Here is a 56,426-nt window from a genome sequence, read left to right on the forward strand (position 1 = left end):
CGGGCGCACCAGCATGCCGCCGGTGCCCGGAAAAAGGGGGATGCAGCGACGGAATCGAAGCTCTCGCCCTCGACGGGGAAGGACTCGGGCGGTCCCGTGGCGGGCTGAGCACCAAGATCCACTTGGTTGTGGACGGGCGGGGCCTGCCGATGCGGTTCCTGCTCACCCCGGGCCAGGCTGGCGACAACCCGCAGCTGGTTCCGCTGCTGGACGGCATCACCGTCGCCCGGATCGGTCCCGGCCGGCCACGCTGCCGACCGGAGACGGTGATCGCGGACAAGGCGTATTCGCATCCGTCAACCCGCCGGGCGATGCGAGACCGGCGGATTAGGTTCGTCAGTCCGGAACGGGATGACCAGATCGCCCGCCGCACAGCCAAAGGCCGCAGCGGCGGGCGACCACCAGCGTTCGACGCCGAGGCCTATAAACAGCGCAACGTGGTCGAACGGTGCTTCAACCGGCTCAAACAGTTCCGCGACCTGGCCACCCGCTACGCCAAACGCGCCGCCTACTACCAGGCCGAACTCACCATCGCCGCGATCGTGCTCTGGCTCCAATGACTTACAGGACACGGCCTAGGTGTACTGCCCCGGGAGGTTGTGAACGGGGAGACACGTAGTCAGATGATCTTGGAATGAGGGAGGGCCTCCGGGTTCGGTGTGGATTGCGACATCTGCACCGGATACCTGGAGGCCCTCGTGACTCACGCTAACGCACCGTTGACCCCTGCTGGGAGGCTGCGTCTGGCCCGGTGTGTCGTGGACGATGAATGGCCGTTGCGGCGGGCGGCGGAACGGTTCCAGGTCGCGGTGTCCACGGCGAAACGCTGGGCCGACCGCTACCGCAAAGACGGCGAAGCAGGCATGGTCGATCGCTCGTCCCGTCCCCGCCGCAGTCCGTCGCGGACCCCGGCCCGGACCGAACGGCGGATCATCAAGGTCCGGGTCCTGCGCAGGTGGGGGCCGGCCCGGATCGCCTACCTGCTCGGACTGAATCCGTCCACGGTGCATGCTGTCCTGCGCCGTTATGGCATGGCCAGGCTCACGCACCTGGACCGGGTCACCGGCCGGTCGGTCCGCCGCTACGAACACGCCGCACCCGGCGACCTGATCCACGTCGACATCAAGAAGCTGGGCAACATCCCCGACGGCGGCGGGCACCGTGTCCTCGACCGCGCCACCGGCCTGCGACACAAGAAAGCCACCACCACCGCCCGCTACCGGCACGGCAAACCCAGGATCGGGTCCAGCTACGTCCACAACGCCGTCGACGACCACTCCCGCCTGGCCTACAGCGAGATCCTGCCCGACCAGAAGAAAGAAACCGCGGCCGCGTTCTGGCAGCGAGCCCAGAACTTCTTCACCAGCTATGGAATCACCGTCGCACGGGTCCTGACCGACAACGGCTCCTGCTACAAGTCCCGCCTCTGGCGCGACACACTGACCAACGCCGGGATCAGCCACAAACGCACCCGACCCTACCGGCCCCAGACCAACGGCAAAGTCGAGCGGTTCAACCGCACCCTGCTCGAGGAATGGGCCTACGCCCGCACCTACCGCTCCGAAACCGAGCGCCGCGACGCCTACCCAGGCTGGCTCCACACCTACAATCACCACCGCGGCCACACCGCACTCGCCGGCAAACCACCCGCCAGCCGCGTCCCCAACCTCCCAGGTCAATACACCTAGGTCCGTGAAGGCCTCCTTCACTGATTGATCTTTGTTTACCCACCAGTGAGTTTGGCGGACAAGTGCGCCCAATGTGGCATTGGGGACGCTGAGCGTCTCCAATGCCACATTGGGCGCACCGACTGAGCGAGCCTCTGGGAAGGCTGGCAGTAGCTAGGTCCGTGAAGGCCTCCTTCACTACCTTCAGGGTAGGGAAGGAGGCCTTCACGGACACGCGGCTCGCCACACTCGACCCAGGTACACCAGCAGTCACAGCGGCTGCCCGACCATGCCGTGGGACTGTGACCGAAATCCGCGAGACTCCCCCGCCACCGGCGTCTAGCGTGGGTGACCGTGACGTGGAGTTCGTACAGCAGCTATCTGGTCATCGTCGTCCTGATCGTCCTCGCGCCGGGGCCGGACACGATGGTGATGCTCAAGAACTCGCTGTCCGGCGGCACCCGCGGCGGTTTCCTCACCACGGCCGGGATCTTCGTGGCCAACGCCGTCCAGGGCACCGCCGCCGCCCTCGGCCTCGGTGTCGTGATCGCGCAGTCGCAGCCGGTGTTCGTGACGCTCAAATGGGTCGGCGCCGCATACCTGGTCTTCCTCGGTTTCCAGGCGTTGCGCGGCGCGTGGCGGGGCGACTACTCCGGTGTCACGGCGGTGAAGCAGCAACGGTCGACCGGGTTCCGCCGCTTCCGCGAGGGCTTCCTTTCCAACATCACCAACCCGAAGGTGCTCGTGCTGTACCTCTCGGTGCTGCCGCAGTTCCTCGACCCGGTGACGACGTCGGCATGGCACGCGCTGCTGCTCGCGTACACGGTCGCCGTGCTGGGCGCGATCTGGCTGCTGACGCTGCTGTTCTTCGTGCACCGCGTGCGGTCCTGGCTCGAACGCCGCAAGGTGCGCCGCGCGCTCGACGGCATCACCGGCACCGCGTTGGTCGGCTTCGGCGCGGCTTTGGTGTTCGAGTCATGACCTGGGGTGTGTACAGCGGTTTCGCGCTGATGATGCTGGCGCTCGCGCTCGTCCCCGGCCCGGACAACATGGTGGTGCTGAAGAACGCGCTGTCCGGTGGTGTCCGCGGCGGAGGCTGGGCCTGCTTCGGCGTCGGCGTCGCGAATCTCGCGCAGGCGACCGCGGCCGCGCTCGGTCTCGGCGCGGTCATCATGAACTCGCGGCCGGTGTTCGAAGCCGTGAAATGGGCGGGCGCGGCGTACCTCTGCTACCTCGGCGTCCGGGCTCTGATCGGCGCCTTCCGCGGCGATTACGACGGGCTCGCCGAGACCGCCGCCGCCCGGCGGAGCGGATTCCGCCGCTGGCGGGAGGGCTTCCTCTCCAACGTCACCAACCCGAAGGTCCTCGTGCTGTACCTGTCGGTGCTGCCGCAGTTCCTGACCCCTGGCGTCACAGACACCGGGGACGCGCTGCTGCTGGCGTACACGATCGCCGCGGCGGGCACCCTCGCCCAGCTACTACTGCTGTTCTTCGTGCACCGCGTGCGGACCTGGCTGGAACGCCGCAAGGTGCGCCGCGCGCTCGACGGCGTCACCGGGACGGCGCTGGTCGGCTTCGGCGCCGCGCTCGTACTGGAGTAACCCCTTCGGTCGTTCACGCGATACTCCGGATGTCGCAATGGCGCGACCTCAGGAGGCTTCGATGAACATGAAGACCTACGGCGTTCTCGCCGGAGCCGCCTTCTCCCTCATTCTCCTCGGCGCGGGTCCCGCCGATGCCGGCGAGCGCGGTAACTCCGGAGCCCCGCCCGGACACGCGCAGGACACCACCAAACCGCAGCCACCGTCCAAAGCGGACTTCTCCGGGCACGGCGCGAACAAGCACGGGCCGTACGACTCCACCCGGGACGGTTCGCCGTCGGCCAACGGCAACGGCGGTGGCGAAGCCGTCGGCAAGCCCTGCGCCGGTTGCGTCGGCAAGGCCGACAACAAGAACCCGCGCGGGCAGCTGCCGGGCGGTTCCGACGCGAACGCGGGCTACGAATGCGACCGCAACCACGGCGTCGGACGCGGTAATCCCGCGCACACCGCCTGCGTGCCGGACCGGACGCCGCCCGCCACGAAGCCGCCGGTCGAGACTCCCCCGCCCGGGGGACCACGCGCCGAAGCCGTCCCACCTTCGGTCGTGCCAGTGGCGGCTGTCGCCGCGGCCGCCGCACCCCGCGCCGACGTCGCGGTCGCGAGCTCGCCGTCACTGGCCAAGACCGGTTTCGCTCTCGAACCCGTACTGCTGACCGGGCTGGGTTCGCTGGCCGCGGGCGGTGCCGCGGTCTACGCGGGAACGCGGCGGCGCCGGGACGCATGACTACTTTCGGCGGGTGACTTTCCGGCGTCCACCACGTTGAATCCCGTCTCCAGAAGCACCTAGCCGAGGAGGCCGTTCGTGAGGTTCACCCCCGCCGCCACCGTCACGGCGATGGCCGCCGCCCTGCTGCTGGGCGGCGCCACCGCCGCGACCGCGATCAACTCCTACAACGCGACCCCCGCGCCCGAGCGCACCGAGGTCGGCGCCCTCGTCGCCACCTGGGACAACGACGGCGACCCCGCCACACCCGACCGGGTCGACTGGGTGTGCTCCGGCACCATGGTCGACGCCGACACGTTCCTCACCGCCGCGCACTGCACCACCGACTGGCCCGCCAACGTGCGGTTCTTCGTCTCGCTCGACCAGGACGTGCAAGCGGGTCTCGACGCGGCCGCGAAGAAGTACCCCGGCGACCCGGCGGCGGTCGCCAAGGCCGTCGCCGTCGAGGGCGTCGCGCACAGCGAGCCCGGCTACCCCGGCAACTCCGCCGACTCGCACGACATCGCCGTCGTCCAGCTGCCCGCGAAGCAGGTCGCCGCACGTTGGAGCTTCACCCCCGCGAAGCTGCCCAGTGCCGGTCAGCTCGACAAGCTCGGCCCGCAGGGGCTGAACTCGACGCCGTTCGTGGTCGCCGGCTACGGCACGCAGGAAGCCGTGAACGGGCCGGGCGGGCACACGCATCCCGGCGGCGGCGTCCGGATGAAGGCGCCCGTCACCTTCGACGCGCTCAACAAGACCTGGGTCCGGCTCGCGATGACGGCGCCGCAGGGCAACGGCGGCGCCTGCTACGGCGACTCCGGCGGGCCGAACTTCGCCACGATCGACGGCAAGCGTGTCCTCGTGTCGACGACCATCACCGGTGACGGCCCCTGCTACGCCACCAATGTCACCTACCGGCTGGACTCGCCGACGTCGCGTGACTTCCTCGCGCCGTTCGTCGCCCTGCCCTGATCAAGCCCGCTCGGGTTCGCCCGCGACGCGCTCGATGCGGGCACCGAGCCGGTTCAGGTTCTCCACGAAATGCGGGTAACCGCGGTCGATGTGGAAGACGTCCCAGACCTCGGTGACGCCGTCCGCGCACAGCCCGGCCAGCACCAGCCCGGCGCCGGCGCGGATGTCCGCGGCCCACACCGGGGCGCTCGAAAGCTTCTCCACGCCGCGGACGACGGCGTGGTGCCCGTCGGTGCGCGCGTCGCCGGAAAGCCGCATCATCTCTTCGATGAACCGGAACCGGGCTTCGTAGATGTTCTCCGTGATCATCGAGGTGCCCTCGGAGACCGCGGACAGCGCCACCGCGAACGGCTGCAGGTCGGTCGCGAAACCGGGGTACGGCAGCGTCACCCAGTCGACGGCCTTCGGGCGCTCGTTCTGGACGATGCGGAAGCCCTTGTCGTCGAACGTCTCGACTTCGGCACCCGCCAGGCGGAGCTTGTCGAGGACCAGGTCGAGGTAGTGCGGGTTGACGCCGCGGACGGTCAGGTCGCCCCGGGTCATCGCGGCGGCGAACGCCCAGGTCGCGCCGACGATCCGGTCGCCGATCACGCGGTGCTCGGTGGGGTGCAGCTTCTCGACGCCCTCGACGGTGAGGGTCGACGTGCCCGCGCCTTCGACCTTCGCGCCCATCTCGGTCAGCATCGTGCAGATGTCGACGATCTCGGGTTCGCGCGCGGCGTTGTCGATGACCGTGGTGCCCTCGGCGAGCACGGCGGCCATCAGGATGTTCTCGGTGGCGCCGACGCTCGGGAAGTCCAGCCAGATCTGCGCGCCACGCAGCCCGTCGGCCTTCGCCACGACGCAGCCGTGCTCGATCGTGCTGGTGGCGCCCAGCTTGCGCAGGCCGTTCTGGTGCATGTCCAGCGGCCGCGAGCCGATGGCGTCCCCGCCCGGCAGCGCCACGACGGCCTGCTTGAGCCGTCCGACCAGCGGCCCCAGCACGCATACCGACGCCCGCAGCTTGCCCATCGCGGCCGAATCGGCCCGGTGCGACAGCTCGGCCGGGGTGGTGATCGTGGCGGTGTCGCCGTCGATGACGACCTCGCAGCCGACACTGCGCAAGACGTCGCCCATCAGGGGAACGTCCAGGATCTGGGGGCAGTTCGTGATGGTCGTCGTACCCTCGGCCAGCAGGGCCGCGGCCATCAGTTTCAGGACGCTGTTCTTGGCCCCGACCACGTCGACCTCGCCGACCAGCCGTGCTCCGCCGTGCACGTCGAAGTGCTCGCTCATGGGCGCCAATCATGCCCTCTCGCCCGGATTTGCCTTACGCCGGGCCGGTAGAGTCGGCTTCATGGTCGTTCGCATCAACCGCGTGTACACGAAGGTCGGCGACAACGGCACCACGGCGCTCGGCGACGGCTCCCGCGTGCCGAAGACCTCGCCCCGCCTTGGCGCGTACGCCGACGTCGACGAAGCCAACTCCGTCATCGGGCTCGCGCTCGCGATGGGCGCGCTCCCCGAGGAGATCACGCAGGTGCTGCGTGCGGTGCAGAACGATCTCTTCGACGTCGGCGCGGATCTGTGCGCGCCGATCGTGGAGAACCCGCCGTACGAGCCGCTGCGCATCACCGAGCGGTACATCGAACGGCTGGAAGGCTGGTGCGACGAGTTCAACGAGCGCGTGCCGAAGCTGACGTCGTTCATCCTGCCGGGTGGCACCCCGGGGGCGGCTTTCCTGCATCAGGCCCGCACCGTCGCGCGGCGCGCCGAGCGGTCCGGCTGGGCGCTGTTCGAGGCCGAGCAGGCCACGACGAATCAGCTGGCGATCAAATACCTGAACCGGCTTTCGGACCTGCTGTTCATCCTGTCGCGGCTGGCGAATCCGGACGGCGACATCCTGTGGCAGCCGGGCGGGGCGAGCTGAAGGACGCTTTCATCGCGCCCTTCAGCTCACCTTCAGCCCTGTTCGCGTGCTGCCCAATAGCGCTCGAGGTCGACGTCGGGCGTGCCGTCCTTGCCCGGGTCGATCGCCTTCATCGTGATCGTGTCCTCCAGGGACACGGACTCGGGAAGGTGGCTCCAGCGGTTCGTGTCCTCGCTCTGAGTCATGGACCGAGAATAGACGTGGATCACGTCCGCAGCCCGGTAGAAATGCCGCATTCAGAGGACTAAATGCCCCAGGAGGTTCGGAGCGAAGCGAGAGCATCATGGAAACCGGGGAAGGTCTTCTTCACGCAACCGGGGTCGTCCAGCGTGATCCCCGGCGTCCGCAGCCCGGTGACACTGAACGCCATCGCGATCCGGTGGTCCCGGCGGCATTTCACCAAGGCCCCCGTCGGCACGCCGGGCCGGATCTCGATCCAGTCCCGCCCCGTCTCGACCGGAACACCCATCGCGCGCAGGTTCTCCTCGCACGCCGCCAGCCGGTCGCATTCCTTGATGCGCGTGTTGTAGACGTCCTCGATCCGCACCGGCCCGTCCGCGAACGGCGCGATGGCCGCGAGCGTCGGCACGGTGTCGGAGATGTCGCGCATGTTCACCGTGACCCCGCGCAGGCCACCCGTTCCGGTCACGGTCACGGCGTCCGGGCCGACTTCGACGTCCGCGCCCATCCGCCGCAGGACCTCGACGAAGGCCAGATCCCCTTGCAGAGCGCCCTCGCCGAGCCCCGGCACGGTCACCGAGCGATCGGCCAAGGCCGCCGCCGCGAAGAAGTAGCTGGACGTCGAAGCGTCGGGCTCGATCTCGTAGCGACAGCCCTGATACGGCGTGGGCGGCACGACGAACGTGTCGCCGTCACGGACGACCTCGACGCCGAAGCGCCGCATCATCGCGATGGTGATCTCGACGTAGGGCACCGAAACGAGGTCCGTGACGGTGATCCGCAGGCCCTCGGCGGTCAAGGGACCGACCAGCAGCAACGCGGTCAGGAACTGCGACGACAGCCCCGCGTCCAGCGTCAGCTCGCCGCCCTTGATCCCGGCGGCCCGCACCACCAGCGGATGGTGGCCCGGCGAGCCTTCGAAGGTCAGGTCGACGCCCAGTTCCAGCAACGCGTCGGTGAGCGGGCCCAGCGGCCGGGCGCGCATCTGCTCGGAGGCATCGAACCGGAAGGTGCCGTGACCGGCGGCGGCCAGTGCCGGCAGGAACCGCGCGGTGGTGGCGCCGTCACGGCAGAAGACGTCGGCGCTGTCGACGGCGGGCCCCTCGGGCCTGCCCTCGATCGTCCACTCGCCGGGAGCGCGTGAGACCTGATAGCCGAGCTTGAGGAGGCCCTCGGCGAAGCCCTCGGAGTCGTCCGAACGCAGCGGCCTGCTCAGCACGGTCGTCCCGTGGGCGGCGGCCGCGAGGAACAGGCCTCGGGCGGTGATCGACTTCGAACCGGGGATGTCGACGATGGTCACGGCGTGAGCATACGGCGTGCCCGAACGGCGAACTCGCGTGATCAGACGCGGGACACGCGTGATCAGACGGACGACACGCGTGATCAGGAAGCGCGCGGCAGGCGGCGGCCCGGCGGGGCCGACTCAAGCCAGGAAAGGAAGCCGGTGAGGGCACCGGGGCCCATCGCGATCTCGATCGCCTCCTGCGTGGCGGACTCACACCGCAGGACGATCGAACCTTCGGGGACGGCGTACGCCTCCGTGCCGGAGGGATCGCGACGGTCCGCGATCTCCATGCTCGCCCGCTGGAAGACCCGGTCCGGGCCGGTCCGCAGGCTCCACACCCGGAACCAGACGAACTCGTCGCCCTCGTAGCGGCCCAGCCCCAGATGCCAGCTGGACCGCGCCTCGTCCGGACGCCACCGCAGGGCGACGCTCACGCCGCCACCGCGGCGCATCCGGACCCACCGCAACGAATACCAGGCCGCGAGCACGGCCAGGACGGTCAGGGCCCCGAGAACACCCACGGCGATTTCCACGGCCCGGCCCCTGCCTCTCGCCCGGTCAGACTGACTGACCGGCCGCGCGAAGCTGGGCAGTCGCCCTAGCCCGCTCTTGCTCGTCTTCGCCGGTCAGCGCCTTCTTGGCCGCGTCGACGTCGATCTCGTCCGAGAGCTCCGCGCTCTCGGCGAGGATGCTCACGCCGGTCGCGGTGACCGACAGGAAACCGCCGTGCACCGCGGCGGTCACGGTCTCGCCGTCCGTGGTCGTCACCTTCACGACGCCACCCTCGACGAGCTGGCCCAGAACCGGCTCGTGACCGGCCATGATGCCGATCTCGCCCTCGGTGGTCTGCGCCACCACGAACGTGGCGGTACCGGACCAGAGACGGCGCTCGACGGCTACCAGCTCGACAGAAATCTCAGCCACGTAGCTTCCCTTCACCTCAGGTGCTGGCACCGAGTGTAGTAGTCGAAGTTCCCAGTAAGCGAACGGCGGGACCAGCGTCCACAGTAGACACTGATCCCGCCGCTCATCGGAACATCACTTCTTGGTGATTTCCTTGTACTTCTTCTCGAGGTCTTCGAGACCACCGATACCCAGGAACGCCTGCTCCGGGTAGTGGTCGAAGTCGCCCTTGGTGATGCGGTCGAACGACTCGATGGTCTCCGCCAGCGGCACGGTCGAGCCCGGGATCTGCGTGAACGCCTCGGCGACCAGCATGTTCTGCGACAGGAACCGCTCGATGCGGCGCGCGCGCTGAACGGTGAGCTTGTCCTCTTCCGACAGCTCGTCCATACCGAGGATCGCGATGATGTCCTGCAGCTCCTTGTACTTCTGCAGGATCCGGATGACCTCGGAGGCCACGCGGTAGTGGTCCTCACCGACGATGGCCGGGTCGAGAATGGTCGACGTCGACGCCAGCGGGTCCACCGCCGGGAAGATGCCCTTCTGGAACACGCCACGCGAAAGCTCCGTGGTGGCGTCCAGGTGGGCGAACGTCGTCGCCGGGGCCGGGTCGGTGTAGTCGTCCGCGGGGACGTAGATCGCCTGCATCGAGGTGATCGAACGACCACGGGTCGAGGTGATCCGCTCCTGGAGCTGACCCATCTCGTCGGCCAGCGTCGGCTGGTAACCCACGGCCGAAGGCATGCGGCCCAGCAGGGTCGACACCTCGGAACCGGCCTGAGTGAACCGGAAGATGTTGTCGATGAAGAGCAGCACGTCCTGGTTCTGCACATCGCGGAAGTACTCCGCCATGGTCAGCGCGGACAGCGCGACCCGCATACGGGTGCCCGGCGGCTCGTCCATCTGGCCGAAGACGAGGGCGGTGTCGTTGATGACGCCGTCCTCGGACATCTCCAGGAAGAGGTCGTTGCCCTCACGGGTGCGCTCGCCGACACCGGCGAACACCGAGGTACCACCGAAGTTCCGGGCGACACGGGTGATCATCTCCTTGATGAGCACCGTCTTGCCGACGCCGGCACCGCCGAACAGGCCGATCTTGCCACCCTCGACGTACGGGGTCAGCAGGTCGACGACCTTGAGGCCGGTCTCCAGCATCTTCGTCTTGCCTTCGAGCTGGTCGAAGGAAGGCGGGTTGCGGTGGATGCCCCAGCGCTCGAGGTCGTCGCCGTAGCCGGGCTCGTCCAGGCACTCGCCGAGCGCGTTGTAGACGTGGCCCTTGACCTTGTCGCCGACCGGGACCGTGATGGGGCCGCCGGTGTCGGTGACCTCGGCGCCACGGACGAGGCCGTCCTGCGGCTGGAGCGAAATGGTGCGGACGAGGTTGTCACCGAGGTGGCTGGCGACCTCGAGCGTCACCGTCTTGCGCAGCTGCTCGAACTCGATTTCGACCTTGAGCGCGTTGAACTGGTCGGGAACGGAACCGCGCGGGAATTCGACGTCGACGACCGGGCCGGTCACCGAGACGATGCGCCCCTTGGCACGGGCTTCAGTACTGGTCATCAGTCATCACTTCCTGCTGCGGTGAGAGCGTTCGCCCCACCGACGATTTCGGAGATCTCCTGGGTGATCTGCGCCTGGCGGGCCTGGTTCGCCTCCCGCGTCAGCGTGTTCACCAGTTCGTTCGCGTTGTCCGACGCCGCCTTCATCGCGGTACGGCGGGCCGCGAGTTCGGACGCCGCCGACTCGAGCATCGCCGCGAAGATCCGCGTGTTGATGTACTTCGGCAGCAACGCGGCGAGCAGCTTCTCGGCGCTGGGCTCGAACTCGTAGCTCGGGAGCAGGCTTTCGGGCTTCTCCTCTTCGCCCTCGGTGTACTCGACCTCGAGCGGCGCGACGCGCTTGGCGACGGGACGCTGGGTGAGCATCGAGACGAACTCGGTGTAGACGACGTGGATCTCGTCGACACCCAGGATGCCGTCGGCGTTGCCCGCCTCGTCGTCGGCGCCGTTCAGGAACGACTCGACGATGAGTTCACCGGCCTCCGCGGCGTTGACGTAACCGGGCTGGTCGGAGAAGCCCGTCCAGCTTTCGGCCACCTCGCGGCCACGGAAGCGGTAGAAGCTCAGGCCCTTGTTGCCGGTCACGTACAGCACCGGCTCCTTGCCCTGCTCACGCAGCAGCGTGAGGAGCTCCTCGGTCGCCTTCAGCACGTTGGAGTTGTACCCACCGCACTGGCCCTTGTCGCTGGTGATCACGAGGACCGCCGCGCGCTTCGGGTTCGGACGCTCGACCAGAAGCGGGTGGTCGAGGTTCGCCGAGGCTCCGGCCAGGGCCGAGAGCACGTTCGTGATCTCGTCCGAGTACGGCCGGGAAGCCGCGACCTTCGCCCGCGCCTTGGTGATGCGCGCGGTGGCGATGAGCTCCATCGCCTTGGTGATCTTGCCGATGGACTTGGTCGCCTTGATACGCGACCGGAGTTCTCGGAGTTGTGCGGCCATGAGCTATCAGCTCACTTCTTCGGGGCGGGCTTGTTGACCTTGACGGTCTCCTGCCCGACCTTCTCGGCGTCCATCGCGTCGGAGACCTCGACCAGGCTCTTGCCCTCGGAGGTGGTGAACTCCTTCTTGAACTCGTTCACCGCGTCGACCAGCCCGGAAGCGGTCTCCTTGGAGAACTTGCCCGACTCGCGGATGTCCTTGAGGAGCTCTCCGTGCTTGCGACGCGCGGAGTCGACGAACTCGTCGCGGAAGCGGCGCACGTCCTCGGTCGGAACGGTGTCGAAGTGACCGTTCGTGCCGAGGTACACCGTGACGACCTGCTCCTCGACCGGGATCGGCGAGTACTGCGGCTGCTTGAGCACCTCGTACAGGCGGGCACCGCGCTCAAGCTGCGCCTTCGACGCGTCGTCGAGGTCCGAAGCGAAGGCCGCGAAGGCCTCCAGCTCGCGGTACTGCGACAGGTCGATACGGAGCGAACCCGAAACGTCCTTCATCGCCTTGACCTGCGCGGCACCACCCACGCGGGAAACCGAGATACCCACGTCGATGGCCGGGCGCTGACCGGCGTTGAACAGGTCCGACTGGAAGAAGCACTGACCGTCGGTGATCGAGATGACGTTCGTCGGGATGTAGGCCGACACGTCGTTCGCCTTGGTCTCGATGATCGGGAGACCGGTCAGCGAGCCCGCGCCCAGCTCGTCCGAGAGCTTCGCGCAACGCTCGAGGAGGCGGGAGTGCAAGTAGAAGACGTCGCCGGGGAAGGCTTCACGGCCCGGCGGGCGACGCAGCAGCAGCGAGATCGCGCGGTAGGCGTCGGCCTGCTTGGTCAGGTCGTCGAACACGATGAGGACGTGCTTGCCCTCGTACATCCAGTGCTGGCCGATGGCCGAGCCGGTGTACGGCGCGATCCACTTGAAGCCGGCGGAGTCCGACGCGGGGGCCGCGACGATGGTGGTGTACTCCATCGCGCCGGCGTCCTCGAGGGACTTCTTGACCGCGGCGATCGTGGAGCCCTTCTGGCCGACCGCGACGTAGATGCAGCGAACCTGCTTCTTCGGGTCGCCGGTCTCCCAGTTGGCCTTCTGGTTGATGATCGTGTCCACCGCGACGGCCGTCTTACCGGTCTTGCGGTCACCGATGATCAGCTGGCGCTGGCCACGGCCGATCGGGGTCATCGCGTCGATCGCGGTGATACCGGTCTGCAGCGGCTCGGCCACCGGCTGGCGCTCGACCACCGAAGCGGCCTTGACCTCCAGCGGGCGGCGCTCGGTGGTCTCGATCTCGCCGAGGCCGTCGATCGGGGCGCCCAGCGGGTTCACGACGCGGCCGAGGTAGCCCTCGCCGACCGGAACCGAGAGGACCTGACCGGTCCGCTTGACTTCCTGACCTTCGACGACGGTCTCGAAGTCACCGAGGATCGCGGCACCGATGGAGCGCGCGTCCAGGTTCAGCGCCACGCCGAGGACCCCGCCGGGGAACTCGAGCAGCTCGTTGGCCATCGCCGAGGGAAGACCCTCGATGTGGGCGATACCGTCACCGGCGTCGACGACGACGCCAACCTCTTCCCGGCTCACGTCCGGGGCGTAACTCGAGACGTAGTTCTCGATCGCGCTACGGATCTCATCCGAGGAGATCGTCAGCTCCGCCATTTCGTTCCCGCTCTCGCTTCGTTCGTGCCAGTGTGCAAAGTCGTTGTTGTGGGTCAGCCGGCCAACCGGCGACGCAGGGCGTCGATCCGCCCCGCGGTGCTGCCGTCGATGACCTCGTCGCCGACGCGGACCACGAGTCCGCCGCCGAGTGACGGGTCGACCTCGACGTGCAGCGCGAGCTGCCGCCCGTAAAGGGCGTTGAGCTTCTCGCTCAGCCGAGCCTGCTGTTCGTCGGAAAGCGCGCTCGCGCTGGTCACCCGGGCGACCGAGCGCTCACGGCGTTCCGCGGCCAGCTGGACCAGCTCTTCGAGGGCGTTGCCGACCCCGCGGCCCTTGGCGCGCAGGACGACCTGCTCGACGAGGGTCTTGGTGACCACGTCCACCTTGTCGGCGAACAAGGTGCGGACCAGGGTCCGCTTCGCCTCCGCGGGGGCGGTCAGGTCGGAAAGTGCCCGTTCGAGCTCCGGCTCACCCGCGACGATACGACTGACCCGGAACAGCTGGTCTTCGACAGCGTCGATGTTCCCGGACTTCTCCGCACTGGTGAGCAGCGCCGAGCGGCCGAGGGCCTCGAGCCCGTCGGTCAGTTCGCGCGGGCTCGACCAGCGGCTGCCCGCCACGGAGTCGAGCACCTGCAGGGCCGGTTCGGAAACCTTGCCCGCGAGGATCCCGCGGGCGAGGCCGATCCGGGCTTCGGACGAGGCCGAACCGTCGGCGACGGCCCGGCGCAGGCCGATCTCCCGGTCCAGCAGGGCGACGACCGAAAGCAGCTCGTCGCCGACCGTCGCCGGGTCCGTACCCGCGGCGGCCAGAACCTCGCCGAGACGCTTCTCGGCGAGGTCGAGCGCTTCACGGCTCGCAGCATGCAGCGTCATTCTGGTCTACTTCCCCGCTCCGAGACCGGCACCGTTGGCGCCCGCGGTCTCCAATTCGGCCAGGAACCGGTCCACGGTGCCGTGACGGCGCGCGTCGTCCGCGAGCGACTCGCCGACGATGCGGCTGGCCAGCTCGACGGAGTTACGGCCGAGTTCGGCGCGCAGCTCGGCGATGATCTGCGCCTTCTGGGCCTGCAGCTGAGCCTGACCCTGGGCGACGATGCGCTGGGACTCGGCTTCGGCCTCGGTCCGCAGTTCCGCCTTGATCTGCTCGGCTTCGAGCCGGGCGTCGTCGCGGATCTTCGCGGCCTCGGAACGGGCTTCCGCCAGCTGCGCCTTGTACTGCGCAAGGTTTTCTTCGGCTTCGGCCTGCGCCTTCTCGGCCCGCTCGATGCCACCCTCGATCAGCTTCGTCCGCTCTTCGTAGGTCGCCTCGAAACGCGGGACGACGTACTTCTTCAGAACGAACAGCAGCAGAAGGAAGGCGATGAACCCGAGGATGAGCTCGGGAACGTGCGGCACGATCGGGTTGGGCACCTCTTCGGCGGCCAACACCAATTCGGTCTTCAGCACAACGTCTCCTTAAGCGATGAGCGAAACTCAGCCTTAGGCGGAGGCGAGGAAGTAGATGACGATACCGATCAGCGCCAGCACCTCGGTCAGCACGAAGGTCGAGAAGGCGATGCTCTGCAGCTTGCCCTGGGCCTCCGGCTGACGGGCGGTGCCGTTGATGACGGCGGCGAAGATGAGACCCACACCGATACCGGGGCCGATCGCGCCGAGGCCGTAACCGATGGCGGCGAGACCCTTGTTGATGCTGACGGCCTCGGTGGCGGCCTGCGCAAGAACGATGTTGCTCACGTGCGTTTCCCTTCAAACTCGGTCCGCGCGACTCACGCGGATCGGGGGTCTTTTGGTGTTCTCAGTGCTCCGACGCCAGCGCGGCGCCGATGTAGCCTGCGGACAGCAGTGCGAAAATGAATGCCTGCAGGACCTGGATGAATGCCTCCAGGAAGGTCATCGCGATGGCGAAGAGGAATGCCACCGGCGACGCGACCTTCACGAGACCTTCGCCCTCGGTCAGCAGGAAGCTGCCACCGAGTGTGAAGACCATGATGATGAGGTGGCCGGCGAACATCGCGGCGAAAACCCGGATGGCCAGGGTCGCCGGCGCGATGAAGAACTTCTGCGCGAACTCGATGGTGGAGTACAGCGGCAGCACGAACCCGGGAATACCCGCCGGCGCCAGTTCCTTCTTCAGGTAACCCTTGAAGCCGTGGCGTTTGAACCCGACGTAGTGGTACACCGGGTAAACGACAAGGAACGCGAGGGCGACCGGGAAGCCGATTCGCGCCATCGTCGGGAACTGGAAGAACGGGATGATCCCGAACAGGTTGTTCACCAGCACGAAGCTGAACAGACCCAGGATCAGCGGAATGAACGGCTTGAAGTCGGCCGAACCGATCTGCTCACGCGCGATGTTGTTGCGGCCGAAGTTGTAGATGCTTTCGGCGATGAACTGTCCCTTGCCCGGGACGACCTTCAACCGGCGAGACGTCACCATGAAGTAGGTGATGATGATGATCAGGGAGATGACCACCAGCAGCATCGGCTTGGTGAAAGCAAACCAGCCGGAACCGAACAACGGCGGCAGGTTGAAGTCTTTGACACCAGGCGGCGCGAACTCCGCACCCTCGGCTAGTACCAGCGCGCCCACTGGGCTCCTTCCGGTTCTCCCGGCCGGCGTTCACTCCGCCGGGGGAATCGTCACGATCTGGACTTAACGTACCCGACACGTATCGGGCCGTCGGAGGCGGCCACCCCACGATGTGCTGAACACGGTTTCACGTTCCGCACACGAGGATTCTCGATGCAGTGCTCCCGGGAGACAGACGCCTACCAGCGGGTAATGAGGGACGATTCAACGCCGCCGCCACACTGCTGTTCGGGGTTCGTCATCAGGAGCCGGCAGCCGAGGCCGCCGCCCATACGCGGACCATATCAGCAGGTTCGGACGGGCCGTACAGGCGTACTACATTGCCCCCGATCGGCCGAGGACCTAGGTCCCGTCCCAGGTCAGGACCTCGGTCCCGACCTCAGCGGGAGGCAGGGATGATCGTCGGGATCTTGGTCTTGCGGAAGGCCGCGAACTCCACCGCGGCGGCCACGAGGATCGCGACGATCATGGTGACACCCAAGGCCATCGGGTGGATCGAGGACACTCCGCGAAGCAGGCTCAGCGCCCCGAACAGCAAGACGATCTTGAGCACGTAACCACCGAGCGCGATCACCATCACGAACATCGGGTCCATGCCCGCGCTGAAGCGCATCAGGCCCAGCGTCGCGAGGGCGGACACGATGGCGAGCACGCCACCGATGACCGAGCCGAGCAGGCCCGGGAGTCCATTGAGGATGGTGAAGAGCACGACGCAGATCAGGACCGCGGGCGGAACCAGCTTCAGGGAAGCCTTCATCATCGAGTTGGCCGCCTGCAGAACCACCTTGGCGTGGGGGTTCTCCTCCGCCTCGACGGTCTTCTCGGTCTCGCTCACAGAAAACTCCCTGGTCGTCTCAGCCCGCCAGTGTAGGCCCGTGCCGATGCGCGCGGTTCAGGCGGTCCGGTTCCGGGACCGGAGCCTGGGCACGATCGACACCAGGGTCGCCAGCAGGAAACCGAATCCGACAATCCAGAAAACCGCGACACTGTCGAAGAGCGTCACCGAAACGGCGCCGAACGCGAGCAGCCCCGCCCACAAGTAGATGAGCAGCACCGCGCGGCGTTGGGAGTGGCCGATCTCCAGCAGGCGGTGGTGCAGGTGCATCTTGTCCGCCGCGAACGGGCTCTCGCCGCGGCGGGTGCGGCGGATGACCGCCATGATCAGGTCGAGCAGCGGCACGAACAGCACCGCGGCGACCACGACGAGCGGCGAGAGCAGCGCGAGCGCGTCCTTGCCGCTGAACTGCGGATACGGCACGCGGCCCGACGCGGACGTCGTCGCGCCGGCCAGCATCAGCCCGATCATCATCGAGCCGGAATCGCCCATGAAGATCTTCGCGGGCTGGAAGTTGTACGGCAGGAAGCCGAGACAGGCCCCCGCGAGCGTGGCGGCGATGAGGGCGGGCGGGTACGCGCCGACGTCGCCGCCCGAGGAGTCGAGCAGGCCGAGGGAGAAGGAGCAAGTCGCGGCGGCGGCGATGAAGCCGAGGCCGCCGGCGAGCCCGTCGAGACCGTCGACGAAGTTCATCGCGTTGACCATGACGACCACCAGCACGACGGTCAGCAGCGCGCCCTGGTTCTTGTCCAGCACCAGCACCTGGCCGAAGGACTCGCCACCGCCGCCCCACGGCACCCAGAACGACACCCACTGCACCCCGAAGATCACGAGGATCCCGGCGCACATGACCTGGCCGGCCAGTTTCGTCCAGGCGTCCAGCTCGAACCGGTCGTCGAGCGCGCCGATCAGGGAGATCACGCCCGCGGCGAGCAGGACGCCCAGCGAATCGAAGGAGAAGTCGAAGCCGCGGCTCAGCGCGGGCAGCTGATGCGCCAGCCCCATCGCGGCGGCGACACCGAGGAAGATGCCGATGCCGCCCATCCGCGGGATCGGGGTGACGTGGACGTCGCGGGCCCGCGGGTTGGCGATCGCGCCGATCCGGATGGCGACCCGGCGCACGACACCGGTGAGCAGGAAGGTCACGGCCGCCGCGGTGAGGGCGACGAGGATGTACTCCCGGATCGGGAGGCCTTGCGTAGGAGGCATGGTGCGTTACGCCGCCGAGGTCCAAGTCACTCGAACACGCTACCGCGTCAGGGGGATACGGCGGCCGACGGTCCTAGGCCAGTGACTCCGCGGGCACACCCAGTACTTCCGCGACGGCGGCACGGCTGACCGCGCCCTCCCGCAGGATGACCGGGTCGTCGCCGGTGAGATCGACCATCGTGGACGGAACGGGCTCTCCGGTGGATCCGCCGTCGAGGTACACCGCGACGCTGTCGCCGAGCTGGTCGACGGCCTCCTGCGCGGTGGAGGCGGGCGGGCGGCCGGAGACGTTGGCGCTCGAGACCGCCATCGGGCCGACGTCGCGCAGCAGTTCCAGCGCGACCGGGTGAAGCGGCATCCGCAGCATCACCGTTCCGCGTGACTGGCCCAGATCCCACTGCAGGCTCGGGGCGTGCGGCAGGACGATGGACAGGTCTCCGGGCCAGAACGCCTCGATGAGCGCGCGGGCCTGCGGGGGCGTGCCGAGCACGAGTCCGTCCACAGTGGACCAGGAACCGACCAGGACACCGACCGGCATGTCCGGGCCGCGCTGCTTGGCCCGCAGGAGGGACTGGACGGCGCCGCCGTCGAAGGCGTCCGCGCCGATTCCGTAGACCGTGTCGGTCGGGAGGACGACCAGGCGGCTGGAGCGCACCGCGCTCGCCGCCGCGGCGAGCCCGTCGGCCCGGGATTCGTGCTTGCTGCAGTCGTACACCGCGCTCATGGCCAGTGAGCGTAGCGCTGCGGTGTCGCGGGTCTCGCCAAGGTGCCCGCCTCCGTGCGCCGCGTCGGCCGGGGTGGCGATCCGGGGTGGAGCGGACCGGTTATCTGTCCAGTCAGACCTGAGCAGGACGAATGTGACGGGTCAGCGGTCGGAGTTCGATGACGTCGGACGCTCGCCGCGGCATGGTCGTGTGTGGAGGATTTGGGACGTCAGGTGTCCCAAATCCTCCGTTGATCAAGCTCGTACGACTCGGTACGCAACCGAGTGGGGAGGATTTCGGACGCTGGACGTCCCCAATCCTCCCCACTCGCCGCCAGAACCCGAATCGTCACTCATGAGCCACGCCCGCGCCATGAAAGGTCCTTTCCTTGCAAATTTTGCAAGGAAAGGACCTTTCATGGCATGCGGAGCGACCGTCAGAAGGCGAAAGCGGTACAGACCGACGTCGCCGTCTTCGCCGGGTCCGCGATCGACGTCGCCGTCAGCTTGATGTGCGCGACGTGGTCACCGCCCGCGGCCCGCTTGGCGTGCGCGGTCGCCGAAGACCGCCCGCCGAACGGGACGGTGGACAGCTCGTTCGGCAGCCGCACTTCCCAGCCCTTCGCGCTGGTGGACGCGCTCAGGCGGTAGGTGTCGGTGTTGAACGGCGCCGCCGCGCCCTTCGCGTTGCCCGTGTTGATCACCGGGAACGAGCAGCTCGCGAGCCCCTGCTTGGCGAACGCCGGGGCGGACGGCCACAGCGAAACGCCCCTGGCCTGCGAGCCGGAGCCGTCGAGCGAAGCCACCGTGATGACGTAGGACAGCACGCCCTTGCGGTCGCGCTCGACGTCGGAGACGAGGAACTTCAGCCTGTTCGCCTCGTCGGTGTACTCGTACTTGCTCGCGGAGCCGGTGCCCGCCTTGAACGCGGCGTCGTTGAGCTGGCGGTAGTCGCCGATCGGGATCGGCACCGGGGTGCCGTCCGGCTTCTTGTAGTCGGTCATGCCGATGTCGGCCGGGTTCGCGTCCACGATCCATTCGAACGGCGCGTTGTCCTGGTTCTTCGTCTTCGCGATGAGGACTCCGGAATCGGGGGCGAAGGAATCGCTGCCCATCCGGTCGACGACCTCGACGGTGTAATTGTTGTAGCCGCCGCCGTCGCAGAACGGATCCTTCGAGCGATCGCATTTCGGCGAAAGGTCCCCGCCGGTGAGCGCGATGTTGATACCGCTGTAGGCGCCCTGTCCCGGCAGGACCGAACGCGCCGTGATCCTTGCCGAAACCGGGCCGGTCTTGGCGAGCTGGTTCCGGTCGAGCTTCAGGACGTCTTCGGGGTCGATGATGTCCAGCTTCATCTTGGTGCGCAGCATGTGGTGCGAGCCCATCGAGCCGCCCTGTGTCGCCGGGATCTGCCAGCGGGTGTGCGGTCCGCCGGGGCCGTTGAAACTGCCGCGCGACATCATTTCCCACGGCCCGGTGTAGGTACGGGACGGCGGGTTTCCGAAGGGATTGTTGTAATTGTCCCCGATGCCGAGGATGTGGCTGAACTCGTGCGCGTAGACGCCCTGGCCCGAGCTTTCCGCCTGGGTCGAGGAGCCGGTGACCGCGTTCGGCCAGATGCTCGCCGCGGATTTCCACGACGTCCACGGGACGTAGCGGGTGGACGCGGCGTTCGGCATCCCGGCGACGCCGGGGCCGAACGCGTCGGGGACGTTCTCCTTTTCGCCGAACTTCATCACGCCGAATTCCTGCCAGGTCGAGCTCTCGTCCTGACCGGCGGAAAGATAGAAGACGAAGTCGAACTGCTTGGACACGTCGCCCACGTCGGCCCGCCAGGCGGCGCCCGCGTCGGCGCGCAGGTCACGTTTGCAGTTCGCGCCCGGCGGACACGCGTCGGGCTGGAACTCCATGCCGTATTCGAAGGACTTGCCGGGCAGGCGGTACGGGCCGAACGCGGTCAGTTCGACGCCCAGCCTGCCGCCGGAGTCCTCCATCCAGTACTCGTTGATCGTGTGGCCCTGGTTGAGCGCCTGGGGCTTGTTGAGGAAGTCCTGGTAGAACTTCGCGACCTCCGCGCGGGGGATGTCGCTCGCGGCGGGGCCGGGGTTGCCGAACACCGTCGAACGCGGGGGCTGCGTGACGGCGAATTCCTGATCCGGGTAGTCCGCGAGCACCACGGCACCCTTGAACATCCGCTTGGTCGGCTTCAGCGCCGGATCGGCCCAGTTGGTGCCGGGCGGTTTGCGGTAGTCGTCCCACGTCATGTGGTCCTGGTTCTCCCAGGTCGACCCGTCGATCGCGGCGGGCCAGCCTCGGACCGGCGCCGCGGCGGACGCGGGCTGGGCGACCAGACCCGGCAGTAGCGCGACGGTGGCGAGGACGGCGAGTGTTCTGAGTGGGGCTCGTCGGAGAGACGATCGCATCGGGGTACACCTCCCAGTCGGACCGCCGATGAGGCGGCCGTGATCGACGTTAGGAGGTGGGCTTTGTCCTTGGCACCGCCGGAAGTCGTGAGTCTCGCTAACTATCCGGCCCAACGCCCTGCTCCGTCCCGCGTTTCGTCCTCTGGATGCGGTGGTTCGCACCACGAACTACCGCATCCAGAGGACGAAACGCGGGGAGTCAGGAGACGCGCAGGGCGGTCACGAAACGCGGGCGTCCGGCGAGGTCGAGGTGACCTTGCACGTCCGTGAGCACCCGCCGCGCCCGCACGAGCGCCGGGACGGCGGAACCGTGCGTGTCGTCGTGCTCGATCGCCATCCCGCCGGTGGGCCGCAGCAGGCGCGCGGCGGCCGCGATCGCGTGCCGGATCACCGCCAGCCCGCTCTCCTCCGCGAACACCGCCCGCGGCGGGTCGTGCTCGGCGACCTCCGCCGGCACCGGTGTGCCTTCCGGTACGTACGGCGGGTTGCACAGGACCAGGTCGACGAGCCCGTCGAGTTCGGCGAACATCGTGCTGTCCGCCACGTCGCCGGAGTACAGCCGGATGGGCGTGTCCCCCGCGTCGGCGTGGACGTCGGCGTTGTGCCGCGCCCACGCGAGCGCCTGCGCGTCGATGTCGACGGCGTAGACGACCGCGTCCGGCCGCGCGTGCTGCACGGCCAGCGCCAGCGCGCCGGAGCCGGTGCACAGGTCGACCACCACCGGGTACTCGCGCCCGTGCAGCAGTTTGAGGCCCCATTCCAGGAGCAGTTCGGTCTCCGGGCGCGGGACGAAGACGCCGGCGCCGACATTGACCGTGACGTCGCCGAGCGCCGCCCAGCCGGTGAGGTACTGCAGCGGGATCCGTTTGGCCCGCTGGTTCACGAGCTGGCCGATCGCGTCGATGACCGGGGGGTCCACCAGCGGCACCATCGGCAGGCGGCCGCGTTCGACGCCGAGGACGTGGGAGGCGATCAGTTCCGCGTCCGAACGCGGTGACGCCACTCCGGCCTCGGTGAGGATGCGGGTCGCTTCCATGATGGCGAGGCGCAACGGCTGCCGGTTCACTGGTGTTCCTTCACAGAGTCAAGCCTGACACACGAGGCACGCGTGCCGGGGTCGATACACGCGGGCTCAGGGTATCGATTCCTTTCAGCGCGCCCGCCACGAGAGCGAAGACAACGTCAGCGCCGCTTCCGCCACCCGCCGCGCGAGGTCGGTCTGAAGGCTCTTCGTCGCCGAAGCGATCCATTCGTCCACGTTCCGTACACCGATGTCGCGGTACTCGACGGCCTGAAGCAGCATTTCGAGCTTGTCCGCGTCGCGTGCGTAGAGCGCTTCAGGGCTTTCGGCGGACTCGTACTCGTCGACGGCGTCACGCACCGAGTCACGCGCGGCGCCGGGCAGGGCCGACGTCTGCGCGGCGGTGATCGCCCGCGGATCCGGCTTCTCGACGAAACCCTTGATCGTGTGCGGGAGATCGCCGGTCCGCGTCTCCTGCGTGTCGTGCCAGAGCGCGAGGTACGCCGCCCTCGCCGGGTCCGCGCCGCCCTCGGCCGCGAGGAGGCCGGCCAGCTGCGCGACCCGCGTGGTGTGCTCGGCCACCGATTCGGGATCGCGGACGCCCGCCTGCCACCATCCGGCCCGCCGGATCCGCTTGAGCACACCCAGTTCGAATCCGAATCTGGCCAGGGCTTCCACAGTTCTCCTACGCGTCGACGGTGAGATATCCGGCCAGTGTCCCGCGCCGCTGCCTGAGCGTGTCGATGCGGTCGTCCATTTCGGCCAGTTCGCGCCGGATCTCCGCCACGACCGTGGGGCACATGTCCAGTTCCGGCAGTTCACCGTTCGCGCACGGCAGCATTTTCGCGATGACGTGCGTGCTCAGCCCGGCCGCGAGGAGCGCGCGGATCTGCCGCACCGTGGTGACCGCGTCGTCGTCGAAGGTGCGGTAGCAGTTGGAATCGCGCCGCGAAACCAGCAGCCCCTGCTCCTCGTAGTAGCGCAGCAGCCGCTGGCTCACGCCGGTCCGCCGGGACAGCTCGCCGATCAGCATGTGACCCCCGTCATCCGAGTTTGACCTTCACATCGATGTCAGTACCTAACGTCGCCGGCATGACGAATCATTTCGCGCACGTCGTCCGCGGTTCCGGTCCCGGCCTGCTGCTCGCCCACGGTGGTGGCGGCAGCGTCGAGGGCAACTTCGGGAGCATCCTCGACGACCTCGCCCGCACCCACACCGTCGTCGGCCCCGACTACCCCGGCTCCGGGGCCACGCCGCGCAGCAGCGAGCCGCTGGACCTCGACACCGTCGCGGACGAACTGGTCTCCATCGCCGTCGACGCCGGTCTCGAACGCTTCGCGATCCTCGGCTACTCGCTCGGCACCGGAGTCGCCGTCCGCGCGGCCACCCGGCACCCCGATCGGGTCACCGGGCTCATCCTGACCGCCGGGTTCACGAAACCGGACAACCGGCTCCTGCTGGCCGTCGACATCTGGCGCGAACTGCTGGGCGGCGACCGGAAGCTGCTGGCGAAGTTCCTCACCTTCGCCGCCACCGGCGAAAAGCACCTGAACGCGCTCTCACCTTCGGAACTCGAAGCCGCCATCGAAGGCCTCGCCGGATTCATCCCGGAGGGCAGCCCCGAACACGTCGGCCTCGTCGCGAGCGTCGACACCCGGGCCGAACTGGCCGGGATCTCGGTCCCCACCCTCGTCATCGCCACGACGCTCGACGGGCTCGCCCCGCCCGCCCACTCCCGCGAACTCGCGGCCGGGATCCCCGGCGCCGAACTGGTCGAGATCGAGTCCGGGCACGGTATCGGCGTCGAGGCCCGCGACGAATGGCTCGGCGTGATCCAGAAGTTCCTCTCCGCAAGTGTTGGAGAGGGTACGAACTGATCACCCTGCGGAATCTTCTAAGGTGACGCGGGTGAAGATCCGGGAAATCCGACTGACCCTGGGCGTGTTTTTCGCCGCGCTCGGGGTGCTCCTCGTCCGTTTCCTGGTGCCACGTCCGATCGGCATGGCGGACAACGGCGACGGCTGGCGCATTCTGTGCCGGCTCGGCGCCCGCGAGCTCGACCGGCCTTCGGAATACTTCGTCCGCTTCTCCTACGGCCCCGCCCCGGCCTGCAACAGCGAGTACATCTCCAGCCAGAGCTGGATCGACAAGATCGCCAGCGAGATCGGGCAGCTGCTCGGCTCGTCCGCGATCCTGAACCTGCTGGTACTGGGTGTGCTGGGCTGTCTGCTGGTCGCCGGCGGGATCGCCGCGATCGTCGTCGGCCTGCGCCTTTCGGTCCGGAACAGCGTCATCGCCACGGCCGCGCTGCTGCTGGTCGCGGCGGACTCGGCCTTCTTCGGGTACTTCGCCTCCGTGCTGAGCGAGGGCGCCGCCTTCGTCGGGATGCTCCTGCTCGCCGGCGGGCTCCTGCTCATGCACCGCACCGGGCCGTGGCGTTACACCGGCGCCGCGGTCACCGTGCTCGGCGCGATGATCGGGATCAACGCGAAGTCGCAGACGCTGCTGCTGATCCCGCTGTTCGCGCTCGCGCTGCTGTTCGTCCGGCCGCAGGGCAGCCGCGGCCTGGCCCGGTGGGCGCTACCGCTGGCCGTGCTCGCCGTCGTCGGCACCGGTACCGCGCTGGTGCAGGGGGCGGGCGACTCGGCCAACGCGGAGTACCGCGAGGCCAACATGTACCACGTCGTGTTCAACGGGATCGTGGACGGGAAACACGACACCACCGGCGACCTCGCCGCGCTGGGCCTCCCGCCCGAGTTCGCGAAGTACGTCGGCACGGGCTGGTGGAGCGCGAACGCGGCCTGGCGCGACCCCGAGTACGCGAAGTACCGCGACAAGATCAGCCGCCGCAACGTCGCCCAGTACTACCTGGACCACCCGGTGCGCGTGGTCGAGATGCTGCACCGGTCCGCGCAGGAGACGTTGACCGCGCGGGTGCCGAACCTCGGCAGCTTCGGTGAGCACGCCGGGCAGCCGCCGCTCGCCAAGGAGTACCGGATCCCGGTCCTGTCCGGGATCACCGGCTGGCTCGCGCCGCTGGGGTTGTTCGCCCTGCTGCCGATCTGGCTGCTCATCGGGTGGGCGGGCCTCCGCGCCTTCCGGAACCGCACCGGACGCCGCGACGTCGGCGTCGTGGTGCTCATGTTCCTGCTCTTCGCGATGGGCCAGATCCTGGTGTCCGGCCTCGCGGAAGGCATCGAGAACGTCAAGCACCAGCAGCTGACGATCTACCCGACCCTGCTCGCCGCCGCCTTCGCCGCGCTCTCGTTCCTGCCGAAGCGCAAGGAAGAACGGCCCGCGGCCGAGGAACGCGAGCCGGAGACGGCCTCCCTCTCCGCCTGAGGCATCAACGCGCCGGTTCCCAGAATCCGGCGAAGCTGCCGCACGCGACCCTGGCTCCCGCGAGCTCGTCCTGGATCCGCTTTTCCACGCCGGTGTAAGCGATCGTCCGCGTGTCCGGGCCGACGGCTTCAGGGACGGGGGCGCCCGCGGTCAGCGAAACGGCTTTCACCGTCTGGAAGAGCACGAGGTAATCCCCTTCGCGGTCAAGGTTTTCCGCCGCAGCGACCATCCTTTCCGGACTGTCTCCGGTCAGTTCCATCGGCAACGGCCAGTCCAGCGGGAACGGGTTGCGGACCCCGAAAACCGGGGCGACGAACGGATTGTCCGGCAGGACCGCGACCTTCGACGCCGGATAACGGTCGAGGCAGCCCCGGATCTGGGCGACGTAGGTGTACACGCTGGGATTCGTGCGGACGCCGCGCAGCGCCGGGGCGATGTCCCCCAGATCCTTCGTCAGTTCGCCCTGCGGCCGGTCCGCGTACGGCGCCTTGTCGTGCGCGGACATCAGCAGCAGCCCGGCGAGCACGAACGCGGCCGCGGCGAAGACCCCGCCCGCGGACTCGGACGGACGCGGCGGCGGCACCGCTTCCAGCACTCCCAGCGCGAAGATCCCGGCCAGCAGGCCGGGAAGCGGGTAGCCCCAGGACAGGCTGGCCATCCAGCCGAGCGCGGCGATCGCCAGGTACCGCCAGGGCAACCGTCTTCGGACGACGGTGTCGAGCACGGCGGCGGCCAGGAAGAGCCACAGCAGGGTGACCGGCCAGCCGCCCGCGTGCTCGAATCCGCCGTCGACCACGACGAACACCACGACCGCCACGATCCCGTCGCGCCACGGAGCCATCGGCCCGGCTCGCCGAACTGGTCGCGGGCCGACCACGCCACGGCCAGCACGCATATCCCGAGCAGCACTGGGACGAAATACGTCCGCGGGTCCGCCCGGCCAGCGAATTCCGCCGTCCAGAACCGGAAAAGGCCTTCACCCCAGGTCTGAGTGCCGCTGGAGAGCTGCGCGATCGCCGACCGCAGTCCTCCGGCGGCGGTGACCATGCCGAAGTACAGCGACGGCGCCGCGCCGAGCATCAGAAGGTCACCCAGCAGACGCGGCACCTTTCTCGGCGGCGCGGCGGGGTGGAACAGCAGGATCAGCACCCCGATCGGGACCGCGAACAGGAAACTCTGCTTGACGATCACCGCGAACCCGAGGCAGAACAGGCCGGACAGACGCCGCCATCGCGAGCCCGAACGCAGCCCGCCGTCGAGCAGCCACCAGCCGACCGCGACCAGGAAGACACCGTCGACGGTGTGCCAGGCCATCACCGGATACGTGTTCAGGCCGACCAGAACGGCGGTGAAGACCAGCCCGAGCCGCGTCGGGCCCCAGTCCAGCGGCGAGGTCCCGGTCAGGAACGCGGCGAGGGCGACGGTGGCGACGGTCAGCTGCACCATCATCACGAAACCCGAGCCGATCATCAGCGGCGCGGGGACGAGATGATCGAGCAGATGCAGATAGGCCGAACCGAACGGCCTCGGCCCGAGGAAATCGACCTGCGGGATCTCGCCGTGCAGGACGCGCCACACCTGGACGAGCACGAAGCCCTGGTCGGTCGGGTTGAACCCGAACCGGCCGATCCTCGCGACGACGGCCGCGCTCAGCAGTCCCGTTCCGGCGACGAGAACGAGAGCTCGCGGAACACGTTTCCGGGCCGCCGGAAACGATCTTTCCATTCGTGTTCTCCCGGGACGGGTTCCCCTTATCGACCAGGGACCGTAGCGGAAGCGGGGAATCGACGACAGGCCCGATCGGACGCCGCTCCCCGCCACCCGTAGGCTGAACGAACCTGTACGCGCCGAAGGGCTCAAGAAACAGTCATGGATCTCCGGGAAACGACGGTCGTCACGCGGATATCGGCGAATATCGAAACCGAGGATTTCGCCGCGGCCGCCGCGCTGGGCGAACGTCTCATCGGCGAGTTCGAGGCCACCGAACTGGAGATCTGCCGGGCGGACCCGGAAGGCGGCTGGACGGGATACCTGGTCTCCGTCGGCTATCGCACGCCTCCGGCCGACGGCGAAGATCCCGCCGAAACACTGCATCGGGCCGCGGTACCCGCGCTTTTTCACTTCGGTCTGAATGCGGAATTATTCGAAATCCACGGCACGCCGGAGACCGGCCAATACGGAAGCTACGACGCCTATGACACTCCGGCCGACGGATTCACACTCTATTCGCTGATGGCGTCCGTCGGCGGCACCGATCCCCGCGAACCCGCGTACGTCACCAGGCACGATTTCACCCCGCGCGCGGAAACCGATGTCATTTCACGAGTGCATCTCTACGTCCCCACCGGCGACCTGCGGCTGGCCGTGGACCTGTGCGGCCGCACCGCGACCGACCTTTCGGCGTCGCTGGTCCGGATCAGCACGGACGCGGGCCCTTGCGAAGCGGTGCTGTTATCGGCTTTTCCCGCTCTCGCCGGGGAAAGCGGCGAGGAGGCGCTCAGCCGGGTGACGCACGAGGTGACCGACAGGCTTTCGCACGTGAGCATGTCCGTCCGGGCGATCCACACCGCGCTGGAGGACGATCCGTTCTACACCGAGCCGGGCTGATACCCCGAGAGCTCGGCCCCGGCTGGCTAATATCGCGGCATGATGGACCTGCTGATCGAGTTCGCCGGCACCGGCCGCGTCGGGCCGATCCACGGCGGTATGACGTTGGCAGCGGCCTCCGCCGTGCTGGGTCCGGGTCATCCCCATCCGGCGATCCGTCTGCTCGGCGGCAAAGCCGATGGATATCCCTACCGCTGGGACAGCCTGTATTTGGACGTCATCCGCGACCGGGTTTCGTCCATCAAACTCGAAACATGGCCAGGGCACACCTTTTCCGTGCCGTCACCTTTGACACCCAAGGGCGGGCCGCACGAGTCGACCGTGACCAAACACGAGTTCCGGGCCGCCCTCGACGATGCCCATGTCGGGTACTCGATCGAAGAGCCGTACCTCATCGATCGCCAGTCCGTGATTCGTGTCGCCGGCACAGCGGTGACGGCGCTGTTCAGCAGATTCGACGAAAAGAACCTGGGAGTACGGCCAGGCGACTATTTACTGTCGGTTTCCAAGAACTTCGAGATTCCTTAGGACGGCGCGGATCAGCCCGCGTGGGCGGCGAGCCGCTCCTCGCGGTCCGCGGTGATGAGCGCGTCCAGCACGCCGTCGAGGTCGCCGTCGAGGACCTGGTCCAGGTTGTACGCCTTGTAGTTCACCCGGTGGTCGGCGATGCGGTTCTCGGCGAAGTTGTACGTGCGGACCCGCTCGGAGCGGTCGACGGTGCGGACCTGCGAACGGCGCGCGTCCGACGCCTTCGCGGCGGCCTCCTCCTCGGCGATCGCCTGGAGGCGGGCCTGGAGCACCTGCAGGGCGCGGGCGCGGTTCTGGATCTGCGACTTCTCGTTCTGGCACGAGACGACCACGCCGGTGGGGATATGCGTGATCCGCACGGCCGAGTCGGTCGTGTTCACGCTCTGGCCGCCGGGGCCGGACGAACGGTAGACGTCGATCCGCAGGTCGTTGGGGTCGATCTCGACCTCGACGTCCTCGGGTTCGGGGTAGATGAGCACGCCCGAGGCGGAGGTGTGGATGCGGCCCTGCGATTCGGTGGCGGGCACGCGCTGCACGCGGTGCACCCCGCCCTCGAACTTCAGCCGCGCCCAGACGCCGTCGGCCTCGGCCGAACGGCTCTTGATGGACACGGTGACGTCCTTGAAGCCGCCGAGATCCGAGTCGACCGAGTCGAGGACCTCGGCCTTCCAGCCGTGACGCTCGGCGTAGCGCAGGTACATGCGCAGCAGGTCGCCGGCGAACAGCGCCGACTCCTCGCCGCCTTCACCCGATTTGATCTCCATGACCACGTCGGAGCCGTCGTACGGGTCGCGCGGCAGGAGCAGTTCGGTGAGCTTGGCCTCGAGCACGGGGATCTTGGCGGAGATCTCCTCGGCCTCGGCCGCGAAAGCGGCGTCTTCCGCGGCCAGTTCCTTCGCCGTCTCGAGGTCGTCGCGGGCGGTGTCGAGCTCACGGACCGTCTTGACGACCGGGCTCAGCTCCGCGTACCGGCGGCCGAGCTTGCGGGCGCGCGCCTGGTCGGCGTGCACGGACGGGTCGGCCAGCTGCTCTTCCAGCTGGGCGTGCTCTTCGAGCAGACCCTTCAGCGAACTCGAATCCACCACTCCACCTCTCAACGAACCCTGACAAAACCAAGGCTGTAACACCAAAGAAAACGGCGCCCACCCGGACATGCGGGTGGGCGCCGTCGTTCAAGCTACTTGGCGTCTTCGGCCTTCTTGCGCTTGCCGTAGCGAGCCTCGAAGCGCGCGACGCGGCCGCCGGTGTCCATGAGCTTCTGCTTGCCGGTGTAGAACGGGTGGCAGTTCGAGCAGATCTCGACGTGGAGGTTGCCGGAGGTCTTGGTGCTGCGCGTGGTGAATTCGTTGCCACAGTCACAGTTCACGTGCGTGACGACGTACTCGGGGTGAATACCGCTTTTCATGGTGTCCTCTCTCGTTGGCCCCGGGTCCCCGAGCGGGGTGAACCGGTGCCGGACTTCAGCGGGTGATTTTGCCAGATGTGCTGGCAGTGGCGTCAACGCACCCCACCTCCGGCATATTCCACCACGTTGAGTTATCAACTATCGACGTTGAGTTGTACGAAATTTGTACTTGATCACGAGACCGTCCTCGTTGTTGGTAATTCCTCAACAGGAGGTACTGATCATGCGCACCATCCTCGCCAAGGTGGCGAAGCCGGCGTCCGTCGCCGCGCTGGCCATCGCGGCCCTCGCCGTGGCTCCGGTCGCCGGGGCCGCTCCGGCCGCCCCCGAAGCGGGCGCCACCATCACCGCCGCCGACATCAACCCGGCCGCGGGGACGTTCACCACCGTGCCCGAGGGCGACCTGGCCATCCAGGGCGCCGGCGACGGCACGCCCGCCGGCGCCGTCCAGTGGTTCAAGAACCACGCCGGCTCGACCGCGTACCAGGGCCTCTGCGAGAAGGCCGTCGAGAACGCGTACGGGACGACCGGTGTCTGGGCCTCGGCCAACGCGCACTGGAACGGCGCGAGCCCGAAGCACACGACCGGGACGCCGCCGAAGGGCTCGTTCGTCTACTGGAACATCAGCCAGTGGGGTCACGTCGGCATCGCCGACGGCTCCGGCGGGATCTACGCCTCCAGCATCGGCGGCAAGATCGGCCACGCGTCGAGCGTGCACTACTTCAACAACTACCGCGGCTGGACCCCCGCGGCCGTTCCGCACCGCTGAGCCCTCGGCTCTCGTGAGCTAAGGCGCCCCGACAGCGCGTGAACGCCGTCTGATCACGCGAGATCCGTCTCTGATCACGAGTGATCGCCGCCTGATCACGAGTGATCGCCCATCTCACCCCGATCACCACTCACGAGGGCCAGCCAGCGTTCGGTTGCGCCTCTGAACAGGGCGAAACGACTTCGCCGGAAGTACATGAAGGCCCCCTTCCTTGCGCCTGGCGCAAGGAAGGGGGCCTTCATGTACTAGGCCGAAGCTCAGTCGTCGTCGTTCGAGCCGAGGGCCGTCTTCGAGACCTGCATGAGGAACTCGATGTTGGTCTTCGTCTTGCGCAGACGCGAGATCAGCAGGTCGATGGCCTGCTGCGAGTCCAGCGCGTGCAGCACCCGGTGCAGCTTGTGGGTGACCGCGAGCTCGTCCGGCGAAAGCAGCAGGTCTTCCTTGCGGGTACCGGACGGGTTGATGTCCACCGCGGGGAACACGCGCCGCTCGGCGATCTTCCGGTCGAGCTTGAGGTCCGCGTTCGCGGTGCCCTTGAACTCTTCGAAGATGACCGTGTCACCGGTGGAACCGGTCTCGACCATCGTCGTGGCGAAGATCGTCAGCGAGCCGCCGTTCTCGATGTTGCGCGCCGCGCCGAGGAACCGCTTCGGCGGGAACAGCGCCGTCGAGTCGACACCACCGGAGAGGATCCGGCCGGACGCCGGGGCCGCCAGGTTGTACGCACGGCCGAGGCGGGTGATCGAGTCGAGCAGCACGACGACGTCGTGGCCCATCTCGACCAGGCGCTTCGCCCGCTCGATGGCCAGCTCCGCGACCGAGGTGTGGTCGGACGGCGGGCGGTCGAAGGTCGAGGCGATGACCTCACCCTTCACCGACCGCTGCATGTCGGTGACCTCTTCGGGACGTTCGTCCACGAGCACGACCATCAGGTGGCACTCGGGGTTGTTCGTCGAGATCGCGTTCGCGATGTCCTGCATGATCGTCGTCTTGCCGGCCTTCGGCGGCGACACGATCAGGGCACGCTGCCCCTTGCCGACCGGCATCACCAGGTCGATGACGCGGGTCGTGAGCTTGTGCGGCTCGGTCTCGAGGCGCAGCCGCTCGTTCGGGTACAGCGGGGTCAGCTTGGTGAACTCCGGACGACGCTTGGACTCGTCCGGCTCCAGACCGTTGATCGAGTCGACGCGCACCAGCGGGTTGAACTTCTGCCGCTGCTGCTCGCCGTCACGCGGCTGGCGCACGACACCGGTGATGGCGTCACCGCGGCGCAGGCCGTACTTGCGGACCAGCGAAAGCGAGACGTACACGTCGTTCGGCCCGGCGAGGTAGCCCGAGGTACGCACGAACGCGTAGTTGTCGAGCACGTCCAGGATGCCCGCGACGGGCAGCAGGACGTCGTCCTCGCGGATCTCGGTGTCGGGCGAACCGCCCTGTTCGCGGCCACCGCCGGAACCCCGGCGGCGACGGTCGCGGAAGCGACGGCCGCGACGGCCGCCTTCCTCGTCGTCGTCACCCTGCGGGCCCTGGCCCTGGCGCTGGCTGTTGTCCTGGCCGCCGCCCTGCTGGTTGCGCTGGCGGTTGTCCTGGCCACGGCCGTCGCGGTTGCCCTGACGGTTGCCGCCCTGGTCGCCGCGGTCTCCCCGCTCGTTGCGGTCACCCCGGTCACCCCGGTCGCCGCGCTCGTTGCGGTCACCCCGGTCACGCTGCTGGCCGCCCTGCTCGGGCGAACCCGCGGCACGGTTGGAGCCGCGACGACGACGGCTGCGGCCGCCCTCTTCCTGCTGCGGCTGGCCGTCCTGCGACGCCCCGTTGTCCTGCTGCGCGGGCCGCTCGGCGGCGGGCGCGGAGCCGTTCTCCGAAACCTTCTCGGCCTTCTCCGCACGAGGAGCCTCGGCCGGAGCGGCTTCCGCCTTCGGGGCCTCCTGCTTCGGGGCCTCGGTCTTGGGCGCTTCGGCCTTCGGGGCCTTGCGCGGTGCGTCGATCCCCTCGAGCGGAAGCGTTTCGCTCGCCGCGGCGGGGGTCTTGCGCTTGGTCTTGCCCTGGCGCTCGCGGATGGCCGCGATCAGATCGCCCTTGCGCATGCCCGTCGTCTCGCCGATGCCAAGGTCCCCAGCGATCGAGCGCAGTTCGGCGACGGTCTTGCCGGTCAATCCGCCGACCGTGCGCTTGGGAGCGACGACGCCGTTCGACTCGGCGGCGCCACCTTCGACGTCGCTCAAAAGATCGGTGTTGCTCACAAATGTCCTTCCTGACCGATCCACGCCTCCAGGTGGATCAGCGGACCGCCGCTCGCGTCCGATTGCGAAACGGCGTAATTGGCCCCCGATACGGGCGATCAGCTCCTCGGCCGTGTTGAACACAGCTAGAAGGCCTCCAGCACAGGGATTTGCGTCCTCCAAACGGAGGAAGCGGAATTCGGCACCGCCGGAACCGGGAACCCGCCTGCGTCCATCCGCTACTCCCCGCTTGCCAGGCGGTGTACGGAACTGGCGGATCAACGAAGGATGCGGGCCAAGGATGACACTGGTCACCTGGGCCGGCACCGGGTGCGGAAACGCACGGTGATCGAACGCCCCCGAGGGTAGACCGCGCCACGGTCCGGTGCAACAACCACCCCCCGCGTGGCGGGGCGGGGCTCCGGCATGTGACCGAGGCTTTACTGAGCCGCAACCTGAACGCCGCCCGGATCGATCGGCAGCTCGGTGACGTCGAAAGACGTAACGTCGACGCCCGCCGGGAGTATTCCCTCGGTCGTCAGCGCGAGCACCGTCGGACCGGCCCCGGAGATGGCCGCGGCCACCCCTTCGGCGCGCAGCGCGCGCACCAATTCGCTGCTCGCCGGGTACGCGGACGCCCGGTAATGCTGATGGAGCCGATCTTCGGTCGCGGAGAGCAACAGGTCGGGGCGCGCGGTCAGCGCGTGCACCGCGAGCGCCGCGCGACCGGCCGTGAACGCCGCGTCGGCGTGTGGAACCTGGTCGGGAAGCAGCCCGCGGGTGGCGTCGGTCGAGGACCGCAGCGCCGGGACGGCGACCACGGGCCGGATGTCGTGATGCGGCTGGAGCCGTTCGGCGCGGAACCGCTCGCCCTCGTTCCACGCCACCACGAAGCCGCCCAGCAGGCTCGCCGCGGCGTTGTCGGCGTGCCCCTCGAACTCGGCCGCCAGCTGCAGGGCGTCGTCGTCCAGCGGCTTCTCAGCCAGTGCGTACGCCGCCGCGACCCCCGTCACCACGGCGGACGCGGACGAGCCGAGGCCGCGGGCGTGCGGGATGGCGTTGAAACAGCGCAGGTGCACGCCGGGCGGCCGGAGACCGAGGTGCTCGCAACCGCGCCGGAAGGCCCGCACGACCAGGTGCGATTCGTCGGTCGGGACGTCGTCCACGCCGCCCGCGCCGACGTCGGTCACCTCGATCTTGAGCCCGGCGTCGGTGATCTGGAGTTCGACGCGGTCGTACAGCGCGAGCGCCAGGCCGAGCGCGTCGAACCCCGGGCCGAGGTTCGCCGAAGACGCCGGGACCTTGATCTTGAGCAGGGTCATCGCAGGTCCAGCGCGGCGGCGACGGCGGTCGGGTCGACGGCGAGCGGCTCGACCTCGACGTTGCCCTCCAGCGCCGTGGCCGGATCCTTCAGGCCGTGTCCCGTGACGGTGCACACAACGGTCGAGCCCTTGGGCAGGCGGCCGTCGGCGGCCGTGGCGAGCAGGCCCGCGACGCTGGTCGCCGAGGCGGGCTCGACGAACACGCCTTCCTTGCGGGCCAGCAGCCGGTACGCCTCGAGGATCTTCTCGTCGGTGATCGCCTCGAACAGCCCGGCGGAGGCGTTCTTCGCCTTCATCGCGCCGTCCCAGGACGCGGGGCTGCCGATGCGGATCGCGGTCGCGATCGTGTCCGGATCGGCCACCGGCTCGCCGTGCACGAGCGGCGCGGCACCCGCCGCCTGGAAACCGAACATGCGCGGGGTGTTCTTCACCACACCGTCGCCCGCGTACTCGGAATATCCGGCCCAGTAGGCGGTGATGTTGCCCGCGTTGCCGACCGGCAGGCAGTGGATGTCCGGTGCCCGGCCGAGCACGTCGCAGATCTCGAACGCGGCCGATTTCTGGCCGGCGATACGCACCGGGTTGACCGAGTTGACCAAGGTCACCGGGTAGTCGATCGCGGTCTTCTGCGCCAGTTCGAGGCAGTCGTCGAAGTTGCCGTCCACCTGCAGGATCCGCGCGCCGTGCAGGACGGCCTGGGCGAGTTTGCCCATCGCGATCTTGCCCTGCGGGACGAGCACCGCGCAGGTGAGCCCGGCGCGGGCCGCGTACGCCGCGGCCGAGGCCGACGTGTTGCCGGTGGAGGCGCAGATGACCGCCTTGAGCCCGCTGGCGAGCGCGTGCGTGATGGCCACGGTCATCCCGCGGTCCTTGAACGACCCGGTCGGGTTCGCGCCTTCGACCTTGAGGTGGACCTCGCAGCCGGTCAGTTCCGAGAGGTGCGGCGCGGGCAGCAGCGGGGTGTTGCCTTCGCCGAGCGTGATCACCTTCGCGCCGGACGGGACCGGGATCCGGTCGGGATAAGCCTGGATGATTCCTGGCCATGGTTGGGGAATCACTGGTCTTCGCCTTCCACACGCATCACACTGACGACCTGGTTCACCACATCGAGTTCGGCAATGTCGTCCACAGTGGACCGCAATGCCGCGTCCGGCGCCAGGTGGGTGACCACGACCAGGCTGGCCGTGTCGTTCGCGTCGCGCTGGCGCACGGCGGCGATGCTGACACCGTGCCCGGCGAACGCCTGGGCCACCTGGGCGAGGACGCCCGCTCGATCGGCCACGTCGAGACTGACGTGGTACCGCGTCGGCGTCTGGCCCATCGGCCTGACCGGGAGCGCGGCATGCGCGGATTCGCGCGGGCCACGGCCGCCGACGACCCGGTTTCGAGCCACCGCGACGAGGTCGCCGAGCACGGCACTCGCGGTCGGCGCGCCACCGGCGCCCTGACCGTAGAACATGAGCTCACCGGCGGCGTCGGCCTCGACGTAGACGGCGTTGTACGCGCCGCCGACCCCGGCGAGCTGGTGGCCGCGCGGGATCATCACCGGATGCACGCGTGCCGAAACGGATTCGGTGCCGTCGTCGGCAGTGACGCGCTCGCAGATGGCGAGCAGTTTCACCGTGCGGCCCAGCACGTTCGCCGCGGCGAGATCCGAGGCGGTGACGTCGGCGATGCCCTCGCGGTGCACGTCGGACGCGGTCACCCGGGTGTGGAACGCGAGCGAGGCGAGGATCGCGGCCTTGGACGCCGCGTCGTAGCCGTCGACGTCGGCCGTCGGATCCGCCTCGGCGTATCCGAGCCTGCTGGCCTCTTCGAGCGTTTCCGCGTAGCCGGCGCCGGTGGAGTCCATCGCGGAGAGGATGTAGTTGGTGGTGCCGTTGACGATGCCCATCACGCGGGTGATGCGGTCACCGGCCATCGATTCGCGCAGCGGGCGCAGCAGCGGGATCGCCCCGGCCACGGCCGCTTCGAAATAGAGGTCGACGCCTGCCGCATCGGCGGCCTCGAACAGCTCCGCGGAATGCTCGGCCAGGAGCGCTTTGTTCGCCGTGACAACGGATTTCCCGGCCTTGAGCGCGTCGAGCAGCCACTGCCGCACCGGTTCGATGCCGCCGACCAGTTCGACGACGACGTCGACGTCCGGCGAGGTCACGAGCTTCGTCACGTCGGAGGTCACCAGCTCCGGCGGCAGCTCGGGGTGCTTGTCGGGGCGCCGCACCGCGATACCCGCCAGCTCCACCCTGGCGCCCGCCCTGGCGGCGAGCTCCCCGGCCTGCTCGGTGAGCAGCCGGACCACCTCGCCGCCGACCGTCCCGCAGCCCAGCAGGGCGACCCTGATCACGCGTCCGTCCACAGTAGACACTTGCTAGACCTCCAGGCGCAGCATGTCGTCCGTCGTCTCCCGCCGCAGCAGCACGCGGGCGCTGCCGTTGCGCACGGCCACCACCGCGGGCCGCGGCTGCCGGTTGTACCCGCTGGCCATCGAGTAGCAGTACGCCCCGGTGGCCGCCACGGCGAGCAGGTCGCCGGGAGCAAGGGTGTCGGGGAGCCAGCAGTCACGGACGACGATGTCGCCGGACTCACAGTGTTTTCCCACGACCCGGGACAGCGCGGCACCCACCTGGCCGTCCCCGTCGTCGTCGGCCGACCGGGATACGAGACGGCAGTCGTACACCGCGTCGTAGAGGGCGGTGCGGATGTTGTCGCTCATCCCGCCGTCGACGCTGACGTAACGCCGGGCGGCCTTGTCGCCGAGCGAGACGTCCTTGATGGTGCCGACCTCGTACAGCGTGATCGTGCCGGGACCGGCGATGGCGCGGCCGGGCTCGCCGGCGATCTTCGGCACCGGAAGGCCCGCGTACTCGCATTCCTTGCGGACGATCTCGCGGATCTGCGTGATCATCTGCGCGGGCGGCGGCGGGTTGTCCTTGTCGGTGTAGGCGATACCGAAACCACCGCCGAGGTCGACGATCGACAGCTGGTCGAGCAGTTCGGGGCCGTGTTCCTTGCCGAGTTCGGCCAGCAGGCCGACCACGCGGCGGGCCGCGACCTCGAAACCGTCGGCGTCGAAGATCTGCGAACCGATGTGGCTGTGCAGGCCGATCAGCTTGAGCGACGGCGCGTTGAGCACGCGGCGCACGGCCTCGGCCGCGTCACCGGAGGCCAGCGAGAAACCGAACTTCTGGTCCTCGTGGGCGGTCGCGATGAATTCGTGCGTATGCGCCTCGACGCCGACGGTGACCCGGATGAGGACGTTCTGCACGATGTCGTGCCGGGCGGCGACGTCGGCCAGCCGCGCGATCTCGTAGTAGGAGTCGACCACGACCGTGCCGACGCCGGCTTCGACCGCGGCTTCCAGTTCCGACAGCGCCTTGTTGTTGCCGTGGAAGGTGATCCGCTCGGCCGGGAAGTTCGCGCGCTGCGCCACGGCGAGTTCGCCGCCGCTGCAGACGTCCAGGCTCAGCCCCTGTTCGGCCACCCAGCGGGCGATCTCGATGGACAGGAACGCCTTGGACGCGTAGTGCACGAGCGCCGGGTCGTCGAACGCCTCGGCGTAGTCGGCGCACCGGGACTTGAAGTCGGCCTCGTCGACGACGAACAGCGGCGTGCCGTACTTCTCGGCGAGTTCGCGGACGTCGACACCCGCGATGCGGACGACGCCGTCACCGCCCCGGAAAGTGTTGCGGGGCCAGACTTTCGGGTACAGCCTGTCGAGTTCTTCCGGACTCGACGGCGGGAAACCGGAGGCGTCGGCGTGGGGGTAGACGTCGGCGTGGCGGGGGCCCGCGGGGTGAGCCATTTGCTTTTACATCCGTTCCGGAGCAGAGACACCGAGCACGTTGAGGCCGTTCGCCAGCACCTGGCGGGCGGCCTGGCACAGCGCGAGCCGGGCGAACGTGAGGGGGGTGGCCTCCTCGTCGCCCTGGGGAAGAACACGGCCGACCGTGTAGAACTTGTGGTACGCGCCGGCGAGCTCTTCGAGGTACCGGGCGACGCGGTGCGGTTCGCGCAGCTGTGCGGCCCGGCGGAGGACGGTCGGGAATTCGCCGATCGTGCGGATCAGATCGCCCTCGGCGGGCAGCGTAAGCAGGCCGAAGTCGACTTCGCCATCGGATTTCAGTCCGAGGTCGGAAGCGTTGCGCTGCAACGAGGCCAGCCGCGCGTGGGCATACTGGACGTAGTAGACCGGGTTGTCGTTGGAGTGCTTGCGCAGCAGGTCCAGGTCGATGTCCAAAGTGGAATCGACGGAGTAGCGGATCAGCTCGTAGCGGGCGGCGTCCACGCCGACGGTGCCGACGAGGTCCTCCATGGTGATCACGGTGCCGGCGCGCTTGCTCATCCGGACCGGTTTGCCCTCGGAGACCAGGTTGACCATCTGGCCGATCAGCACCTCGACGACGGCCGGGTCGTCACCGAAGGCGGCCGCCGCGGCCTTGAGCCGGGCGATGTAGCCGTGGTGGTCCGCGCCGAGCATGTAGATGCACAGGTCGAAACCGCGCTTGCGCTTGTCCTGGAAGTAGGCGAGGTCACCGGCGATGTAGGCCGGGTTGCCGTCCTTCTTGATGACGACGCGGTCCTTGTCGTCGCCGTGCTCCTTGGACTTGAGCCACCAGGCGCCGTCTTCGAAGTACAGGTTCCCGGAGTCCTTCAACTGCTGGACCGAGGTCGCCACGGCGCCGGACTCGTGCAGCGAGTTCTCGTGGAAGTAGACGTCGAAATCGGTGCCGAAATCGTGCAGGCTCTGTTTGATCTCGGTGAACATCAGCTCGATGCCGACCCGGCGGAAGGTCTCGGCCCGCTCGTCGTCGGGCAGCGACAGCGCGCTCGGCTCCTGGCGGATGACCTCGGCGGCGATGTCGTTGATGTAGCCGCCCGCGTAGCCGTCCTCGGGGGCGGGCTCGCCCTTGGCGGCGGCGATCAGCGAGCGGACGAAGCGGTCGATCTGCGCGCCGTGGTCGTTGAAGTAGTACTCCCGGGTGACCAGGCCGCCCTGCGCGGACAGCACGCGGCCCAGCGCGTCGCCGACCGCGGCCCAGCGGGTGCCGCCGAGGTGGATCGGGCCGGTCGGATTCGCCGAAACGAACTCGAGGTTGATCTTGACGCCCGCCAGAGCGTCGCCGAGGCCGTACTTCTCCCCGGCGTCGAGCACCTGCTGGACGATCTGGCCCTGCGCGTCGGCGGCGAGCCGCAGGTTGAGGAAGCCCGGCCCGGCGACCTCGGCCGAGTCGATGCCGTCGGTGGCCGAGAGCGCCTCGGCCAGCGCGTCGGCGAAGTCACGGGGCTTCATGCCCGCCTTCTTGGCCACCTGCAACGCCAGGTTGGTCGCGTAATCACCGTGCTCGGGATTGCGGGGACGCTCGATCGTCACCTTCTCCGGCAGCACGGAATCGTCGAGGCCGCGCGCGGTGAGAACCTGCACGGCGGAGTTACGGACCAGGTCGGCGAGAGCTGCGGGAGTCACTCGCGGAATTCTAGGTGTGACCTGGTCCGGGCTTCGCAGCGACCGCCGGAAGGTGTGAGCCAAGCCGGTGATCTTCGAACTGTTCACGGTGATCAGACGCGCGGTCTCTACACTGGCCCGCGCAGGGACCACCCCCTTCGGAGAACGCAGGAGCCATGGCTAACGGGACAACCAGAAAAAAGGGCGCGTCGTCGAAGAACGCGATGAAGGCCGCCCGTAGTTCCGTCGTGTCCAAGAAGGGCACGCCCTGGGGCACGATCATCGCCGTCGTCGCGATCGTCGTCCTGGCTGCCTCGGTGGTCACCTATTACATGGTCGCTTCGGCGCCCAAGCGTGAGCAGAAGACCCGCGAAGAGGCCGCGGCCGCCTTCGCCCCCTCTCAGCAGGACCCGGACCCGTCGAAGCGGATCGCCGGCGTGACCACGGCCACCTACGAGGGCTCCGTGCACGTCAGCGCCGCCGAGCGCGTCGCCTACGACAAGACCCCGCCCTTCGGTGGCCCGCACGACCAGGCCTGGGCCGCGTGCAACGGCGTCGTCTACGAGAAGGCCGTCCGCAACGAGAACATGGTCCACGGTCTCGAGCACGGCGCGGTCTGGATCGCCTACAACCCGGCGCAGATCTCCGGCGACGCGCTGGAGCTGCTGCGGGTCCGCGTCGAGGGCAAGCCGTACACGGTGATGTCGCCGTACCCGAACCTGGACAAGCCGATCTCCGTGCAGTCCTGGGGCCACCAGCTGAAGCTGGACTCCGCCTCCGACGAGCGGATCGACCAGTTCATCGCCGCCCTGCGCACCAACCCGTACGGCGCGTACCCCGAGCGTGACGCCACCTGCGACGCGCAGATCGAGCCGGGCGACTTCGACCCGACCCCGCCGGGGCCGGACGCGAAGCCGATGGACTACAAGGGCAGCGCGGGCACCCAGCCGGACCAGCCCGGCGCCGGTCAGCCGTCCGCGCCCGCCACCCAGCCCTCGGCGCCCGCGAGCAAGTAGTGAGCCAAGTGGACCCCGATCTCCAGGAAGACGTCTCACGGTCGGCCAAGAGCCGATGGCTGGTGATCGGGGCCGCCCTGGTCGTCATGCTGATCCTCGGCTTCGGCCTCGGCGCGCTGACGACCAGGCTGATCGATTCCGAGCCGGAGCAGAAGACCCCGGGCACGGGCTCGGTCGAGGTCGGCTTCGCGCAGGACATGTCGGTGCACCACCTCCAGGCCGTCACCATGGCGGGCTGGGCGCGGGACCACACGACCGATCCGGCGATCAAGACCCTCGCGTTCGACATCGAGCGCACGCAGACCGGCCAGGTCGGCCGGATGAAGGGCTGGCTCGGCCTGTGGGGCCAGCCCGAGCAGACGACCGGCGCCTATATGACCTGGATGACCGAGCCCATGGCCGGCCACGGCGGGCACGGTGGCGCCGACATGAAGCCGTCGAACGGCGCCCCGATGCCGGGGATGGCGACGTCGGCCGAACTCGCCAAACTGCGGTCGCTGACCGGCAAGGAGATGGACGTCTTCTTCCTGCAGCTGATGCTCCGGCACCACATGGGCGGGACGGAGATGGCTCAGTACGGCTACGACCACACGTCGATCGCCGACGTGAAGTCGCTGACGCAGAGCATGCTCGTTTCGCAGGGTGCGGAGATGACCCTGATGAAGGGCCTGCTCCAGGAGCGCGGCGCCGCTCCCCTCCCCGCCTGACGCATTTCGTCCTCTGAATGCGGTAGTTCGCTTTGCCGACTACCGCATTCAGAGGACGAAATGCGTGGTTACCAGGAGAGTTCCCGGCAGCGTTGCGCGCACTGGGGCACTTCTATCTGCAAGGTCGCGTGCTCGATCGAGTAGCGGTTCGCCAGGAGGTTCTGCGCCTCGGTGAGCACTTCGGCCTGCTCGACGGTCGGCGCGATGGTGAGGTGCGCCGAAGCGACCTCCATACCCGAAGTCAGTGTCCAGACGTGTAGATCGTGAACGTCCTCGACGCCCTTCAGCCCGCCGAGTTCGGCCTGGATCCCGGCGACGTCGACGCCCTTGGGCGCGTGCTGGAACAGGATCCGCAGCGCGCGCCGGGCGAGGGCGTAGGTGCGGGGCAGGACGAACAGGCCGATCGCGACACCGATGATCGGGTCGGCGTAGCGCCAGCCGGTCAGCAGCGTGATCGCGCCGCTCAGCAGGACACCGACGGAGCCGATCAGGTCGGCGAGGACTTCGAGGTACGCGCCACGGACATTGATGCTCTCTTCCGCGCCCTTCCGCAGGATCATGAAGGAAACGATGTTGGCGACAAGGCCCGCGGCCGCGGCCAGCAGGACGGGCAGGCCGGGCACGGCGGGCGGGTCGCTGATCCGGCCGATGGCCTCGACCAGGACATAGCCCGCGACGCCGAACAGCAGGATGGCGTTGCCCAGCGCCGCGAGCACTTCGGCGCGGTAGAAGCCGAAGGTCCTGGTGAGCGTCGGGCCGCTGCGCCGGGCGAGCAGGATGGCCGCCAGCGCCATGCCGACGCCGAGGACGTCGGTGAACATGTGCGCGGCGTCGGAGATGAGCGCGAGCGAGCCGGTGGCGAACCCGACGATGAACTCCATGACCATGAAGCCGGCACCGATGACCAGCGCGATCGTCAGGCTCTTGAGGTAGCGGCCTGACGCGCTCGACGGCGCGGCCGTCCCATGCCCGTGCCCGTGACCCATTGCTCCGCCTCTCGTGAAGTCGACAGGCCGAATATATTGTCACATGCGCATATGTGCAATACAGGTGAGCCTAAGTTCACCATGTCTTAAGCCACACAAGGAAGCCATCCCCCAGGAGGGCCTTCCCGAAACCTGAAACCGCCACGCACCGCTACCGAAGCGACCGGAAGAACCCCCGCAACTGGCCGACGAAGGCCTCGGGCTGCTCGAACGCGGCGAAGTGGCCGCCCTCGGCCAGCACCTCGTACCAGCGAAGATCGGTGTAGCGCAGCTCCGCCCAGCGTCGGGACGGCCGGATGATCTCGCGAGGGAAGATGGAGATACCCGAAGGAACTTCAACGGCGCTGACGTCGCGCTCCTTGTTCTCCCAGTAGATCCGCGCCGACGAGGCCGCCGTCGCGGTGAACCAGTAGACGGAGATCGCGTCGAGCATCTGCTGCCAGGACAACGCGGTCTCCGGCGAGCCGTCGTTGTCGGTCCACTCCCAGAACTTCTCGGCGATCCACGCGGCCTGCGCCGCCGGCGAGTCGGTGAGCCCGTAGCCCACCGTCTGCGGACGCGTGGCCTGCTGCTGCGCGTACGCGGACCCGACGGCGCGGAACCGCGCGAGGTCGCCGATCGCCGCCTTCTCCTCCGCCGTCGGCTCGCCGAGAACGGACTCGTCGTACGCGACGCCCGCCATGTTCACGTGGACCCCGATCAGCCGCTCCGGGGCCACCTTGGCGAGCATGTTCGTCACCCCCGCACCCCAGTCGCCGCCCTGCGCGGCGTACCGCTCGTAACCGAGCCGCCCCATCAGCTCGTCCCAAGCCCGGGCGATGCGCTCGACGTTCCACCCGGTCGACGATGGTTTGTCACTCCAGCCGAACCCCGGCAATGACGGCGCCACGACGTGGAACGCGTCCGCGGGATCGCCCCCGTGCGCGGCGGGATCGGTCAGCGGACCGAGCACGTCGAGGAACTCCACGACCGAACCCGGCCAGCCGTGCGTGAGCACGAGCGGTGTCGCGTCCGGCTCCGGCGAGCGAACGTGCAGGAAGTGGATGCCGAGACCGTCCACAGTGGTCTTGAAGCCCGGGAAAGCGTTGACCCGGGCGGCCAATCCGAAGTCGTAGTCCTCCGCCCAATACCGGCACAACTCCCGCGCGAACTCCAGCGGGACCCCCTGTTCCCCATCGTCGACGGTGGCAGGCTCGGGCCAGCGCGTCGCGCGTAGCCGGATGCGCAGGTCTTCGATGTCGGATTCGGGGATCCTCACCTCGAACGGTTCGATCACCAGGTCCTCCCAGTTCGTCGGTACCACCAACGCTACGCATTTCGGCTGCCCACCGGCTCACTCTTGCGCCTGAACCAGCTGAAAGACCTGGTCAGAGCCATTCAGGGCCGCCTCGTCGAGCGCCGCGCCGGTTAACGACCACCACTCGCGAGAGCCCGCGGGGACATGCGCTAAGCTTCCAACGTCGCTCAGGCGGCAACGCCCTCGTAGCTCAGGGGATAGAGCACTGCCCTCCGGAGGCAGGTGTCGCAGGTTCGAATCCTGCCGAGGGCACACTGGTGATCAGCACTTTCGGCTGTTCACCCACATCGATCAAACCATGATTCGTGACATGGACTCTCCAAAGAGCTGGTCTCGCGCCTTTAGCCAGCTTCCCCCGATTGCGTATTGCCTCTCGAAGTCGTTCGGCAGTCCCCGCGATTCGATCGACGAGTCAGGCATGGCGAAATCATAGATTGAGCCCCATGAGCCAGCCGATCGCTCAGGCCACCATCCGGGTCAGGATCGTCGAAGGGCACTTCCTCATCGAAGACGAAAACATCGACCCGCCGACTTTCCCGGCTTTCGACGGGGCCGATGACTGGCTGCTCACCACCGACAACCAGATCGCTGTCTGCAGCGCTTCGGGGGAATAGCACATCCCCGAAGCGCTGCTTCAGCGGTGGACCACCACACCGGGTGGCTACGCGGAAGAACCCAGTTGAATGGCAATGAGACAGCTCGCTTCCGACTGTGATGGGCCAGACGCAGCGGCCTGAGATCGCTCAGGCCCAGCAGCGACGTCGGCTCTGGACCTGACCGATCCAGACCAGCACATCCACCTTCCGCGCGGGAACGCAAACAAGAGACCATGGCCTAGAAGTAGCTTTGCTGCGCGTGGATGATGGTGGATATCCTCACCTTCACCCACGCGCAGCAAGGGCCACGATGACCGACGCCGCTCTCCTGCTCCGCGAGACCGGAAGGCCCCTGGATCGGCTACCACCAGTTCATGCTGTTCGACGTCGAGTCCACCGAGGCCCGGCCGGCAAACCTTGCCCCGGCAGGGGACGGGGCTATCGCTGTCAGCGGCCATGGAGGAGGCAGGTTCTTCACCTTGGGTGAGATGACGGATGTCGTGGTGGACTTCGAACTCTGGACAGCAGATCCCGCGCCGCCCACGTCACCGTTCGAAGATCGGTTCGACGGGGCTTTCACCGTGGACATGGGTCGCGTCGTCCTCGGCTCCGTCACCGGCTCGCCAGCGGATGTCGTCATCGACCTTCCCGTCCCCGGCCCTTTCCAGCTACGCGCGTTCCGCAGCAGCGCCCCCACCACGAACGCCGACTTCCCGGATCTCGACTATCGACACGAGCGATGGCTGCTCCAGGCCTGGCCCTCCAGCGCACAGACATCACTCCGTCACGACGCGGAGGCTACGAGCGGCTTCGCCGTCTAGCGTCACGCCCCAGCCGACTTCGTTTCCTGGATCAGGGCCGGGCCGTCGCGTCTAGCCGCGAAGGTTGTCGATGACGAACTCGGCGATCTTCGTGACCGCACCACAAGGATCGTTCTGCCAGGGACCCGCTTCCGGCTTTCCCCGTGTGTTGGTCTTGATGTGTACCAATGTGTTGTCATCGACGCCGAGAACGAGCCTGCACGCCAGAGGCCCTTCGTCTCGCTTTGTCGAGATGTTCTCCTCGACGTCCACGATCACCGCGGGGTAGCCGTTGATCGTCAGCTCTTCCCAGTGGTTGCCGGTATCGCGGCCTCGGGCGCGGTCGCTGTACAAGGTGCTGATGCTCTCCCGCAGCGGCGGGAACCAGGATGTGGTCACGTCGACCGAGCGGCCGAGCACGATCAGGCATTGGCCTTGCCGGGTCTGTTCGTGCTTGCCCTCGCCGAAACCGATGCTCCGCAGCTGCTCCACAGTGATCGCCGAGCACGGATCGGCAATGAACTTGTTGCCGTTCAGTTGTGCGGGGATAGGCGGGACCGACACCGACGGTTCCGGCGGCGGAGGCGGCGGGCTCGTTCCGCAGCCGGCCAACACCGCCAGGCCACCGGCCATCAGCAGGGCGAGCCCTCGGGCGAGACGACGTGTCACGAAGGATCGGCCCCCGGTTTGATCCGCCAGCGACGGGGTTCCCCGACCACCTCGGCACTCGTGCCGACATCCGGGATCTTGGGGAACGTAGTCTCGATGGCCGTCAGCTCGAGACCGCTCCCGACCAGCGCTCCGATGTTGGTGATCATGCCGGCGAGGAGGGTGTTGCAGTCACGCCAGAACTTCTCGAACGCCGAGTTGATCGCGTCCACGAAGTCCTTGGCCGACAACACCGCCAGTGGCGGGACGACCAACGACCCGAGAACGATCGCGAACTTCCCGCTCAGCTGCGCGAGGTTCGCCGCACAGTTCCCGAGCGCGAGCAACAGGTTCTTGTACGTGTCGATCACCGTGATCGCGACCGTGCTCACCGTTTTGGTCAGGCTCGTGACGGAGGCCTGCCCCTTGGTCAGGCTGTCGACGGCCATCCCTGAATACATGGAGTACTGGTCGAACGCGTCCCCATGCCACGCGGCCGTCAATGACAGCTTCGTGTCATTGACGATATCGGCCGCGTCCTTCAGCTTGCTCTGCTTGGCGAACGCCTCAGCCAGCCTCAACGCCTTTTCCAGGTTGCCAGCGACGAACACGCGGAGCTTGTCGAGCAGCCCGATGATCCCGTGCGCGCCGATCAGGTCCGCGTACTCCCGGATCTTCGCGTCCGCGGCCTCCGGATAGGTCATGGTGGCGAGTTCCGCGGCGGCCTGGCCCGGGTCGGAGGTGGTCACTTGATCTCACCCTCCAGCTTCTTCATCCGGTCGTACGCTTCCTGATCCAGCTGTTCATAGTGGTTCGCGGCCTTGCCCAACGCCGCGCTCAGCACGGCGAGCTGGGCCGAATTCTCGGCCGTGATCCGTTGAATCGTGTCGATGGCCGCGTTGTACCGGTCCACCGTCCCCAGGCCGTTGAGCCCGGGCATCAGGTTCGTCGCCGTCCCCGGCAAACCCAAGTCATGGGGGCCGAGCGCAACGTCTGCCAAGTCCACGATCGCGAAGTTCTGCAGCAGTCCCGCCGCCTCCGCGATCGCGTCGGCCGCGGCCCGCAACTTCTCGGGGTAGACGTGATAGCCCTGACCGGGACCGGGGTCGAACGGATCCGGAAAGCTCATACCAGCCGCTCCTCATCCCGAACCACAGCGATGGCCGTCTCGTACCGCTGGGCCGCGGTCTCCTCCGCCCGCTGGATCCCCAGCAGCAACTGACGCGACAGACTCGGCGCGCTGTAGTCCTTCATCGCGGCCACGTCCACCGACACATCGACCAGCTCACCAGCCCCGGTCACCGTCACCGACCCCAGCTCCCCGGGCAACGTCCACGTGACGCGATCCCGCGCCGCGCTCATCGCGGCCTGCTCGACCGCGGCCACCGTCGCGTCGATTTCTCGCGCCAGGTGATACAGCTCGTCCTGGTAGCTCACCAGCGGTCCCGCCCCTCGTCTTCGAGATCAGCGTCCAGGAAGTCGAGCTGATCGAAACTCTCCTCCTCGACCTCCCCGGTATCGGGACGCGCTCCACGTGGCTCGGCCGCCGCCGCGGCACGGGGAGCAGATGACGCCGTGACGTTGTTCCTCTGAGGTGCCACAGGATTAGGGGCGGGTTCGGGCATCCACTCCTGGTCCTTATCCACCACCGCGCGGACCTTGGCGACACCGACCTCTGCGGCCGCCCGCCGGGCCGCCGACACCGCCTCCAGCACCGCGGGCCCCAGCCGCTGTGGATGCGTACTCCGGATCACATGATCCGCGATCGTCAGATCCACCAGTTCGCCTCGGCCGGTCACCACCGCCGAGGCGATACCGTCAGCCGATCGCCCGGTAAACCGGGCCTGCTCCAGCTCAGCATCAAGCTCACCAGCCTGCTGCCGCAGCTTGGCCACATTCAACGACACGCCGGCTCGCCCTCCCCGTCGCCCGACATACCCCTTACAGCCGCCCCCACGGCTTGACCGCGACGCCCGCGACTACTACACGAGCGTAACCGGCCGAGTGGCCAGCGTAGTCGAGCCTCAATCCTGTGTCTCGCCATTCGCTGCACGGGGCCAGCAACCCACAGGTCGGCACCAAGACCGACGGCGGGAACCTGTGCCGAGGCAGGCGGCGGAAGGCTGCACAACCGCTCCCCCGGCCCTATCGGGTCTGCCCCACGAACGCACGCTAGGCGGCATGAGCGGATGTCGACGTGGCGCAGTCCACCCCGATGATCGGGCCATAGCCCTGGGCAGGTCGCCGTGCTTCATGCGGCCGGAGAGCCGGCCATCTGTGGGGAGGAAATCTCGGACCTGTTGTCGAACCCGGCGCCGCGCGATCGACGTACGGGTGAGAGCGGCGGACGGTCGACGGATCGAACGTGCCAGTGGATCGCATGTCACACCGACAGCCCCGCCGACTGACCAGAGAAGGGTATTCAGGATGCCTAGGACACCGCTGCGGCTGTACATGTCCATGTCGGTCGACGGGTACATCACCGGGCGGACGACCGGCCGGGCCAGGAACTCGGCCGCGGCGGAGGGCGGCTGTTCAACTGGCTCGACGACCGGATTTCCGAGGGGATCAACGGGCAGGTGTACGCCGAGGCCGGTTCGACCGGCGCCGTGATATCCGGACGCCGCACGTTCGAGCTGGCCGGCCGCTGGAACGGCGATCACCACGACGGCGTGCCGATCCATGTGCTCACCCACACCATCGACCCGGCCGACAAGCCACCGGGCAGCGCGAAGTTCTACACCGACGTCAACGCGTGTGCCGACGAGGCCCGGGAAGCGGCGGGAGATCGAGCCGTGCTGGTCCACGGCGCGGGTGCGGCGCGGGCTCTGCTGGCGGCAGGCCAGCTCGACGAACTCGAACTGCACCTCGTCCCCGTGTTGCTCGGCGACGGACGGCGGCTGTTCGAGGCGACCGAACTCGGCAACATCGAACTGGAGCCCGTCCGGCGGCTCGAAGGCCGCGACGTCACACACCTGCGATACCGCGTAGTCCACCAAGAGCGCCGTTCGCACCGAGGCATCGTCCACCTATCGACATCGACATGAGAGCGCGTGACCGATAGTCGCCACCAGACAGGGAGTCAGCCGGATGGCCGCACGTCATAGTCAAGGCATCATCAGGGCCTGGACGCCCATGCCTCGAAGAGGGCCGACGCCAGCCAGTGGCAGCTTTCGAAGGCCATGTGCTCAGCGCTGACGCCACAACCGCCATCAGAACGACGCTTCGGGTCCGCTCCTCGCGCCAGCAAGTAAGCCGTGACGTCCACGCGCAGCGGCTCGCCCGTCTGCACGTGACCGTCGATCTCGACGTCGATGGCGTGGTGCAGCAACGTGAGCCCGCCATGCTCTTCGTTGATGTCGGCGCCGCCATCGAGGAGTTCACGAAGCAGCGGAAGGTCGCACATCTCGACAGCCCGATGAGCAGGGCTCAAGTCGTTCACCGTCAGATCACCCAGCTTCCTGAAGCGGACTCGATATTTCTACCGAGTCCGGCCGCAGGCGGCTACCGGTGATCACGGGCAGACGATCCGCACCAACCTGCCCATGCCGCTGCTCTCGCCGGAATCCGGCCTGAAGCGGACCGGGAAGTCGACGATGTAGCGCATCCAGCCCTTGTATCTACCGTCCCTGCAGTCCGTGGCCGCGTTGTTCTGCGCTCCCCAGGTGTTGTGCACGTTCCGCTCGTCGGAAACGGACACCCTGGTCCGGTCGCGGTACAGCCGTGCCCAGATCCTGATCCTCGCCACCTGCGCCGTACAGCGGACTTCGACGACGACGTTGACCCTGCCGGGCCGGTGGGTGGAATGGTGCGGGTGATGCACCTTGGGTGTGCAGGTGATCAGCGCGTCCCCGGGGCCTCTCGCCGAGACCGGCGACGGTCTGTTCTCGACTTCGTCCGGTCCGGCGGCGATCGTACCGGGCGAAGTCGAGAACACGGACGCTTCGGCCGCGGGCGCGATCCCGGCCGCGACCAGCACGACGACCCCAGTGTCCCGGCGGCGCGCGAAGTGGACGTGAAAAGGTTCTTCATGATTTCCCCTTGGTCGTCAAACCATCAGCGCCGACAGCTGTTCCGTCGTTCTCGACGGACAAGTCGCAATGGAAATTGTCGCGCGGCCGATATGTTCTGCCCTCGCAGAGGAATGTCGCACGACGGCGACCACGACTTCGCGATCGGTGTGATTCGCCAGGTAGGTCGGGCAGTGCCCGGACGTCACGACTTGTCGAGCGTCTTACGGCAACTACTGGACTGCGGCGGGTTCACGTAGAAGAGCTCCAGGTCGAAGCTCAGTTCGACGTTCATGCCTTCGTCGAACTTGGTGAGGGAGCAGTAGAAGTTGCTCGGTACCGTGTAGGTGTCTTCGCCGTCGGTGAAGTCGATGTACCAGTAGTCGAACGACGTGCCCGCCCCGGTCTCGTAGTACGAGGTGAACACCGGGATCCGCTCGTGGTTGTCCAGGGAGAAGTCGGTCTTCGTACTGGTCGGCTTCCCTTTGAACATATGTCTTATTTCGTTCACCGTGATCGTTTTCCCGGTGTAGTTGGTCAGGAACGTCGGGCAGTCGCGATCGGTGCCGAGAATCGCTTCGTTCTGGGACGTGGGCGTTCCGACGGGTACCTCGGTCACGGGCTTCTCCCTTTCCGGCGTGTTTTCGCGCGCCGATCGGCGCGCGATATCCGGAATCTCGCCACACGACCGTGAAAACCAGAGCGGCGAACGCCGACCAATCCGACGTGACGACCTGTCACGCCTCCGTGTCCGAGTCGTCACCGCGCCGCCGGGCCACGAGGCCGGCACAGCATCGGGTGAAGTAAGCGTGCATCCGATCGACGCATGGCCTGTGGCACTCCGTGGTCGTCCGGCGGCGTGGGAGGCACTGGGAGCGTCTCTTCGACTGCTGTTCCGAAAAGCGTTACGGGACAACCAGTTCTTGACTGGATCTCCATTCGGGATTGTTAGCTTAGGTCAAGCAATTCCGGCTGTCGGCGCGGTTCGATCACCCTCGACGGCCTGGTCGCGAACGTCACCGAACCTTGAGCGGAAGGGACATGGTGGAGATCGAACCCCGACCCGGTCGCCGGGCATTGTTCGTCTACATAGGACTGGTCGTGGTCCCCGTGGTGGCCGCGATCATCCTGCTGGGGCAGGGCGAAGGCGGTGCCGGTGTGGCCGCCGCGAAGGAGGCGACCGGACCTTCACTGGCCCAGCTCCTGCTGGCGATCACCGTGGTGGTCGGCGCCTGCAAGATGGTGGGGTGGCTGGCCCAGCGGATCGGGCAGCCCGCGGTGATCGGCGAGGTCACCGCGGGCATCCTGCTCGGCCCGTCGGTGCTCGGTGCGTTGTGGCCTTCCGGCGCGGCCGTGCTGATCCCGAAGGCGGCGGTGCCGCAACTGAACGTCGTGGCGCAGCTCGGCGTGATCTTCTTCGTGTTCCTCGCCGGGCTGGAACTGGACACGAAGCTGTTGCGCGGGCGCGGACGGCTCGCGCTGGTCGTCAGTCACGTCAGCATCGCGCTGCCGTTCCTGCTCGGCGTCGGGCTCGCCATGGTCGCCTACACCCGGTTCGGGGCGGGCGGCGGATTCCTGCCGTTCGCGCTGTTCTTCGGGGTGTCGATGAGTATCACGGCGTTGCCGGTGCTGGTGCGGATCCTGCACGAGATCGGGCTCTTCCGCAGCGAGATCGGCGTGGTGGCGCTGACCTGCGCGGTGGTCGACGACGTGACCGCGTGGAGCCTGCTGGCGCTCGTGATCGCGCTGACCACTGCGTCCTCGCTGTTCGGAGTGGTGCTGACGGTCGTACTCACCGCGGCCTTCGTGGCGCTGCTCGGCCTGGTGGTGCGGCCTCTGCTGCGGAAGTTCGTGGCCGGCGCTCCGGCGGCACGGCTGCACCGGGTCGCGCCGCTCTCGGTGGTCGGGGTGCTGATATGCGCCATGGCGACCGAGTGGATCGGCGTGCACGCGATGTTCGGCGCGTTCGTGTTCGGGGTGGTGTTCCCCCGCGACAACCCGGTGGCGACCTGGCTGCACGACAAGGCCGGCGGGCTGACGACGGCGTTGATGCTGCCGTTGTTCTTCGCCTACAGCGGATTGCGCACCGACCTCGGCCTGCTTTCCGGCGGCGGCGCGTGGCTCTGGTGCGGCGCCATCCTGCTCGTGGCCGTCGCGGGCAAGTTCGGCGGCTCGGCACTGGCCGCGCGGGCGGTCGGCGAGAACTGGAATCGGTCGCTGCAGGTGGGCGCGCTGATGAACTGCCGCGGCCTGACCGAACTGGTGGTGCTCAACATCGGGCTCGATCTCGGCGTGCTCTCCCCGACGCTGTTCACCATGCTGGTGATCATGGCGCTGGTCTCGACCGCGATGGCGGCGCCGATGGCGACCTGGTTCGCCCGCCGCGACGGCCAGAACGTGGTGGATTTCCTCGGCCGCACCTCCGAACGTGCGGCAGCTTGACGCACCGGCAAGCGGGAAGACGTCTCGGCGTCCGTCCGCTGCGAAGCTGGACCAGTCGACGATCTAGGAGGTCAAGGTGTCGAGCACCGATGTTCCGACGCGGGAGGAACTGGTTCGCCGCGTGGCCGAACTGGCACCCGCACTGAAGAAGCACTCGGCCTGGCAGGAACAGAACCGGCGGGTGCACGAGGAGTCCATCGAAGCACTGGCCGAGGCCGGCGTCTTCAAGCTGCGCCGCCCCAAGCGTTACGGCGGCTACGAGGCCGACACCCGCACCCTGGTCGACGTCGCCACCGAGATCGGCCGTGCCGACGGCTCGACCTCCTGGGTGGCCTCGGTGTACTGGATCCCGACCTGGATGGCCTGCCAGTTCCCGGAGGCGGTGCAGGACGAGGTGTTCGCCACCCCGGACGTGCGCGTCTGCGGCACGCTGAGCCCGTCCGCGATGGCCGCGCCGGTCGACGGCGGGGTCGTGGTGAACGGCAAATGGGGCTTCATCAGCGGGGCCCTGCACGCGCAGTGGCAGGAGATCATCGCGATCCTCGTGCCGCCGGAGGGCGAGCCGTACCCGATCATGGCGCTGGTGCCGATCTCGGATCTGCTGGTCGTGGACGACTGGGACACCTCGGGTCTGCGCGGCACCGGCAGCGTGTCGACGGTGGCCCAGGACGTCTTCATCCCGGCGGAGCGTGTGCTCCCGCTGCCGGCGGTACTGGAAGGCCAGGGCGGGGCTTCGGCCTCGATCTACCGGGCGCCGCTGCTGCCGGTCGCCTCGGCGTCGTCGGTGGGCACGCTGGTCGGGATGGCGCGCGGCGCGCAGGACACCTTCCTCAAGCGCCTGCCGGACCGCAAGATCACTTACACCGCCTACGAATCCCAGCGCGAGGCCCCGATCACGCACCACCAGGTGGCCGAAGCGGCGCTGAAGATCGACGAGGCCGGGTTCCACGCGCACCGCCTGTCCACTTTGGTCGACACGAAGACCGCGGACGGCAGCCCCTGGAAACTCGAGGAACGCGCGATCGCGCGGGCCGACCTCGGCGCCGTGGTCCGCCGGGCCAAGGAAGGCATCGACATCCTCGCGGCCGCCTCCGGTGGCTCGTCGATCTACCACGGCATCCCGATCCAGCGCATCGCCCGCGACGTCGCCGCGGTCAACCTCCACGCGCTGATGCACCCCAACACCAACACCGAGCTGTACGGCCGCGTGCTCTGCGGGCTCGAGCCCAACACCCTCTACATCTAGGAGGATCCTCCGATGACCACGACCGAAACCGGCACGGCCGCCGACCAGGCGGCGATCGCGGCGCTGACCCAGAAGGTGATCGCCGCGTGGGCGTACCACGACGCCGACGCCTTCGCCGGTGTCTTCACCGAGGACGGCACGATGATCCTCCCCGGTGTGTTCAAGAAGGGCCGCGACGACATCCGGGCGTTCCTCGTGGAATCGTTCGCGGGCAACTACAAGGGAACCCAGGTCACCGGCCGTCCGCTCGAGATCCGCTTCTTCACCCCGGACTCCGGTGTCCTGATCACCCAGGGCGGGGTGCTCGGCCCCGGCGAGACCGAGGTCGCGGACTCGCAGTCGATCCGTGCGTCGTGGACGGTCGTCAAACGGGACGGCGCCTGGCAGCTGGCGTCCTATCAGAACACGCCCGCCAAGCAGCAGCTGCCGAAGCCGGGCACGGCCGCCTGAACCCTCCACATCGGAACCCGGGCCTTCCCTCCTCAGGGCCCGGGTTCCGCCCTGCCTGTCCGCTGGACCTCTTCCGAAGTGCTCGATCCTTTGGAGCGTCGCGCGCGGCGGTGGGAAGGTGCGTCATGCGCGAAATCGCCGCCGGATTGTTCATGTCCCTGGACGGCGCGGTCTACCGGAACAGGGGACTTCTTTGACTCCCGCCAGTAAAACCAAGAAATCCACGGGTGAGGGAATCCGCGTCACCGGCGCTCACGAGAACAACCTGAAGGACGTCTCGCTCGAGCTCCCGAAGAACCAGATCACGGTTTTCGTCGGGGTTTCGGGTTCCGGGAAGTCCTCCGTGGTGTTCGACACGATCGCCGTCGAGGCGCAACGCCAGCTGAACGCCACCTTCCCCTGGTTCATCCGCAACCAGCTGCCCAAGCACGAACGCCCGCACGTGGACGGCATCGAGAACCTGACCACCCCGGTCGTCGTCGACCAGCGCCCGCTCGGCGGGAACGCGCGCTCGACGGTCGGCACGGTCGCCGACATCCATCCGCTGCTGCGAGTGTTGTTCTCCCGGCGGGGAAAGCCCAGTGCGGGCAATCCATCGCTGTACTCGTTCAACGACCCCAACGGGATGTGCCCCGACTGCGAGGGCATCGGCCGCGCGCTGCGCCCGGATCCCGAGCTGATGCTCGACAGGACGAAGTCGCTCGACGAGGGCGCGATCCTGGTGCCGGGCTACCCGGTCGGCAGCCCCGGCTGGCAGTTCTACGCCAACCATGACGCCATCGACCCGGCCAAGAAGCTCGGCAAGTACACCGCGAAGGAGATGGACACCCTTTTGCACGGCAAGGAGGGCAAGGTCCAGCTCACCTTCAAGAACGGCAAGACGCAGACGCTGACGTTCGAAGGCCTGGTCGCGAACTTCACCCGCCGCCACCTCAAACGCGACACCGGATCGATGAGCGAGAAGACCCGCGCCCAGGCGGAGAAGTTCATCACCGAGGGACCATGCCCGGCCTGCCGCGGCGGACGGCTGAGCGAGGCCGCGCTGGCGACCAAACTGGCGGGCAAGAACATCGCGCAGTGGTGCGAACTGCAGATCACCGATCTGATCGAGCTGATCAAGTCCGTCAAGGACGAGCAGACCGCCGCGATGGCGCAGGGCGTGCTGGCCGCGCTCGAACGCATCGAAGCGATCGGCCTCGGCTACCTTTCACTGGACCGGGCGACGACTTCGCTGTCCGGCGGTGAGGGACAGCGGCTCAAGCTGGTCAAGCACCTGGGCAGCGACCTGACCGGGCTGACCTACTTCTTCGACGAGCCCAGCGTCGGCCTGCACCCCCGCGACGTCGGACGGCTCAACGAGCTGCTGCGGGCGTTGCGGGACAAGGGAAACACGATCCTCGTGGTCGAACACGACCCGGACGTCATCGAGATCGCCGACCATGTCGTCGAGATCGGGCCGCGTGCGGGCGTGCACGGCGGCGAGGTCGTCTTCCAGGGGACGTACCGGCAGCTGCGCGCCGGCAAGACGCTGACCGGGGCCGGGCTGGCACGCTCGGGTGCCGTCAAGGAGGATCCGCGTCAGGCCACGGGAAAGCTTTCGATCAAGCGGGCCTCGCTGCACAACCTGAAGAACGTGTCGGTCGACATCCCGGCCGGCGTGCTCACCGCCGTCACCGGTGTCGCGGGTTCGGGCAAGAGCTCGTTGATCTCCGGTGTCTTCCGCGAGGCGCATCCGGACGCGATCTTCGTGGACCAGACGCCGATCGCGGCGTCGTCCCGCTCGACTCCGGCGACGTATCTCGGCCTGATGGACCCGGTGCGCAAGCTCTTCGCGAAGGCGAGCGGCGCGAACGCGGCGTTGTTCAGCTTCAACTCCCAGGGCGCCTGCGAGGAATGCCAGGGCCGCGGCGTGCTGATCACCGAAGTGTCCTATATGGACCCGATCACGAAGCGCTGCGAGAGCTGCGACGGGCGCCGGTTCTCCGGCGAGGTGCTCGCGCACAAGCTGCGGGGCAAGTCGATCGCCGACGTGCTGGACCTGTCCGCGGAACAGGCGGCGGAGTACTTCACCGAGGCCCCGGTGCTGGCGAAGGTGAACGCGCTGATCGAGACCGGGCTCGGGTATCTCGGGCTGGGTCAGGCGCTGAGCACGCTGTCCGGCGGTGAACGTCAGCGGATCAAGCTGGCGGACCGGCTTTCGGGCGGCGGCGGCAACGTCTACATCCTCGACGAGCCGACCACCGGTCTGCACCTGACCGACATCGACCTGTTGCTGGGCCTGCTCAACGGCATGGTCGACGCGGGCAACACGGTGGTGGTGATCGAGCACGACCTGGCGGTGATCGAACAGGCGGACTGGGTCATCGACCTCGGGCCCGGTGGCGGCAGGAACGGCGGCGAGATCGTCTTCACCGGCCCGCCCGAGAAGCTCCTGACCGCGGA

The 56,426-nt window shown here is 68.0% G+C and carries 59 protein-coding genes and 1 tRNA gene (1 of these 60 running past the window's edge); 22 read left to right on the forward strand and 38 right to left on the reverse strand.

What is annotated here, in order from left to right:
* From ACSMFO_RS17615 to ACSMFO_RS17640, 6 genes are all read left to right on the forward strand, one after another.
* Positions 1-560 (forward strand): IS5 family transposase (locus ACSMFO_RS17615; RefSeq protein WP_436459607.1); only part of this gene is annotated, 560 nt, incomplete at its 5' end.
* A gap of 138 nt (positions 561-698) precedes the next feature.
* A complete protein-coding gene (locus tag ACSMFO_RS17620; RefSeq protein ID WP_436459608.1) occupies positions 699-1,688 on the forward strand; it encodes an IS481 family transposase in 990 nt (329 codons plus the stop codon).
* A gap of 333 nt (positions 1,689-2,021) precedes the next feature.
* Positions 2,022-2,648: a LysE family translocator gene (locus ACSMFO_RS17625; protein ID WP_436459610.1), complete on the forward strand. Its 627-nt coding sequence runs from the start codon at positions 2,022-2,024 to the stop codon at positions 2,646-2,648.
* Positions 2,645-3,268, forward strand: a complete 624-nt coding sequence (locus ACSMFO_RS17630; protein WP_436459612.1) for a LysE family translocator — start codon at positions 2,645-2,647, stop codon at positions 3,266-3,268. Before ACSMFO_RS17625 ends, ACSMFO_RS17630 begins: the two co-directional genes overlap by 4 nt.
* 61 nt (positions 3,269-3,329) lie before the next feature.
* Positions 3,330-3,992: a hypothetical protein gene (locus ACSMFO_RS17635; protein WP_436459613.1), complete on the forward strand. Its 663-nt coding sequence runs from the start codon at positions 3,330-3,332 to the stop codon at positions 3,990-3,992.
* 78 nt (positions 3,993-4,070) lie between these two features.
* Positions 4,071-4,943: a trypsin-like serine protease gene (locus ACSMFO_RS17640; protein ID WP_084098042.1), complete on the forward strand. Its 873-nt coding sequence runs from the start codon at positions 4,071-4,073 to the stop codon at positions 4,941-4,943.
* Here ACSMFO_RS17640 and murA read toward each other — a convergent pair whose 3' ends face one another.
* A complete protein-coding gene (gene murA, locus ACSMFO_RS17645; protein ID WP_038508944.1) occupies positions 4,944-6,218 on the reverse strand; it encodes a UDP-N-acetylglucosamine 1-carboxyvinyltransferase in 1,275 nt (424 codons plus the stop codon).
* Positions 6,219-6,279: 61 nt separating this feature from the next.
* On the opposite strand from murA, the gene ACSMFO_RS17650 reads away from it, so the two are divergent.
* The gene (locus tag ACSMFO_RS17650; protein WP_038508942.1) at positions 6,280-6,852 is read left to right on the forward strand and encodes a cob(I)yrinic acid a,c-diamide adenosyltransferase; all 573 of its coding nucleotides are present in this window, start codon (positions 6,280-6,282) and stop codon (positions 6,850-6,852) included.
* Positions 6,853-6,884: 32 nt separating this feature from the next.
* Here the strand turns inward: ACSMFO_RS17650 and ACSMFO_RS17655 are convergent, their stop codons facing one another.
* The 18 genes from ACSMFO_RS17655 to ACSMFO_RS17740 form a co-directional block, all read right to left on the reverse strand.
* Positions 6,885-7,037, reverse strand: a complete 153-nt coding sequence (locus ACSMFO_RS17655) for a hypothetical protein (protein ID WP_228694870.1) — start codon at positions 7,035-7,037, stop codon at positions 6,885-6,887.
* Positions 7,038-7,096: 59 nt separating this feature from the next.
* Positions 7,097-8,332, reverse strand: coding sequence for a 3-phosphoshikimate 1-carboxyvinyltransferase (aroA, locus tag ACSMFO_RS17660; RefSeq protein WP_436459616.1), 1,236 nt, complete (start codon positions 8,330-8,332; stop codon positions 7,097-7,099).
* A gap of 83 nt (positions 8,333-8,415) precedes the next feature.
* Positions 8,416-8,850, reverse strand: coding sequence for a DUF2550 domain-containing protein (locus tag ACSMFO_RS17665; protein ID WP_436459617.1), 435 nt, complete (start codon positions 8,848-8,850; stop codon positions 8,416-8,418).
* A gap of 25 nt (positions 8,851-8,875) precedes the next feature.
* Positions 8,876-9,241 carry a F0F1 ATP synthase subunit epsilon gene (locus ACSMFO_RS17670; RefSeq protein ID WP_016336851.1) on the reverse strand — a complete coding sequence of 122 codons (366 nt, stop codon included), beginning with the start codon at positions 9,239-9,241 and terminating at the stop codon, positions 8,876-8,878.
* A 114-nt stretch (positions 9,242-9,355) separates the two neighbouring features.
* Positions 9,356-10,780 carry a F0F1 ATP synthase subunit beta gene (atpD, locus tag ACSMFO_RS17675; RefSeq protein WP_061982279.1) on the reverse strand — a complete coding sequence of 475 codons (1,425 nt, stop codon included), beginning with the start codon at positions 10,778-10,780 and terminating at the stop codon, positions 9,356-9,358.
* Positions 10,780-11,718, reverse strand: a complete 939-nt coding sequence (locus ACSMFO_RS17680; protein ID WP_436459620.1) for a F0F1 ATP synthase subunit gamma — start codon at positions 11,716-11,718, stop codon at positions 10,780-10,782. The genes atpD and ACSMFO_RS17680 overlap by 1 nt, the downstream gene beginning before the upstream one ends.
* 11 nt (positions 11,719-11,729) lie before the next feature.
* On the reverse strand, positions 11,730-13,367 hold the full coding sequence (gene atpA / locus ACSMFO_RS17685; protein ID WP_038508930.1) for a F0F1 ATP synthase subunit alpha: 1,638 nt from the start codon (positions 13,365-13,367) through the stop codon (positions 11,730-11,732).
* Positions 13,368-13,420: 53 nt separating this feature from the next.
* Positions 13,421-14,242, reverse strand: a complete 822-nt coding sequence (locus ACSMFO_RS17690; protein WP_340683751.1) for a F0F1 ATP synthase subunit delta — start codon at positions 14,240-14,242, stop codon at positions 13,421-13,423.
* Positions 14,243-14,248: 6 nt separating this feature from the next.
* Complete coding sequence (locus ACSMFO_RS17695) at positions 14,249-14,815, reverse strand: F0F1 ATP synthase subunit B (RefSeq protein ID WP_350580392.1); 567 nt, start codon at positions 14,813-14,815, stop codon at positions 14,249-14,251.
* A 33-nt stretch (positions 14,816-14,848) separates the two neighbouring features.
* A complete protein-coding gene (locus ACSMFO_RS17700) occupies positions 14,849-15,103 on the reverse strand; it encodes an ATP F0F1 synthase subunit C (protein WP_038508924.1) in 255 nt (84 codons plus the stop codon).
* Positions 15,104-15,164: 61 nt separating this feature from the next.
* Entirely contained in the window at positions 15,165-15,959 is a 795-nt protein-coding gene (gene atpB, locus ACSMFO_RS17705) for a F0F1 ATP synthase subunit A (protein ID WP_005150355.1), read from the reverse strand.
* Positions 15,960-16,338: 379 nt separating this feature from the next.
* Complete coding sequence (locus ACSMFO_RS17710; protein WP_350580395.1) at positions 16,339-16,794, reverse strand: hypothetical protein; 456 nt, start codon at positions 16,792-16,794, stop codon at positions 16,339-16,341.
* Between the two features lie 57 nt (positions 16,795-16,851).
* Positions 16,852-18,003, reverse strand: coding sequence for a glycosyltransferase family 4 protein (locus ACSMFO_RS17715; protein ID WP_038508920.1), 1,152 nt, complete (start codon positions 18,001-18,003; stop codon positions 16,852-16,854).
* 73 nt (positions 18,004-18,076) lie between these two features.
* Positions 18,077-18,727 (reverse strand): L-threonylcarbamoyladenylate synthase, encoded by a 651-nt coding sequence (locus tag ACSMFO_RS17720; protein WP_038508918.1) that lies wholly within the window; start codon positions 18,725-18,727, stop codon positions 18,077-18,079.
* Positions 18,728-19,143: 416 nt separating this feature from the next.
* Positions 19,144-21,129 (reverse strand): M6 family metalloprotease domain-containing protein, encoded by a 1,986-nt coding sequence (locus ACSMFO_RS17725; RefSeq protein ID WP_436459625.1) that lies wholly within the window; start codon positions 21,127-21,129, stop codon positions 19,144-19,146.
* A gap of 199 nt (positions 21,130-21,328) precedes the next feature.
* Entirely contained in the window at positions 21,329-22,195 is an 867-nt protein-coding gene (prmC, locus tag ACSMFO_RS17730; RefSeq protein WP_350580400.1) for a peptide chain release factor N(5)-glutamine methyltransferase, read from the reverse strand.
* 84 nt (positions 22,196-22,279) lie between these two features.
* Positions 22,280-22,828, reverse strand: coding sequence for an HD domain-containing protein (locus ACSMFO_RS17735; RefSeq protein WP_436459627.1), 549 nt, complete (start codon positions 22,826-22,828; stop codon positions 22,280-22,282).
* Between the two features lie 7 nt (positions 22,829-22,835).
* Positions 22,836-23,183, reverse strand: coding sequence for a MerR family transcriptional regulator (locus ACSMFO_RS17740; RefSeq protein WP_378429176.1), 348 nt, complete (start codon positions 23,181-23,183; stop codon positions 22,836-22,838).
* A 59-nt stretch (positions 23,184-23,242) separates the two neighbouring features.
* Here ACSMFO_RS17740 and ACSMFO_RS17745 point away from each other — a divergent pair, with 59 nt between their 5' ends.
* Together ACSMFO_RS17745 and wsfD are read left to right on the forward strand one after the other, a co-directional pair.
* Positions 23,243-24,028: an alpha/beta fold hydrolase gene (locus tag ACSMFO_RS17745; protein WP_436459630.1), complete on the forward strand. Its 786-nt coding sequence runs from the start codon at positions 23,243-23,245 to the stop codon at positions 24,026-24,028.
* Between the two features lie 31 nt (positions 24,029-24,059).
* Complete coding sequence (gene wsfD, locus ACSMFO_RS17750; RefSeq protein ID WP_436459632.1) at positions 24,060-25,493, forward strand: glycan biosynthesis hexose transferase WsfD; 1,434 nt, start codon at positions 24,060-24,062, stop codon at positions 25,491-25,493.
* A 504-nt stretch (positions 25,494-25,997) separates the two neighbouring features.
* Here wsfD and ACSMFO_RS17755 read toward each other — a convergent pair.
* Positions 25,998-27,218, reverse strand: a complete 1,221-nt coding sequence (locus ACSMFO_RS17755) for a hypothetical protein (RefSeq protein ID WP_436459634.1) — start codon at positions 27,216-27,218, stop codon at positions 25,998-26,000.
* Positions 27,219-27,362: 144 nt separating this feature from the next.
* Here ACSMFO_RS17755 and ACSMFO_RS17760 point away from each other — a divergent pair, with 144 nt between their 5' ends.
* Positions 27,363-28,100 (forward strand): hypothetical protein, encoded by a 738-nt coding sequence (locus ACSMFO_RS17760; protein ID WP_436459636.1) that lies wholly within the window; start codon positions 27,363-27,365, stop codon positions 28,098-28,100.
* Positions 28,101-28,139: 39 nt separating this feature from the next.
* Positions 28,140-28,628 carry a hypothetical protein gene (locus tag ACSMFO_RS17765; protein WP_436459638.1) on the forward strand — a complete coding sequence of 163 codons (489 nt, stop codon included), beginning with the start codon at positions 28,140-28,142 and terminating at the stop codon, positions 28,626-28,628.
* Positions 28,629-28,639: 11 nt separating this feature from the next.
* Here the strand turns inward: ACSMFO_RS17765 and prfA are convergent, their stop codons facing one another.
* Both prfA and rpmE read right to left on the reverse strand, forming a co-directional pair.
* Positions 28,640-29,710, reverse strand: a complete 1,071-nt coding sequence (gene prfA / locus ACSMFO_RS17770) for a peptide chain release factor 1 (RefSeq protein ID WP_037341383.1) — start codon at positions 29,708-29,710, stop codon at positions 28,640-28,642.
* Between the two features lie 95 nt (positions 29,711-29,805).
* The gene (gene rpmE, locus ACSMFO_RS17775) at positions 29,806-30,033 is read right to left on the reverse strand and encodes a 50S ribosomal protein L31 (RefSeq protein ID WP_007028345.1); all 228 of its coding nucleotides are present in this window, start codon (positions 30,031-30,033) and stop codon (positions 29,806-29,808) included.
* A 223-nt stretch (positions 30,034-30,256) separates the two neighbouring features.
* Between rpmE and ACSMFO_RS17780 the strand changes: the two genes are divergently transcribed.
* Positions 30,257-30,802, forward strand: a complete 546-nt coding sequence (locus ACSMFO_RS17780; protein WP_038508908.1) for a hypothetical protein — start codon at positions 30,257-30,259, stop codon at positions 30,800-30,802.
* A gap of 257 nt (positions 30,803-31,059) precedes the next feature.
* Here ACSMFO_RS17780 and rho read toward each other — a convergent pair whose 3' ends face one another.
* From rho to argS, 6 genes are all read right to left on the reverse strand, one after another.
* Positions 31,060-33,042, reverse strand: a complete 1,983-nt coding sequence (gene rho / locus ACSMFO_RS17785) for a transcription termination factor Rho (RefSeq protein ID WP_436459641.1) — start codon at positions 33,040-33,042, stop codon at positions 31,060-31,062.
* Between the two features lie 419 nt (positions 33,043-33,461).
* Positions 33,462-34,343, reverse strand: a complete 882-nt coding sequence (gene thrB, locus ACSMFO_RS17790) for a homoserine kinase (RefSeq protein ID WP_436459643.1) — start codon at positions 34,341-34,343, stop codon at positions 33,462-33,464.
* On the reverse strand, positions 34,340-35,401 hold the full coding sequence (gene thrC, locus ACSMFO_RS17795) for a threonine synthase (RefSeq protein WP_038508901.1): 1,062 nt from the start codon (positions 35,399-35,401) through the stop codon (positions 34,340-34,342). The genes thrB and thrC overlap by 4 nt, the downstream gene beginning before the upstream one ends.
* The gene (locus tag ACSMFO_RS17800; protein ID WP_350585070.1) at positions 35,398-36,708 is read right to left on the reverse strand and encodes a homoserine dehydrogenase; all 1,311 of its coding nucleotides are present in this window, start codon (positions 36,706-36,708) and stop codon (positions 35,398-35,400) included. The genes thrC and ACSMFO_RS17800 overlap by 4 nt, the downstream gene beginning before the upstream one ends.
* A 3-nt stretch (positions 36,709-36,711) precedes the next feature.
* Positions 36,712-38,145 (reverse strand): diaminopimelate decarboxylase, encoded by a 1,434-nt coding sequence (gene lysA, locus ACSMFO_RS17805; RefSeq protein ID WP_038508897.1) that lies wholly within the window; start codon positions 38,143-38,145, stop codon positions 36,712-36,714.
* Between the two features lie 6 nt (positions 38,146-38,151).
* Positions 38,152-39,807 carry an arginine--tRNA ligase gene (gene argS, locus ACSMFO_RS17810; protein ID WP_038508895.1) on the reverse strand — a complete coding sequence of 552 codons (1,656 nt, stop codon included), beginning with the start codon at positions 39,805-39,807 and terminating at the stop codon, positions 38,152-38,154.
* A gap of 203 nt (positions 39,808-40,010) precedes the next feature.
* Between argS and ACSMFO_RS17815 the strand changes: the two genes are divergently transcribed.
* Positions 40,011-40,802: a DUF3105 domain-containing protein gene (locus ACSMFO_RS17815; RefSeq protein ID WP_038508893.1), complete on the forward strand. Its 792-nt coding sequence runs from the start codon at positions 40,011-40,013 to the stop codon at positions 40,800-40,802.
* Between the two features lie 8 nt (positions 40,803-40,810).
* Entirely contained in the window at positions 40,811-41,509 is a 699-nt protein-coding gene (locus tag ACSMFO_RS17820) for a DUF305 domain-containing protein (protein ID WP_038508891.1), read from the forward strand.
* Between the two features lie 68 nt (positions 41,510-41,577).
* Here ACSMFO_RS17820 and ACSMFO_RS17825 read toward each other — a convergent pair whose 3' ends face one another.
* Positions 41,578-42,495, reverse strand: a complete 918-nt coding sequence (locus ACSMFO_RS17825; RefSeq protein WP_038508888.1) for a cation diffusion facilitator family transporter — start codon at positions 42,493-42,495, stop codon at positions 41,578-41,580.
* A 151-nt stretch (positions 42,496-42,646) separates the two neighbouring features.
* The gene (locus ACSMFO_RS17830; protein WP_436459909.1) at positions 42,647-43,774 is read right to left on the reverse strand and encodes an epoxide hydrolase family protein; all 1,128 of its coding nucleotides are present in this window, start codon (positions 43,772-43,774) and stop codon (positions 42,647-42,649) included.
* 197 nt (positions 43,775-43,971) lie between these two features.
* Here ACSMFO_RS17830 and ACSMFO_RS17835 point away from each other — a divergent pair.
* The 3 genes from ACSMFO_RS17835 to ACSMFO_RS17845 all read left to right on the forward strand — a co-directional run bounded on the left by ACSMFO_RS17835 (position 43,972) and on the right by ACSMFO_RS17845 (position 45,209).
* Positions 43,972-44,044 (forward strand) — tRNA-Arg (locus tag ACSMFO_RS17835).
* 191 nt (positions 44,045-44,235) lie between these two features.
* Complete coding sequence (locus ACSMFO_RS17840; RefSeq protein WP_158073315.1) at positions 44,236-44,406, forward strand: hypothetical protein; 171 nt, start codon at positions 44,236-44,238, stop codon at positions 44,404-44,406.
* Between the two features lie 356 nt (positions 44,407-44,762).
* Entirely contained in the window at positions 44,763-45,209 is a 447-nt protein-coding gene (locus ACSMFO_RS17845; RefSeq protein ID WP_436459647.1) for a hypothetical protein, read from the forward strand.
* A gap of 51 nt (positions 45,210-45,260) precedes the next feature.
* Here the strand turns inward: ACSMFO_RS17845 and ACSMFO_RS17850 are convergent, their stop codons facing one another.
* The 5 genes from ACSMFO_RS17850 to ACSMFO_RS17870 are packed head-to-tail and all read right to left on the reverse strand — an operon-like array spanning position 45,261 to position 47,743.
* Entirely contained in the window at positions 45,261-45,821 is a 561-nt protein-coding gene (locus ACSMFO_RS17850; protein ID WP_073848287.1) for a DUF3558 domain-containing protein, read from the reverse strand.
* Between the two features lie 32 nt (positions 45,822-45,853).
* Entirely contained in the window at positions 45,854-46,585 is a 732-nt protein-coding gene (locus ACSMFO_RS17855; protein WP_073848288.1) for a hypothetical protein, read from the reverse strand.
* Positions 46,582-46,965, reverse strand: a complete 384-nt coding sequence (locus ACSMFO_RS17860; protein ID WP_073848289.1) for a hypothetical protein — start codon at positions 46,963-46,965, stop codon at positions 46,582-46,584. The genes ACSMFO_RS17855 and ACSMFO_RS17860 overlap by 4 nt, the downstream gene beginning before the upstream one ends.
* Positions 46,962-47,273, reverse strand: a complete 312-nt coding sequence (locus ACSMFO_RS17865) for a hypothetical protein (RefSeq protein ID WP_073848290.1) — start codon at positions 47,271-47,273, stop codon at positions 46,962-46,964. Before ACSMFO_RS17865 ends, ACSMFO_RS17860 begins: the two co-directional genes overlap by 4 nt.
* Complete coding sequence (locus ACSMFO_RS17870) at positions 47,270-47,743, reverse strand: YbaB/EbfC family nucleoid-associated protein (RefSeq protein WP_436459650.1); 474 nt, start codon at positions 47,741-47,743, stop codon at positions 47,270-47,272. The genes ACSMFO_RS17865 and ACSMFO_RS17870 overlap by 4 nt, the downstream gene beginning before the upstream one ends.
* A gap of 672 nt (positions 47,744-48,415) precedes the next feature.
* Here ACSMFO_RS17870 and ACSMFO_RS17875 point away from each other — a divergent pair.
* On the forward strand, positions 48,416-48,883 hold the full coding sequence (locus ACSMFO_RS17875) for a dihydrofolate reductase family protein (protein WP_436459651.1): 468 nt from the start codon (positions 48,416-48,418) through the stop codon (positions 48,881-48,883).
* A 71-nt stretch (positions 48,884-48,954) separates the two neighbouring features.
* On the opposite strand, the gene ACSMFO_RS17880 is transcribed toward ACSMFO_RS17875, so the two are convergent.
* The 3 genes from ACSMFO_RS17880 to ACSMFO_RS17890 all read right to left on the reverse strand — a co-directional run bounded on the left by ACSMFO_RS17880 (position 48,955) and on the right by ACSMFO_RS17890 (position 50,465).
* A complete protein-coding gene (locus ACSMFO_RS17880) occupies positions 48,955-49,278 on the reverse strand; it encodes an ankyrin repeat domain-containing protein (protein WP_436459652.1) in 324 nt (107 codons plus the stop codon).
* Between the two features lie 72 nt (positions 49,279-49,350).
* Entirely contained in the window at positions 49,351-49,815 is a 465-nt protein-coding gene (locus tag ACSMFO_RS17885) for a hypothetical protein (protein ID WP_436459653.1), read from the reverse strand.
* A gap of 236 nt (positions 49,816-50,051) precedes the next feature.
* Complete coding sequence (locus ACSMFO_RS17890) at positions 50,052-50,465, reverse strand: hypothetical protein (RefSeq protein WP_378416485.1); 414 nt, start codon at positions 50,463-50,465, stop codon at positions 50,052-50,054.
* A gap of 422 nt (positions 50,466-50,887) precedes the next feature.
* On the opposite strand from ACSMFO_RS17890, the gene ACSMFO_RS17895 reads away from it, so the two are divergent.
* The 4 genes from ACSMFO_RS17895 to ACSMFO_RS17910 all read left to right on the forward strand — a co-directional run.
* Entirely contained in the window at positions 50,888-52,288 is a 1,401-nt protein-coding gene (locus tag ACSMFO_RS17895; protein WP_436459655.1) for a cation:proton antiporter domain-containing protein, read from the forward strand.
* 76 nt (positions 52,289-52,364) lie between these two features.
* Complete coding sequence (locus ACSMFO_RS17900; RefSeq protein ID WP_378416488.1) at positions 52,365-53,534, forward strand: acyl-CoA dehydrogenase family protein; 1,170 nt, start codon at positions 52,365-52,367, stop codon at positions 53,532-53,534.
* 12 nt (positions 53,535-53,546) lie between these two features.
* Positions 53,547-53,984: an SgcJ/EcaC family oxidoreductase gene (locus tag ACSMFO_RS17905; protein ID WP_240599994.1), complete on the forward strand. Its 438-nt coding sequence runs from the start codon at positions 53,547-53,549 to the stop codon at positions 53,982-53,984.
* 193 nt (positions 53,985-54,177) lie between these two features.
* On the forward strand, positions 54,178-56,426 hold the 5' portion of the coding sequence (locus tag ACSMFO_RS17910; protein ID WP_436459658.1) for an ATP-binding cassette domain-containing protein. It continues 49 nt past the right edge of the window; only the first 2,249 of its 2,298 coding nucleotides appear in the window; the start codon lies at positions 54,178-54,180; its stop codon lies beyond the right edge, outside the window.

This window comes from Amycolatopsis sp. w19 (genome assembly GCF_051373225.1).
Lineage (GTDB): Bacteria > Actinomycetota > Actinomycetes > Mycobacteriales > Pseudonocardiaceae > Amycolatopsis > Amycolatopsis japonica.

What these genes read in the sequence shown, in the direction of transcription:
- ACSMFO_RS17630 (WP_436459612.1), top strand. Translation starts at nt 2,645, where the DNA reads ATGACCTGGGGTGTGTACAGCGGTTTCGCGCTGATGATGCTGGCGCTC.
- ACSMFO_RS17635 (WP_436459613.1), top strand. Translation starts at nt 3,330, where the DNA reads ATGAACATGAAGACCTACGGCGTTCTCGCCGGAGCCGCCTTCTCCCTC.
- murA (WP_038508944.1), bottom strand. Translation starts at nt 6,218, where the DNA reads ATGAGCGAGCACTTCGACGTGCACGGCGGAGCACGGCTGGTCGGCGAG.
- ACSMFO_RS17650 (WP_038508942.1), top strand. Translation starts at nt 6,280, where the DNA reads ATGGTCGTTCGCATCAACCGCGTGTACACGAAGGTCGGCGACAACGGC.
- ACSMFO_RS17655 (WP_228694870.1), bottom strand. Translation starts at nt 7,037, where the DNA reads ATGACTCAGAGCGAGGACACGAACCGCTGGAGCCACCTTCCCGAGTCC.
- atpD (WP_061982279.1), bottom strand. Translation starts at nt 10,780, where the DNA reads ATGACCAGTACTGAAGCCCGTGCCAAGGGGCGCATCGTCTCGGTGACC.
- ACSMFO_RS17680 (WP_436459620.1), bottom strand. Translation starts at nt 11,718, where the DNA reads ATGGCCGCACAACTCCGAGAACTCCGGTCGCGTATCAAGGCGACCAAG.
- atpA (WP_038508930.1), bottom strand. Translation starts at nt 13,367, where the DNA reads ATGGCGGAGCTGACGATCTCCTCGGATGAGATCCGTAGCGCGATCGAG.
- ACSMFO_RS17690 (WP_340683751.1), bottom strand. Translation starts at nt 14,242, where the DNA reads ATGACGCTGCATGCTGCGAGCCGTGAAGCGCTCGACCTCGCCGAGAAG.
- ACSMFO_RS17715 (WP_038508920.1), bottom strand. Translation starts at nt 18,003, where the DNA reads ATGCCTCCTACGCAAGGCCTCCCGATCCGGGAGTACATCCTCGTCGCC.
- ACSMFO_RS17720 (WP_038508918.1), bottom strand. Translation starts at nt 18,727, where the DNA reads ATGAGCGCGGTGTACGACTGCAGCAAGCACGAATCCCGGGCCGACGGG.
- ACSMFO_RS17725 (WP_436459625.1), bottom strand. Translation starts at nt 21,129, where the DNA reads ATGCGATCGTCTCTCCGACGAGCCCCACTCAGAACACTCGCCGTCCTC.
- ACSMFO_RS17740 (WP_378429176.1), bottom strand. Translation starts at nt 23,183, where the DNA reads ATGCTGATCGGCGAGCTGTCCCGGCGGACCGGCGTGAGCCAGCGGCTG.
- ACSMFO_RS17745 (WP_436459630.1), top strand. Translation starts at nt 23,243, where the DNA reads ATGACGAATCATTTCGCGCACGTCGTCCGCGGTTCCGGTCCCGGCCTG.
- ACSMFO_RS17755 (WP_436459634.1), bottom strand. Translation starts at nt 27,218, where the DNA reads ATGGAAAGATCGTTTCCGGCGGCCCGGAAACGTGTTCCGCGAGCTCTC.
- ACSMFO_RS17760 (WP_436459636.1), top strand. Translation starts at nt 27,363, where the DNA reads ATGGATCTCCGGGAAACGACGGTCGTCACGCGGATATCGGCGAATATC.
- ACSMFO_RS17765 (WP_436459638.1), top strand. Translation starts at nt 28,140, where the DNA reads ATGATGGACCTGCTGATCGAGTTCGCCGGCACCGGCCGCGTCGGGCCG.
- rpmE (WP_007028345.1), bottom strand. Translation starts at nt 30,033, where the DNA reads ATGAAAAGCGGTATTCACCCCGAGTACGTCGTCACGCACGTGAACTGT.
- ACSMFO_RS17780 (WP_038508908.1), top strand. Translation starts at nt 30,257, where the DNA reads ATGCGCACCATCCTCGCCAAGGTGGCGAAGCCGGCGTCCGTCGCCGCG.
- thrB (WP_436459643.1), bottom strand. Translation starts at nt 34,343, where the DNA reads ATGACCCTGCTCAAGATCAAGGTCCCGGCGTCTTCGGCGAACCTCGGC.
- lysA (WP_038508897.1), bottom strand. Translation starts at nt 38,145, where the DNA reads ATGGCTCACCCCGCGGGCCCCCGCCACGCCGACGTCTACCCCCACGCC.
- ACSMFO_RS17815 (WP_038508893.1), top strand. Translation starts at nt 40,011, where the DNA reads ATGAAGGCCGCCCGTAGTTCCGTCGTGTCCAAGAAGGGCACGCCCTGG.
- ACSMFO_RS17825 (WP_038508888.1), bottom strand. Translation starts at nt 42,495, where the DNA reads ATGGGTCACGGGCACGGGCATGGGACGGCCGCGCCGTCGAGCGCGTCA.
- ACSMFO_RS17840 (WP_158073315.1), top strand. Translation starts at nt 44,236, where the DNA reads ATGAGCCAGCCGATCGCTCAGGCCACCATCCGGGTCAGGATCGTCGAA.
- ACSMFO_RS17845 (WP_436459647.1), top strand. Translation starts at nt 44,763, where the DNA reads ATGCTGTTCGACGTCGAGTCCACCGAGGCCCGGCCGGCAAACCTTGCC.
- ACSMFO_RS17850 (WP_073848287.1), bottom strand. Translation starts at nt 45,821, where the DNA reads ATGGCCGGTGGCCTGGCGGTGTTGGCCGGCTGCGGAACGAGCCCGCCG.
- ACSMFO_RS17860 (WP_073848289.1), bottom strand. Translation starts at nt 46,965, where the DNA reads ATGAGCTTTCCGGATCCGTTCGACCCCGGTCCCGGTCAGGGCTATCAC.
- ACSMFO_RS17895 (WP_436459655.1), top strand. Translation starts at nt 50,888, where the DNA reads ATGGTGGAGATCGAACCCCGACCCGGTCGCCGGGCATTGTTCGTCTAC.
- ACSMFO_RS17905 (WP_240599994.1), top strand. Translation starts at nt 53,547, where the DNA reads ATGACCACGACCGAAACCGGCACGGCCGCCGACCAGGCGGCGATCGCG.